The organism is Tractidigestivibacter scatoligenes (assembly GCF_001494635.1).
GTDB lineage: Bacteria > Actinomycetota > Coriobacteriia > Coriobacteriales > Atopobiaceae > Tractidigestivibacter > Tractidigestivibacter scatoligenes.
Genome location: NZ_LOJF01000011.1, coordinates 55,761 through 113,431, shown reverse-complemented (window position 1 = coordinate 113,431; position 57,671 = coordinate 55,761). Strand labels below are relative to the sequence as shown.

Annotated in this window: 46 protein-coding genes (2 of these 46 cut by a window edge); 36 read left to right on the top strand and 10 right to left on the bottom strand. The window is 64.3% G+C overall.

Annotation, left to right across the window (positions count from 1 at the left end):
* The 8 genes from AUL39_RS09160 to AUL39_RS09125 form a co-directional block, all read left to right on the top strand.
* Window positions 1-1,427, top strand: partial view of a fructose-bisphosphatase class III gene (locus AUL39_RS09160; RefSeq protein WP_059055552.1) — the 3' portion only. The gene continues 469 nt to the left of window position 1, outside the view; the window shows 1,427 of its 1,896 coding nt (coding positions 470-1,896); its start codon lies beyond the left edge, outside the window; its stop codon occupies window positions 1,425-1,427.
* Between the two features lie 134 nt (window positions 1,428-1,561).
* Window positions 1,562-3,466, top strand: a complete 1,905-nt coding sequence (gene ftsH / locus AUL39_RS09155) for an ATP-dependent zinc metalloprotease FtsH (protein WP_059055549.1) — start codon at window positions 1,562-1,564, stop codon at window positions 3,464-3,466.
* Between the two features lie 438 nt (window positions 3,467-3,904).
* The gene (gene ileS, locus AUL39_RS09150) at window positions 3,905-6,718 is read left to right on the top strand and encodes an isoleucine--tRNA ligase (RefSeq protein ID WP_059055822.1); all 2,814 of its coding nucleotides are present in this window, start codon (window positions 3,905-3,907) and stop codon (window positions 6,716-6,718) included.
* Window positions 6,719-6,779: 61 nt separating this feature from the next.
* Window positions 6,780-7,334: a signal peptidase II gene (lspA, locus tag AUL39_RS09145; RefSeq protein WP_059055820.1), complete on the top strand. Its 555-nt coding sequence runs from the start codon at window positions 6,780-6,782 to the stop codon at window positions 7,332-7,334.
* Window positions 7,327-8,343 (top strand): RluA family pseudouridine synthase, encoded by a 1,017-nt coding sequence (locus AUL39_RS09140; protein WP_059055547.1) that lies wholly within the window; start codon window positions 7,327-7,329, stop codon window positions 8,341-8,343. The genes lspA and AUL39_RS09140 overlap by 8 nt, the downstream gene beginning before the upstream one ends.
* 63 nt (window positions 8,344-8,406) lie before the next feature.
* Window positions 8,407-9,711, top strand: coding sequence for a glycosyltransferase family 2 protein (locus AUL39_RS09135; RefSeq protein WP_059055545.1), 1,305 nt, complete (start codon window positions 8,407-8,409; stop codon window positions 9,709-9,711).
* A gap of 413 nt (window positions 9,712-10,124) precedes the next feature.
* The gene (locus AUL39_RS09130; protein ID WP_059055543.1) at window positions 10,125-11,642 is read left to right on the top strand and encodes an IMP dehydrogenase; all 1,518 of its coding nucleotides are present in this window, start codon (window positions 10,125-10,127) and stop codon (window positions 11,640-11,642) included.
* A 52-nt stretch (window positions 11,643-11,694) separates the two neighbouring features.
* A complete protein-coding gene (locus AUL39_RS09125; protein WP_059055541.1) occupies window positions 11,695-12,792 on the top strand; it encodes a 5-bromo-4-chloroindolyl phosphate hydrolysis family protein in 1,098 nt (365 codons plus the stop codon).
* A 269-nt stretch (window positions 12,793-13,061) separates the two neighbouring features.
* Here AUL39_RS09125 and AUL39_RS09120 read toward each other — a convergent pair whose 3' ends face one another.
* From AUL39_RS09120 to AUL39_RS09100, 5 genes are all read right to left on the bottom strand, one after another.
* The gene (locus AUL39_RS09120; RefSeq protein WP_059055539.1) at window positions 13,062-13,481 is read right to left on the bottom strand and encodes a Rossmann-fold NAD(P)-binding domain-containing protein; all 420 of its coding nucleotides are present in this window, start codon (window positions 13,479-13,481) and stop codon (window positions 13,062-13,064) included.
* A gap of 147 nt (window positions 13,482-13,628) precedes the next feature.
* Window positions 13,629-14,078, bottom strand: a complete 450-nt coding sequence (locus AUL39_RS09115; RefSeq protein ID WP_059055537.1) for a hypothetical protein — start codon at window positions 14,076-14,078, stop codon at window positions 13,629-13,631.
* Between the two features lie 146 nt (window positions 14,079-14,224).
* A complete protein-coding gene (locus AUL39_RS09110; RefSeq protein ID WP_059055536.1) occupies window positions 14,225-15,379 on the bottom strand; it encodes a toxic anion resistance protein in 1,155 nt (384 codons plus the stop codon).
* 343 nt (window positions 15,380-15,722) lie between these two features.
* Complete coding sequence (locus AUL39_RS09105; protein WP_059055534.1) at window positions 15,723-16,427, bottom strand: DUF4230 domain-containing protein; 705 nt, start codon at window positions 16,425-16,427, stop codon at window positions 15,723-15,725.
* Between the two features lie 23 nt (window positions 16,428-16,450).
* Window positions 16,451-16,978, bottom strand: a complete 528-nt coding sequence (locus AUL39_RS09100; RefSeq protein WP_059055532.1) for a helix-turn-helix domain-containing protein — start codon at window positions 16,976-16,978, stop codon at window positions 16,451-16,453.
* 834 nt (window positions 16,979-17,812) lie between these two features.
* Here AUL39_RS09100 and leuS point away from each other — a divergent pair.
* The 5 genes from leuS to AUL39_RS09075 all read left to right on the top strand — a co-directional run bounded on the left by leuS (window position 17,813) and on the right by AUL39_RS09075 (window position 24,702).
* Window positions 17,813-20,377, top strand: a complete 2,565-nt coding sequence (gene leuS / locus AUL39_RS09095) for a leucine--tRNA ligase (protein WP_059055529.1) — start codon at window positions 17,813-17,815, stop codon at window positions 20,375-20,377.
* Window positions 20,378-20,498: 121 nt separating this feature from the next.
* A complete protein-coding gene (locus tag AUL39_RS09090; RefSeq protein WP_160327071.1) occupies window positions 20,499-21,125 on the top strand; it encodes a 4'-phosphopantetheinyl transferase family protein in 627 nt (208 codons plus the stop codon).
* A gap of 155 nt (window positions 21,126-21,280) precedes the next feature.
* Window positions 21,281-21,529, top strand: a complete 249-nt coding sequence (locus AUL39_RS09085; protein ID WP_059055526.1) for an acyl carrier protein — start codon at window positions 21,281-21,283, stop codon at window positions 21,527-21,529.
* Window positions 21,530-21,539: 10 nt separating this feature from the next.
* Window positions 21,540-23,459: a CocE/NonD family hydrolase gene (locus AUL39_RS09080; RefSeq protein WP_059055523.1), complete on the top strand. Its 1,920-nt coding sequence runs from the start codon at window positions 21,540-21,542 to the stop codon at window positions 23,457-23,459.
* A 265-nt stretch (window positions 23,460-23,724) separates the two neighbouring features.
* Entirely contained in the window at window positions 23,725-24,702 is a 978-nt protein-coding gene (locus AUL39_RS09075; RefSeq protein ID WP_059055521.1) for a flavodoxin family protein, read from the top strand.
* 126 nt (window positions 24,703-24,828) lie between these two features.
* Here the strand turns inward: AUL39_RS09075 and AUL39_RS09070 are convergent, their stop codons facing one another.
* The gene (locus AUL39_RS09070) at window positions 24,829-26,442 is read right to left on the bottom strand and encodes a PucR family transcriptional regulator (protein ID WP_059055519.1); all 1,614 of its coding nucleotides are present in this window, start codon (window positions 26,440-26,442) and stop codon (window positions 24,829-24,831) included.
* Between the two features lie 152 nt (window positions 26,443-26,594).
* Here AUL39_RS09070 and AUL39_RS09065 point away from each other — a divergent pair, with 152 nt between their 5' ends.
* From AUL39_RS09065 to AUL39_RS09030, 8 genes are all read left to right on the top strand, one after another.
* A complete protein-coding gene (locus AUL39_RS09065) occupies window positions 26,595-27,215 on the top strand; it encodes a TetR/AcrR family transcriptional regulator (protein ID WP_059055517.1) in 621 nt (206 codons plus the stop codon).
* A 276-nt stretch (window positions 27,216-27,491) separates the two neighbouring features.
* Window positions 27,492-28,799 carry a thiolase family protein gene (locus AUL39_RS09060; RefSeq protein ID WP_174519251.1) on the top strand — a complete coding sequence of 436 codons (1,308 nt, stop codon included), beginning with the start codon at window positions 27,492-27,494 and terminating at the stop codon, window positions 28,797-28,799.
* 39 nt (window positions 28,800-28,838) lie between these two features.
* Window positions 28,839-29,306 (top strand): Zn-ribbon domain-containing OB-fold protein, encoded by a 468-nt coding sequence (locus AUL39_RS09055; RefSeq protein ID WP_059055514.1) that lies wholly within the window; start codon window positions 28,839-28,841, stop codon window positions 29,304-29,306.
* A gap of 54 nt (window positions 29,307-29,360) precedes the next feature.
* The gene (locus AUL39_RS09050; RefSeq protein WP_059055512.1) at window positions 29,361-29,600 is read left to right on the top strand and encodes an acyl carrier protein; all 240 of its coding nucleotides are present in this window, start codon (window positions 29,361-29,363) and stop codon (window positions 29,598-29,600) included.
* An 88-nt stretch (window positions 29,601-29,688) separates the two neighbouring features.
* Window positions 29,689-30,696 (top strand): phosphate acyltransferase, encoded by a 1,008-nt coding sequence (locus AUL39_RS09045; RefSeq protein WP_059055510.1) that lies wholly within the window; start codon window positions 29,689-29,691, stop codon window positions 30,694-30,696.
* Between the two features lie 2 nt (window positions 30,697-30,698).
* On the top strand, window positions 30,699-31,814 hold the full coding sequence (gene buk, locus AUL39_RS09040) for a butyrate kinase (protein WP_059055508.1): 1,116 nt from the start codon (window positions 30,699-30,701) through the stop codon (window positions 31,812-31,814).
* Between the two features lie 209 nt (window positions 31,815-32,023).
* Entirely contained in the window at window positions 32,024-32,533 is a 510-nt protein-coding gene (locus AUL39_RS09035; protein WP_059055506.1) for a hypothetical protein, read from the top strand.
* A 96-nt stretch (window positions 32,534-32,629) separates the two neighbouring features.
* Window positions 32,630-33,526 (top strand): MBL fold metallo-hydrolase, encoded by an 897-nt coding sequence (locus AUL39_RS09030; RefSeq protein WP_059055505.1) that lies wholly within the window; start codon window positions 32,630-32,632, stop codon window positions 33,524-33,526.
* 166 nt (window positions 33,527-33,692) lie between these two features.
* On the opposite strand, the gene AUL39_RS09025 is transcribed toward AUL39_RS09030, so the two are convergent.
* The 4 genes from AUL39_RS09025 to AUL39_RS09010 are packed head-to-tail and all read right to left on the bottom strand — an operon-like array spanning window position 33,693 to window position 37,604.
* Complete coding sequence (locus tag AUL39_RS09025; RefSeq protein WP_059055502.1) at window positions 33,693-34,997, bottom strand: MFS transporter; 1,305 nt, start codon at window positions 34,995-34,997, stop codon at window positions 33,693-33,695.
* A 3-nt stretch (window positions 34,998-35,000) separates the two neighbouring features.
* The gene (buk, locus tag AUL39_RS09020) at window positions 35,001-36,125 is read right to left on the bottom strand and encodes a butyrate kinase (RefSeq protein ID WP_059055500.1); all 1,125 of its coding nucleotides are present in this window, start codon (window positions 36,123-36,125) and stop codon (window positions 35,001-35,003) included.
* A 45-nt stretch (window positions 36,126-36,170) separates the two neighbouring features.
* On the bottom strand, window positions 36,171-37,166 hold the full coding sequence (locus tag AUL39_RS09015) for a phosphate acyltransferase (RefSeq protein WP_059055498.1): 996 nt from the start codon (window positions 37,164-37,166) through the stop codon (window positions 36,171-36,173).
* Between the two features lie 39 nt (window positions 37,167-37,205).
* Window positions 37,206-37,604, bottom strand: a complete 399-nt coding sequence (locus AUL39_RS09010; RefSeq protein WP_059055495.1) for a hypothetical protein — start codon at window positions 37,602-37,604, stop codon at window positions 37,206-37,208.
* 144 nt (window positions 37,605-37,748) lie between these two features.
* On the opposite strand from AUL39_RS09010, the gene AUL39_RS09005 reads away from it, so the two are divergent.
* The 15 genes from AUL39_RS09005 to rpoD all read left to right on the top strand — a co-directional run.
* Window positions 37,749-39,341 (top strand): PucR family transcriptional regulator, encoded by a 1,593-nt coding sequence (locus AUL39_RS09005; protein ID WP_059055493.1) that lies wholly within the window; start codon window positions 37,749-37,751, stop codon window positions 39,339-39,341.
* Window positions 39,342-39,465: 124 nt separating this feature from the next.
* Window positions 39,466-40,443 (top strand): flavodoxin family protein, encoded by a 978-nt coding sequence (locus tag AUL39_RS09000; RefSeq protein ID WP_059055492.1) that lies wholly within the window; start codon window positions 39,466-39,468, stop codon window positions 40,441-40,443.
* 174 nt (window positions 40,444-40,617) lie between these two features.
* Window positions 40,618-42,141, top strand: coding sequence for an FAD-dependent oxidoreductase (locus AUL39_RS08995; protein WP_059055489.1), 1,524 nt, complete (start codon window positions 40,618-40,620; stop codon window positions 42,139-42,141).
* 89 nt (window positions 42,142-42,230) lie between these two features.
* Window positions 42,231-44,378 carry an FAD-dependent oxidoreductase gene (locus AUL39_RS08990; protein WP_235810824.1) on the top strand — a complete coding sequence of 716 codons (2,148 nt, stop codon included), beginning with the start codon at window positions 42,231-42,233 and terminating at the stop codon, window positions 44,376-44,378.
* Complete coding sequence (locus AUL39_RS10985) at window positions 44,375-45,439, top strand: NADH-ubiquinone oxidoreductase-F iron-sulfur binding region domain-containing protein (RefSeq protein ID WP_059055487.1); 1,065 nt, start codon at window positions 44,375-44,377, stop codon at window positions 45,437-45,439. Before AUL39_RS08990 ends, AUL39_RS10985 begins: the two co-directional genes overlap by 4 nt.
* Before the next feature lie 600 nt (window positions 45,440-46,039).
* A complete protein-coding gene (locus tag AUL39_RS08980; RefSeq protein ID WP_059055485.1) occupies window positions 46,040-46,315 on the top strand; it encodes a 2Fe-2S iron-sulfur cluster-binding protein in 276 nt (91 codons plus the stop codon).
* 142 nt (window positions 46,316-46,457) lie between these two features.
* On the top strand, window positions 46,458-46,964 hold the full coding sequence (locus AUL39_RS08975; protein ID WP_059055483.1) for a ribosome maturation factor RimP: 507 nt from the start codon (window positions 46,458-46,460) through the stop codon (window positions 46,962-46,964).
* 12 nt (window positions 46,965-46,976) lie between these two features.
* The gene (gene nusA, locus AUL39_RS08970; protein ID WP_059055482.1) at window positions 46,977-48,230 is read left to right on the top strand and encodes a transcription termination factor NusA; all 1,254 of its coding nucleotides are present in this window, start codon (window positions 46,977-46,979) and stop codon (window positions 48,228-48,230) included.
* Between the two features lie 73 nt (window positions 48,231-48,303).
* A complete protein-coding gene (gene infB / locus AUL39_RS08965; protein ID WP_059055480.1) occupies window positions 48,304-50,952 on the top strand; it encodes a translation initiation factor IF-2 in 2,649 nt (882 codons plus the stop codon).
* 10 nt (window positions 50,953-50,962) lie between these two features.
* A complete protein-coding gene (rbfA, locus tag AUL39_RS08960) occupies window positions 50,963-51,394 on the top strand; it encodes a 30S ribosome-binding factor RbfA (protein WP_059055478.1) in 432 nt (143 codons plus the stop codon).
* A gap of 11 nt (window positions 51,395-51,405) precedes the next feature.
* Complete coding sequence (locus AUL39_RS08955; protein WP_059055476.1) at window positions 51,406-52,461, top strand: DHH family phosphoesterase; 1,056 nt, start codon at window positions 51,406-51,408, stop codon at window positions 52,459-52,461.
* Window positions 52,458-53,417 carry a tRNA pseudouridine(55) synthase TruB gene (truB, locus tag AUL39_RS08950; protein ID WP_059055474.1) on the top strand — a complete coding sequence of 320 codons (960 nt, stop codon included), beginning with the start codon at window positions 52,458-52,460 and terminating at the stop codon, window positions 53,415-53,417. The genes AUL39_RS08955 and truB overlap by 4 nt, the downstream gene beginning before the upstream one ends.
* Window positions 53,414-54,499, top strand: a complete 1,086-nt coding sequence (ribF, locus tag AUL39_RS08945) for a riboflavin biosynthesis protein RibF (protein WP_059055472.1) — start codon at window positions 53,414-53,416, stop codon at window positions 54,497-54,499. The genes truB and ribF overlap by 4 nt, the downstream gene beginning before the upstream one ends.
* Window positions 54,496-56,481: a DNA primase gene (gene dnaG / locus AUL39_RS08940; protein WP_059055469.1), complete on the top strand. Its 1,986-nt coding sequence runs from the start codon at window positions 54,496-54,498 to the stop codon at window positions 56,479-56,481. The genes ribF and dnaG overlap by 4 nt, the downstream gene beginning before the upstream one ends.
* Window positions 56,482-56,524: 43 nt before the next feature.
* Window positions 56,525-57,671: the 5' portion of an RNA polymerase sigma factor RpoD gene (gene rpoD / locus AUL39_RS08935; RefSeq protein ID WP_082667352.1), read on the top strand. The gene runs 242 nt beyond the window's last position; only the first 1,147 of its 1,389 coding nucleotides appear in the window; it begins with the start codon at window positions 56,525-56,527; its stop codon lies off the right edge, out of view.

Sequence of the window (57,671 nt, the reverse complement as noted above, 5' to 3'; positions counted from 1 at the left end):
AGCGGGAGGCGCGCCTTGCCTACCACCAGCGCATCATCGACACGATTATCGACACCGGCTCGGCAGATGACTTCATCTGCTCTCTCTCGGCGCTCATCAAGCGTCTGGCGGTGGACCACATGCACCTGGTGGGCGACATCTTCGACCGAGGCCCGCATGCCGACAAGATCTGCGACCGCCTCATGGGCTATCACTCCATCGACATCGAGTGGGGCAACCACGACATCGTGTGGATGGGCGCGGCGTCAGGCTCGGCCGCGTGCCTGGCGGCCGTGATCCGCAACAACATCCACTACGAGAGCCTCTCAATCCTGGAGAGCGCCTACGGCGTGAGTCTGCGCGAGCTGGCGCTCTTCTCCGAGGCAACCTACACGCAAAACGACGGCATGACCCCCATGGAGAAGGCCATCTCGGTCATTCTCTTCAAGCTTGAGGGGCAGGTCATCATGCGCCACCCCAACTGGCACATGGAGGACAGACTCCTGCTGGAGCACGTTGACCCCACCCGGGGCGTGCTCGACCTTAACGGCACCACGTACGAGATGCGCACGCGAGACTTCCCAACGTTCGACCCGGCGCACCCCTACGAGCTCTTGGCGGACGAGAAACGCGTGATGGACGGCCTCATGGACGCTGTGCGCTCCTCGGACAAGCTTCGTGCCCACATCGGCTTCCTCTACGACCACGGCTCCGCTTACCTGGTGCGCAACGGAAACGCGATCTTCCACGCCTGCGTGCCTATGAACGAGGACGGCACCTTCTGCGCAGTGCGCCACCAGGACAGGCTCCTGGCTGGCCGCGAGTACTACGACTACGCCGATCGCCTTGCGCGCCAGGCCTGGCACGAGCACGACCAGGTCTCCCTCGACTGGATGTGGTACCTCTGGTGCGGGCGCTACTCTCCGCTCTCAGGACGCGTGGTGAAGACCTTCGAGCGCACCTATCTCACCGACCGCTCCACCTGGAAGGAGCCGCGTGACCCCTACTTCAGGCTCACCGAGAAGCCCGAGGTAGCGCGGCGCATCCTCACGGAGTTTGGAGCAGACCCGGTGCACGGTCACATCATCAACGGCCACACGCCCGTGCACGCCGCGGATGGTGAGAGTCCTGTCAAGGCGGGCGGGCTGCTCGTGGTGATTGACGGCGGCTTCTGCCAGGCCTATCACAAGACCACAGGGATTGCGGGCTACACCCTTATCTCCGACCCCAGGGGCATGCGCATCAAGGCGCATCGGCCCTTTGGCACCATCGCCGACGTGCTTGACCTCAATGCGGACATCGTGAGCGACGATGACCGCTTCGAGATCTATCCCAGCCCAAAGACCATTGGCGACACTGATACGGGAACCCAGATCCGCGGGCAGGTGGCAGATCTAAGGGCACTTCTCGAGGCATATCGCACGGGTCTTCTGCCCGAGAGGGGATAGGCCCCTGCCGTGCCCTGGCGGGCTTCGTAACGTGCGGCACCCGTGAATGGTTGCTGCGCGTTAATGATGGAGGCCCGGCAAATGGGTACGCTAGAGCCAGGTTCATGCACGGCACCGGACGAAAGGGTCCACAAATGGACATGGATGACAACAAGAGACGCAGATCAATGCTGATCTACGTGCTCATCGCGATCGTGGTGTACCTCGCGGTGAGCCAGACGCTCTACCCCAACCTGGTGAGCTCCCAGGTGACTGAGACCAGCTACTCTCAGTTCCTCGAGGACGTCGACAACAACAAGGTTGTCTCGGCTGAGATTGACACCAGCAACAACGAGATTAGGTACACCGAGGGCACGGGCGACTCCCAGAAGATCTACAAGACCACCGCCTGGCCCAACGACGACTCCCTTGCCACCACGCTCAAGGAGCACGGCGTGGACATGACGGCGTCGATCCCCGACACCTCGGGTGACCTGTGGCTCTACATGCTCATTGCCTACGGCCTGCCGCTCGTTGGCTTGTTCCTGCTTGGCTGGTGGGCAAACCGCCAGATGAAGAAGCAGATGGGTGATGACGGTCCCTCGATGAACTTTGGCGGAGGAGGCTTTGGCATGGGCGGCGGCCTTGGCCGCTCCAACGCCAAGGAGGTCAAGGGCGAGGACACCGGCGTCACCTTCAAGGACGTCGCAGGCCAGGACGAGGCCAAGGAGTCGCTCCAGGAGATTGTCCACTTCCTCAAGAACCCCGGTAAGTACAACGAGATCGGTGCCAAGTGCCCCCGTGGTGCTTTGCTCGTAGGTCCTCCGGGCACGGGCAAGACGCTGCTTGCCAAGGCCGTTGCAGGCGAGGCAGGCGTGCCGTTCTTCCAGATCTCTGGCTCTGAGTTCGTCGAGATGTTCGTTGGCCGCGGCGCCGCCAAGGTGCGAGACCTCTTCAAGCAGGCCAAGGAGAAGGCCCCCTGCATCGTCTTCATCGACGAGATCGATGCCGTGGGCAAGAAGCGCGACATGTCCATCAACTCCAACGACGAGCGCGAGCAGACCCTGAACCAGCTGCTCTCCGAGATGGACGGCTTCGACAACCACAAGGGCATCGTGGTTCTTGCCGCGACCAACCGCCCCGAGACCCTCGATCCGGCACTGCTGCGCCCCGGCCGCTTTGACCGTCGCATTCCCGTTGAGCTGCCCGACCTTGCCGGCCGCGAGGCCATCCTCAAGATCCACGCCAACGACGTCAAGATGGAGCGCGACATCGACCTCAGCGTGATTGCCCGCTCTACGCCTGGTGCCTCTGGCGCCGACCTCGCCAACATCATCAACGAGGCGGCACTGCGCGCGGTGCGCTACGGCCGCAACCGCGTCTCGCAGGAGGACCTGGAAGAGTCCGTCGACGTGGTCATCGCCGGCGAGAAGAAGAAGTCGACGGTCCTCTCCGAGCACGAGAAGGAGGTCGTGGCCTACCACGAAACCGGCCACGCCATTGTTGCTGCCATGCAGAGCGGCTCCGCGCCCGTCCAGAAGATCACCATCGTGCCGCGCACCTCGGGCGCCCTGGGCTTCACCATGCAGGTCGAGGAGGACCAGCACTTCCTCACCACACGCAAGGAGGCCAAGGACAAGATCGCCGTGCTCTGCGGCGGCCGAGCGGCGGAGGAGCTCATCTTTGGCGAGATGACCACCGGCGCCTCCAACGACATCGAGAAGGCCACCCAGATCGCTCGCGCCATGGTCACCCAGTACGGCATGTCCGACAAGTTTGGCATGGTGGCCCTGGGCCAGCAGCGCAGCCGCTACCTTGGCGGCGGCGAGGAGCTCACCTGCTCGGAGGGCACGGCCCAGGAGATCGACAACGAGGTGCAAGCACTTGTCGAGGAAGGCCACACGCAGGCCATGGAGACCCTCAAGGCCAACCGCTTCAAGCTCCATGAGATTGCCCACTACCTCCAGAAGAAGGAGACCATCACGGGCGAGGAGTTCATGAAGATGCTCAAGCGCGACGATGGCTTTGCCCCGCAGTTCTCTGGACAGAGCGCCCAGTAGGATGGCGGCGGCCTTCGTGAGGTAACTTGCGCTATCACGCTTCATCTCGGTGCCGCGTGGACCGTGCGTCCGCGCGGCACCGTGCTCTTCTCGGGTGAAATCCGCCAGCGCTCGAAAGGGCGCGGCGAACGTGCTATCATGCAGCCCCGAAGGCTGTGAAGGGGACAGGTAGCCTCGGACAGCGCCATGGGAAGCGAGCGGGGATGGTGGGAGCCCGCCTTGGCGTCCGTCGCAAGATCACCCCGGAGCTGCGGCCCCAAAGCAAGGCGCTTCTCGTGCTTGCTAGTAGGCGCCGACGGAGTGGCCGCCGATACAGGCCAGCCGAGTTAGGCGGAAGATCCGCTCGCTGGGTGGTCACAAGCGAAGTGTGAAACGAGCGCTTCGTCCCAGCAGGAGGGACGGGCGCTCTTTTGTGCCCGCGAGATGGAGGGTGTCCAGGTGGCAAACGAGTACAAGAAGACGATGAACCTCCCTAAGACGGGGTTCCCCATGAGGGCTTCGCTCGCCCAGAACGAGCCCAAGCGCCTCGCGCAGTGGGATGAGGACAAGCTCTACGAGCAGCTCCTCAAGAAGAACGAGGGTCACGAGAAGTTCGTGCTGCACGATGGCCCCCCGTACGCCAACGGCCCCATCCACCTGGGCCATGCGCAGAACAAGATCAGCAAGGACATCATCAACCGCTACTGGGCCATGCGCGGCTACCAGACGCCGTATGTGCCTGGCTGGGACTGCCACGGCCAGCCCATCGAGCACAAGGTCGAGGAGACGCTGGGCACCGAGAAGTTCAACCAGCTCCCCACGGTCAAGATTCGCGAGCTCTGCCGCAAGATGGCCGTCGAGCAGGTAGACACCCAGCGCCAGGGCTTCAAGCGTCTGGGGGTGCTGGGCGAGTGGGACAACCCCTACCTCACCTACGTCCACGACTACGACGCCACCGACGTCGAGATCTTCAAGGCCATCTTCGACAAGGGCGCCATCTACCGCGGCCGCAAGCCCGTGCACTGGTGCACCCACTGCCACACGGCTCTCGCCGAGGCCGAGATTGAGTATGGCGACGAGGTCTCGCCGGCCATCTTCGTGCGCTTCGAGATGACCACCGTTCCCGCCGGCCTCGAGGCCTACGAGGGCAACCTCTGGGTTGACATCTGGACCACTACCCCCTGGACGCTGCCCGCCGACGACGCGGTGATTCTGCACCCCGAGGCAGACTACGTGGCCGTGGTTGTCGATGGCCGCGCCGAGCTCATGGCCGAGGCGCTTGTCGAGAAGGACTGCGCCAAGTTTGGCTACGAGTCCTACGAGCTCGCACGCCGCGCCGACGGCGAGGTCTGGCGCATGACGGGCGAGGAGCTCTGCCACAACAAGTACAAGCAGCCCATCTTTGGCGATCAGGGCGTCGAGGGCGAGTTCATCTACGCCGACTACGTCACGCTCGACGACGGCACCGGCATTGTCCACACCGCTCCTGGCCACGGCGTCGATGACTACAACGCGGGCATGCGCTTTGGCATCCCCGTTGTCATGCCCGTCGACGACGACGGCAACTTCTACAAGGGCGACGGCATGGGGACCGGCGGCCCGTGGTCTGGCATGAACGTGAACGATGCCAACCCCAAGATCATCGAGTGGCTCGAGGAGCGCGGCACGCTCATCCTGCACGAGGACATCACCCACAGCTACCCGCACTGCTGGCGCTGCAAGCAGCCCGTCATCTTCCGCGCCACGAGCCAGTGGTTTGTCTCGATGGACAAGACCGGCCTGCGCAAGGACGCCTTGCGCGAGCTCGAGAAGGTCAAGTTCTACCCCGCGCACTCCCGCAACCGCATCACCTCGATGGTCGAGGGCAGGCCAGACTGGTGCATCTCTCGCCAGCGCAACTGGGGCGTGCCCATCCCTGCCTTCACCTGCCAGGACTGCGGCGAGACGGTCATGAACGACGCCACGCTCGACAAGGTCATCGAGCTCTTCCGCGAGAAGGGCTCCGACGCCTGGTTCACCGAGGACCCCGCGAGCTACTTGGGCGACGCCTGCGTGTGCCCCAAGTGCGGCAGCCACAACCTCAAGGCCAACACCGACATCCTGGACGTGTGGTGGGACTCTGGCGTCTCGCACACCGCCGTGTGCAAGCACCGCGGCTACCTCAAGTTCCCCGCCGACATGTACCTCGAGGGCTCCGACCAGCACCGCGGCTGGTTCATGAGCTCGCTCATGACCTCGGTGGGCGCCTACGACGTGGCACCGTACAAGTCGATCGTCTCGCAGGGCTTCACGCTTGACGGCCAGGGCCGCAAGATGTCCAAGTCGCTCGGGAACGTTATCGACCCCAACAAGGAGTGCGACACCCGTGGCGCCGACGTGCTGCGCCTGTGGGTTGCCTCGGTCGACACCTCGACCGACGTCCCCTGCGACGACACGATCCTCGACCACGTGGGTGACGCCTACCGTAAGATCCGCAACACCTTCCGCTTCCTGCTCGGTGAGATCGAGGACCAGTTTGACCCCGCCACCCAGGGCGTCCCCGTGGCGGAGCTCACCGCCTACGACCGCATCACGCTGGCGCACATGTGCGAGGTTCACGACACCGTGGCGCGCGCCTACGAGGGCTACCGCTTCAACGTGGTCTTCCGCACGCTCTACGACTACGTGACCGAGCTTTCAAACGGCTACCTCAACGCGACCAAGGATCGCGTCTACTGCGGCGCCACCAACTCGCCCGAGCGCCGCTCCGCGCAGACCACCTGGGCCTACATCCTGTCGATGCTCATCCACGACTTCCAGCCCATCCTGGTCTACACCACCGACGAGGTCATGCCGCACCTGCCCGCCTCTATGCGAGACAACCAGGAGCACGCGGCACTGCTCGACTGGTACCAGGCGCCTATGACTGCCGCCGAGTACGAGCCCCTGCTCAGGGCCCACAAGGCCCTCGTCGAGGCGAGAAGTGCCTTCACCAAGGCCTATGAGGAGGCGGCTTCCGATGGCGTCATTCCCGAGAAGACCTCGCAGGCCGCTCGCGCGGCGCTCACCATGCCGGCCGAGGCGCTCGAGGAGCTTACCTCCACGGGCATTGACCTTGCCGAGCCCCTCGTGTGCTCTGCGGTCACCGTTGCCGCAGGGGACGAGTTCTCTGCAGCCGTGAGCCACGCCGAGGGCGAGCGTTGCCCCAGGTGCTGGAACTGGCGCGAGCTTGGCGAGGACGGCCTGTGCTGCCGCTGCCACGACGCGGTTGAGGGTGCGTCGCAGCAGGGCTAACATCTAAGGCGGGGAAGTTGTTGGGAGACGTACGTAGGGGGCTTTTGTGACGGTTGACGCAATGCATGGAGCACGCTCATGGCGTGGCGCGAGGCTTGTCGTGTTCTGGGTCATCTGCGTGCTTGCCGTTCTCGTCGACCAGGTCACCAAGGCCGCGGTTCGTGCGTCTCTTATCCCTGGACAGCCCCAGGAGTTCATTCCTGGCGTCCTTGAGCTTTCGTTCGTGAAGAACACGGGCGCGGCGTTCTCCATAGGGGAGGGCGCCGGCCCCGTGTTCATCGTCTTTGCTGTGGTTGTGCTGGCTTTTGGCATCTGGCTCGTATGGTCGCACGATGGGCTGCCCATGCCGCTCGTGGTGTCTGTCGCCTGTGTTTGCGGCGGTGGCGTTGGCAACATGATCGACCGCATGTTTTTTGGCTACGTCACGGACTTCTTTGCCACCACGTTCATGGACTTCCCCGTCTTCAACGTGGCGGACATCTTTGTCACCGTGGGCATTGTGGTCTCGGTGATTCTCTACCTCGTGATGGTGGACGCACCTGCAAGCGCCGCGGAGGCTTCCGCGCGCACCGGCGAGGCCGCCTCTACCGGCGTTGGAGACCGTCAGGATGCCTGATCGTCTCGTTGGCCTGCTCGTGGGGCCAGAGGGGGACGGCGTGCGCATCGATGCGTTCCTCTCGGCACAAGATGGCATGCCGTCGAGGAGCGCGTGTGCGCGTCTCGTCGAGGAGGGGCGCGTGACGCTTAACGCCACGCCCGTCTCGTCCAAGAGCGAGCGCCTGTGCCTGGGCGATCGCCTGCAGGTGACGCTTCCCGAGGAGGAGCCTGCAACGGGTGTCCTTGCCCCCAACCCCTACATCCCGCTGGACATCCGCTTTGAGGACCAGTACCTCATGGTCCTTTCTAAGCAGGCCGGCCTTGTGTGCCATCCCAGTCCCGGTCACGTGGACGACACGCTGGCCAACGCCCTTGTCGCACACTGCGGCTACTCTCACCTGGGACGCCTCCAGGGTGACGACCGGCCGGGCATCGTGCACCGCCTTGACATGGACACCTCGGGCCTCATGGTTGCCGCCAAGGACGACGAGACTCAAAAGGCGCTGCAGGACCTTATTCGTCTGCGTGTGCTCGACCGTCGATACGTGACCCTGGTGCAGGGATATGTGGCCCCCGATAAGGGCACCATCGAGAGCGGCATCGCGCGCTCAACTCGGGACCGCCTGCGCATGATGGTGACCGACGACCCCGGCGCTCGCGAGGCCATCACCACCTTCACCACGCTTGAGCGCTTTGAGGCGGGGCGTCGCGACGACGGCTACACGCTGCTGGAGTGCCACCTCTACACTGGCCGCACGCACCAGATTCGCGTCCACATGCGCCACATTGGTCACTGCGTGGTGGGCGACCCACTCTACGGCCGCGGCGACCTGCGTCAGAATCTGGGTCTTACCAGGCAGTTCCTTCACTCGTGGCACATTCGCTTTGACCATCCTGTGACCGGAGAGACCATCGAGCTTGCCGACGAGCTGCCGGAGGACCTGCGCTCTGTACTAGAATCGCTGAAGGATACCTCAATGGGTCGAACCGAGGCGGGGGAGCGTATTTGCCCGCAGCTTGGTGTGTAACTAACGCAGCCGTCCCGCGTGCGTATTGCTTGACGTGCGCGGCAACGTGAGAGAGAGCTTGCTATGGAGTTCAACAGGATCGGACTCACGCCCATCGTTATCTTCAACATGGTCGTGTGGCTCTTCTTCACGCTGGCGTACTTCTACCAGTTTGTCTACCTCATCCGCGTGGCTGCCCGCGGCACCGTCAAGCTGCCGGCCGCAAAGAAGCTGCACCGCTACGCGTTCTTTATCTCCGCACACAACGAAGAGCCGGTCATTGGCAATCTCGTGCGGTCCATTCTCGCCCAGGACTACCCGCGCGAGCTCATGGACGTCTTCGTGGTGTGCGATGCCTGCACCGACAACACGCACGAGGAGGCCGAGCGCGCCGGCGCCATTGTCTGGGACAGAAATGACCTTGCTCGCCGCGGCAAGAGCTGGGCTATGGACTACGGCTTTGACCGCATTCTCAACGAATATGGTGACAAGTACGAGGGCTTCTTTGTATTTGACGCAGACAACCTGGTCTCGCCCAACTATACCCGCATCATGAATGACGCCTTCGACGCCGGCTACCTGGTGTGCACGAGCTACCGCAACTCCAAGAACTTCGACTCCAGCTGGATTTCTGCCGCTAACGCGCTATGGTTCATGCGCGAGGGCAAGTTCCTGAACAACGCCCGCATGATGGTGGGCACGAGCTGCGCCATCTCTGGTTCGGGCTGGCTTGTCTCGGGCAAGATCATCAAGGGAATGCACGGATGGGACTTCCACACGCTTACGGAGGACATCCAGTTCTCAACGTTCTGCTGCGCGAACAACATCCAGATTGGCTATGCGCCGGCCGAGTTCTTCGACGAGCAGCCCGTCACCTTCAAGGCAAGCTGGGTGCAGCGCCTGCGCTGGACCAAGGGGTTCTACCAGGTGTTCTTCTCGTACTGTAGGGACCTCTTCCACGGCATTCGCCACGGGCGCTTTGCCTCGTACGACATGCTCATGACCATTGCGCCGGGCATGATCCTCACGCTCCTCTCGGCCTTTGTGAACGCTACCTACCTCATTGTGGGCAGCCTGAGCCACGGCTTCATCGCCACGGAGGCCGAGCTCTCCATGTGCGTGGGGTCGCTGATCATGACGTTCTTCTCGATGTACATCGTGTTCTTCCTGTTGGCCGTCATCACGACCATCTCCGAGCGCAAGCACATCCACTGTCACAAGAGCAGGCGCTGGATTATCTTCACCAACCTGTTCACGTTCCCGCTGTTCATGATGACCTACATCCCGATGACGGTGGTTGCCCTGTTCAAGAAGGTCGAGTGGATTCCCACCAAGCACGACATTGCCGTGAACGTCGAGGACGTTCTGGGAGAGGACGCTAGCAACTAGGGGACAAGCAGCAGTGGCGTTGCGATGTGGCCGGGGGAACGATGCTGGCAAGAGTGGCGGCAGGCAGAAGTGGCACGCATTCTCAATGCCGCGCTATTTCGCTGTTTAAGGGCGCCTAACCGGCGAGATCTCGCGGCATCGCCGTGGTGCCGCGCATCCCGAACGTTTAAACCGATCTAACCGTTCGAAAAATTCCTAAATGTCTGAAACGCGCGGCATTTCTAGCAGAGCTTTGCAGGCCGGCCAGCCACCTAGTGGCTGGCGTCTTCTCGCGGCGTTCGCCTTGCGGCTTCAACCTGTGGTGCGTTCTCGCAGCTCGGTGGCCGGGGCCAAAGAGCAGTCCCTTGGATGCTACAATGGCCCGCAACAGTGGCTACCAGTACCGCATTTGCGGAGAGTAGGAGCGCGCACGCATGGCAACGTTCTTCGAAGGGGAATCGCACACCTTCTCTGAGTACCTGCTTGTCCCTGGCTATTCCTCGGCGGAGAACATCCCCGCGAACGTCTCGCTCCGCACGCCCCTCGTGCGCTACAAGCGCGGCGAGGAGCCGGCCTTGAGCCTCAACATCCCCATGGTCTCGGCCATCATGCAGGCGGTCTCTGGCCCCAAGCTTGCCGTGGCGCTTGCCCAGGAGGGCGGCCTCTCCTTCATCTACGGCTCCCAGAGCGCCGACGACGAGGCGGCTATGGTGCGAGAGGTGAAGTCCTACAAGGCCGGCTTTGTGGTCTCTGACTCCACGCTTACGCCCGACATGACGCTCGGCCAGGTCATGGAGATGAAGGAGCGCACCGGCCACTCCACCATGCCTGTCACCGACGACGGCACCTCCCACGGGCACCTCGTGGGCATCGTGACCTCGCGCGACTATCGTCCCTCTCGTGACGACCGTGCCAAGCTCGTCTCGGAATTCATGACCCCGCGCGAGAAGATGATCGTTGCGGAGGACGGCACCTCGCTCAAGACCGCCAACGACATCATCTGGGACAACAAGCTCAACCAGCTGCCCATTGTCGATGCTGATAATCGCCTGGTTGCGCTCGTCTTCCGCAAGGACTACGACTCCCACAAGTCCCGCCCGGACGAACTTCTCGACCAGCACAAGCGCTACCTCGTGGGCGCCGGCATCAACACGCGCGACTACGCCGAGCGCGTCCCCAAGCTGGTGGATGCCGGTGCCGACGTGCTGTGCATCGACTCCTCCGAGGGCTTCTCGGAGTGGCAGAAGCGCACGCTTGCGTGGATTCGCGAGAACTACGGCGACTCCGTGCGCGTGGGCGCGGGTAACGTGGTCGACGCCGAGGGCTTCCGCTTCCTGGCAGACTGCGGCGCTGACTTCGTGAAGGTTGGCATTGGCGGGGGCTCCATCTGCATCACCCGCGAGCAGAAGGGCATCGGCCGTGGCCAGGCGTCTGCGCTTATCGACGTGTGCCGCGCGCGCGACGAGTACTACGAGGAGACCGGCGTCTACGTGCCCGTGTGCTCCGATGGCGGCATCGTCTACGACTACCACATGACGCTTGCGCTGGCCATGGGCGCAGACTTCCTCATGCTCGGCCGCTACTTTGCCCGCTTTGACGAGAGCCCCACGCGTCGTGTCAACGTGAACGGCTCCTACATGAAGGAGTACTGGGGCGAGGGCTCCGCGCGCGCCCGCAACTGGCAGCGCTACGACCTGGGCGGCAGCAAGAAGGGCCTCTCGTTTGTCGAGGGCGTCGACTCCTACGTGCCGTACGCCGGCCCGCTCAAGGAGAACGTCGACAACTCGCTGCTCAAGGTCCGTTCCACGATGTGCAACTGCGGTGCGCTCGACCTTGCCGAGTTCCGCGACAAGGCAAAGCTCACGCTTGTCTCGGCCACGTCGCTTGTCGAGGGCGGCGCACACGACGTGCTGCTCAAGGACTCCAGCCAGCAGGTGAACTTCCGCTCGTAGAATGAGACAAAGGAGACAAAGGGACAGTCCCTTTGTCTCATGGGAGATCAGGATGGACGAGAAGGACTTCGACAACATACGACGCGCCGGCACCGATGCCGCGCGGCAGGTGGGCGAGGCCTTCTCGCAGATTGACCTCTCCGGCGTCTCGAAGTCGATCGAGAAGGCGGTCCGTGACGTAGGGCGGCAGCTGAGCACCTTTGGGCGCCCTGAGCTCTCGCCCTACGTCATCAGCGACCCGGAGGACGCAAGTCGCGCGCGGTGGCGCATGTGGGTTGGCTTTGCCCTTCTCGTCTTCCTGGCACTCCCCCTTCTTGTGGTGGGACTGGGGCTTCTTTTTCTTGGGCCACCCTCTGGCATCGTGACCATGGCGCTTGGGGCTGTTGTGGCCATCCTCGGCGCGCGCCTGGTGGGAAGAGGTTCTCACGAGAAGAACTTTGCCCAGACGCTGCGTCGCGTTGACAAGGCCGTGGGGGACAGGCAGAGCGTTTCCGTGCCCGAACTTGCCGGTGAGGCGGGCGTCGCCGTGCCCGAGCTAGTCTCGGTGCTTGATGAGGCGATCTCGAGGGGGCTTATTCCCGAGGGGCATCTGGACGTTGCCGGGGCCAAAAAGACGCTCTATCTTACCGATGAGGCTTGGAATGCCGCGCGGGTGACGCGGCCTGCAGCTGCTGCGGCTGGCCCAACGGCCGCCGCGGATGCCGACGCGGGTTCATCCACCCTGCCGGAAGAGGCGCGAGAGGTGCTGGCCACCGCCACCCAGAGTGCCAAGCAGATTAGCGACTGTGCATCTAAGATTCGCGAGGCCGAGGTTCGCGCCACGCTTGAGCGCATCGCGTCTAAGAGCGAGGATATCTGCGCCTACGTCATGCATCACCCCGAGATTGCCTCGCAGTTAAGGCGGGCGGCAACCTATTACCTGCCCACCACGGCCAAGCTTGCGGCGTCCTACGCCGAGCTCGAGGGACATACGAACGGGCCAGAGGCCGTAAGGACCCTCTCGGATCTGCGGTCCTCGTTTGCGCAGGTGGACGAGGCGCTCTCGAAGCTTTCTGATGAGCTGGTGCTTGACCAGTCCATCGACGTCCACAGCGACATCGAGGTCCTACGCACTATGCTCGAGCAAGACGGCCTCTCCGAGCGGGATTAAGTTACAGGGTTCTCGTCGGATGCGCTCACGTCAGTGGGGATGGCACGACGGCAGCCCCGACGGCAGCCCCGACGGCACGACGGCAGCCCCGACGGCACGACGGCAGCCCCGACGGTACGACGGCAGCCCCGCAGAGAAGAAATTACGCACGGCTGAGCTTCTCGCCGACAAAAGCCCAGTTGGTATTTGTCGCCAGCGCAGCCGTGCGTAATTCGCTTCCTTGAGCCGGAAAAGTCCCACAACTTGCTCTCGATGTTCCCCAACCTTGGCTAGCCCTGCCATTGGGGCCGCATGTCTGTGGCCTTGCCCCTTTCCTTCTCGGTCATGGGGGTTTCGACGTACCCGGGGCTGACGCTCAGCACGCGGATGTCGTGATGTCTCATATACTTGAGTGCGCAGCCTGCGGAGTACCAGTGAACGAAGTTCTTCGTAATCATGTACGCCACCTGCGGGTCGGCTTCCTCGTTGTGCATGATCGAGGCACGACGGACCAGCTTCTTTACGAAGGCGTCCTCGTCTGTAAGCGCAAGAGGGTAGGTGCGGCGGGGCGTCATGAAGCCCGGAAGCATGTAGCCTCCCTGCGATGCGATGTCGACGATTGCGCCCCCGTCCATGACCTTGTAGAACTCCTGGTTTACGTATACGGTTCCAAGGGCATTGATGCGCACGATCGTCTCTGGGCTAGCCATGTGGCCGGAGACCCCTGCGGCATTGATTACCTTTGTGACCTTGCCGAGTTCGCCGATGGCTAGCGAGGAAAGAACAAACCCATGTCGTGTCCCGATCGAATAATCAGGAAGGCCGTTACAGGATCTGGAAATATTGCCGCCAAGCCCCTATTTGGCTGGGCGGCCTTTGCGCTTGATCTGTAGCGGGAGCTGAGAGAGCGTCTCGAGGATGCCCTCGCCATCGGCTTGTGCCCTGGCTTTTTCCTCGGGCGTGAAGCCGGCTGCCTCGAACGCTTCCTCGGCTGCTGCTTGGTAGTTACGCTTGTGCTTCTTGTTGAGGGCGTTCCAGTCGACGCCAGAGAGCCTCTCTGCGAGTTCTCTGTCGTAGGGCAGCCGCCCCTCTTTCATCATGACCGCTAGGACGGGGTAGCCGGCATAGCCTTGCCAGTAGCTTGCGCTGTCGTTGGAGGCATAGGTGTCCCCATCCCAGGTGACGGTGTAGCGCTTTGCCCCGTTCGAGGAGGTGACCGACGCCTCCTGATCGCCCGTCTCGACGCGCCCATCCGCCAGGGCGGACCAGGCCTCGTATACCTTCTGGAGTAGTGGGAGCTTCTCCATCGATCCTTCTCTCACATTTGTTGTTCGGCCCCCGACGCCAGTCGACGAGGGACTATTTCGAGAGTTGCTGCGTGCACGCCCAACGAGAGACGAGGGACTCGCGACGGCAGCTCTCAGTTCAATAACGACGACAGGCTGGCCAATAGCTAATCCCGCGAGGCTTCGAGGAGCTTGGCCTTGAGCTCTTCCTCGATCTGCGTGAGCTCGCCCTCGGCCTGGCGGCGCTTCTCTCGGCCCTCCGCCTGCACGCGCTTGACCTCGTCAAGCGTCGAGATGAGCTGCTCGTTGGTGTGCTTGAGCGTCTCGATGTCCACCACGCCGCGCTCTGCCTCGCGGGCGGAGTCAACGGTAGCCACCTTGAGCTTGTCGGCATTCTTCTTGAGAAGCTCGTTGGTCATATCGGCAACCTCGCGCTGGGCGCGGGCGGCCTGTGTGGCGTGCTCGATGCCCAGGGCGATGACCATCTGGTTCTTCCAGAGCGGGATGGTGTTGACCACCGTTGACTGGATCTTCTCGGCCATCACCGCGTCGGAGTTCTGGACCATGCGAATCTGCGGCGCCGTCTGGAGTGCCACCTGGCGCGTGAGGTCAAGGTCGTAGATGCGCTTCTCGAAGCGGTCGCACTTTTGTGCCAGGTCGCGCGCGGCCTGGGCGTCCTCGGCGAGGCCCGTCTGCGCCGCCTTGGCCTGGAGCTGGGCAAGCTCGCCGCTGCGCACCTGCTCGAGCTTCTCCTTGCCGGCCACCACGTACATCGTGAGTTCCTTGAAGTACGCCTCGTTCAGCGCGTAGAGCTGGTCGAGCGTGGCAATGTCCTTGAGGAGCGTGCGCTGGTGGCCCTCGAGGGTGTCCGAGATCTCGCGCACGTTCTTCTCGACTGCGGTGTAGCGCGTGCGCAGCGCCTCAAGGTTGTTCTTCGCCTTGTGGAAGATGGCGAGAGGCCCGGACTTCTCCTGCTTGTCGGGGTCAAAGTCCTTGAGTGTCACGATGAGCGAGCTAATGTCGTTGCCAATCTCGCCGAGGTCGTTGTTGCGCACGCCGGCCAGGGCACGCTCGGAGAACTCGGAAACCTTGCGCTGGGAGCCCACGCCGTAGGAGAGGACGCCTGCGGTGTCCGTGATGTCGATCTTCTCGACAAAGGACTCGACCTTCTCTCGCTCGGCTGGCGAGAGGGACTGGGCGGCGTCGTCTGCAGGCGCGGGCGTTGCAGCGGGGGCAGGGTCTGACGTCGAAGGCTTGGGGTCGCCAAACTCCAGCTCGGGCTCGGGGATGTCCATATCGAAGTCCTGCGTGCTCTTGGCCATGGTTCCTCCAGAGGTCTGGGTGCGTGCGCGCGTGATGCATTGCCGCAATTCTACCCTGTGGGGCAGGGCGATAGGCGAGAAGAACGGAGTGGTCCCGCGTGCGGAGAGGGACGTACGAAAGGCTTGCCCGGGCGTCATTCTGGCGCCCGTGGGCGCGTTGCCGCAGCGATTCCGTACGAAAGGGCCTCTCGGGCGAGAAATCGGCGCCGGAGGGCGCGTCTCGTACGGAATCCCGTATAAACCCCTTGCTCGGGCGTCATTTTCTCGCCCGAGGCGCGTTTTCCGTCGAAGCGCCTGCCGCACCTCCTACCACGCTCGCCGCCGTGCGGCCCGTGCCCGCGCGCTACTCGCTCTCGGCGTCTCGATGCGTAAAGTCCAGCGTGTAGGTGTCCTTCTCGAAGGCGGCGTTGAAGATCTGCGTCAACTGGCCCTCGGCGTTCGTCTTGGCCTCGTCGAGAAGCCCGCCGGCAACGGCCTCTTCCTCGCTTCTCTCGACGCACTGTCTGCGAAAGGCGTCGGAGTCCTCCACCGTGATGGGGTTGAAGATGTTGTTGTTCTCCTCGAGCACGCCGCTCTTGTCCATGTCGGGCGTGTTCGAGATGATGTAGGGCTGGTCAAGCGTCACGTGGAGCAGCGATTGGTCCGCCTCGTCCTGCTCGAACTCCGCAGTGGAGAGGTCTACGCCTGCCTTGATGGTGCCCGTATAGCGATACCAGAAGCTCTTCTGGGTGAACGGAACGTCAAAGAGGTCAAGGAAGTCGCGGTTGGAGTCTGTCACCTTGTCGACTATGGCATAGTCCTGCGACGCGCTTACCAGCTCGCCCTCCTCTTGCACGCGCGAGAAGACCACGCTGGGGGAGAGGGTCTGGACGGTGGGCTGGGTCTGCTCGGGCTGGGGAGCCACCAGGGGATAGATGCGCGCGTAGAGAAACGCCCCCAGAACGGCTCCCACAATGAGAACGACAAGCCATATCTTCCACTCACGCAAAATTGTTCTGGCGTGAGATGTCCCGCGGGCCTTGGCTGTCTTCTCATCCGCTTCTTCCATTGGTGCCTCCTTTGTGCGTCTGCTCAGTGTGTCTGTTCATCCGGATCATCCATAAGTGCTTGCAGAAGGTCCATGCCGGGCAGGTCCTCCCGCAAGGGGAGGGGAGCGCTGGGGCATTCCGGCACCTTCCCCATCTCTTCCGCATGGGCTTTTGCCTGCGAGAGCTGCTGCGTCCTTGTCGGCTCTTCCTCGATTGCGGCGGCGAGCGCCTCCGCGCGAACAAGGCGGTCTTCAATATCTTCCAGCTGCTCGGAGAGCCTCTCCGCCTCGATATCAAGAAGCTGCGACAATGTGTGGCCAGCCGTGTCATCACGAAGCCGCTCGGCTGCCTGAGAGAGCGTGAGGCCTTCTCGTCGCTTCTGTGCGAGAAGGAAGAGCACCGCCAGGTCCTGCTCGTCGTACGTGCGACGCCCCCAGCTGCCATCGCTTGGCTTGAGGACTCCCATGCCCCCGCGCCCCTGGTAACAGGCACGTTGTATGTCGCGACGCGATAGCCCCACGAGCCGCTCGACCTCGGCAATCTTCCAGCCACGGCATTTTGTAGCCCCCATGTGCTCACCTCCTTTGTGTTAACCAAACCCGTTCAACAGTTGAACAGCAATCGAGATGCGCTTTCGTGCGGTCATCGGATGCCGTTGCTTCTTCTAAAGGAGGAGTGATTTTCTTGCGACCGGGGGGGCGCCGCCCGGGGCGCCGACGTCTATGCCCTCGCCTGCGTCCCCGGTTGCCGCGTTCCCGGCCCGGGCCGCCGCTGTCCCCGCTCAGCCTCGCGTTTCTTATCGGTATCCGAGAATTGCGACGACTGGGGGGTGCGGAAACGCTGTGCCCGCTTCTCGGAAACCGATAACGAACGCGCGGGCGGGCGGGTGAGCAGACGGATGGAGGTCCCGATTTTCCGTGCGGGCTCATCTCAGGGATGTCAGTCCTTCTCGGCGTATTTATTGCGCGAAATTCCTGAGAATTTATCAACCAACAGGAAAAATGCGCCTCGGGCGAGAAATAACGTGCAATAACTGCGGGCGAGAATCGATTGGCGCCCGGGATGACCGCTGGCATAGCACCTGGGATGACGCCTGGCCGCGGAGGTTAGCTCCTTTTCTGAAACTTGGTAGCGGTGACCTGCGGAAACGCGGCGTCGGTTTAAGAAAAGGAGCTATTCTCCGCGGAAGGTGGGTCTAGAAGGAGCAGAGGGCGGGTGCCGAGAAGGCCATGGTGCCAGCGCCGAGAGGGGCGTCGCCTCGGTACCGCCACTCCGCCGCTGCACCACGGCCGCGCCCCGCCCCGCCCGCTCCCGCTGTGTGTCCAGCAGGTTCCGCATCCCTGCCGCGCACGGGGATACCTGCTAGAATCGACAGGCTATGCAAAGGAGCGAGAAGGGGCTTCACATGTGCGACAGCACTCAGCAGAATGACTTCGAGGTGCCTGCCTACGACGCGCAGGCCATAGAGACCAAGTGGCAGAAGACCTGGGAGGACGAGGAGCTCTACAAGACCGACGAGGACCCCTCCAAGCCCAAGAAGTACGTACTCGAGATGTTCCCGTATCCCTCGGGTGACCTCCACATGGGCCACGCGCGCAACTACACCATCGGTGACGCCATGGCCCGCCAGGCTCGCATGCGCGGCTATGACGTGCTGCACCCCATGGGCTTCGACGCCTTTGGCCTCCCTGCCGAGAACGCGGCCATCAAGCACCACACGCAAGCTGCCAAGTGGACCTACCAGAACATCGCACAGGCCGTCAAGACCATGAAGCGCATGGGCTTCTCGTACGACTACGACCGCATGTTCAACACCTGCGACCCCGAGTACTACAAGTGGGGCCAGTGGATGTTCATCGAGATGTGGAAGCGCGGCCTGGCGTATCGCGCCACCAGCCCCGTGAACTGGTGCCCCACCTGCAAGACGGTCCTCGCCAACGAGCAGGTCGTCGAGGGCCGCTGCTGGCGCTGCGGCTCCATCCCCGAGAAGCGCGAGCTCTCCCAGTGGTACCTCAAGATCACCGACTACGCCCAGGAGCTCCTCGATGACCTCGACAAGCTCACCGGCTGGCCGGAGAACGTCAAGGCCCAGCAGCGCAACTGGATCGGTCGCTCCGAGGGCGCCGAGATCGACTTCAGGCTGGCCGCCGAGGACGGCGTGACGCCCACCGACCGCACGATCTCCGTCTTCACTACGCGCGCCGACACCATCTTTGGCGTCTCGTTCATGGTGCTCCCGCCCGAGAGCGACCTTGCCGCCGAGCTCGTCAAGGGCACCCAGTACGAGGCCGACTACCTGCGCCTCAAGGAGGCAACCGAGAAGGTCTCCTCTGTGGACCGCCAGGGCTCTGCGCGCGAGAAGCACGGAGTCTTCACCGGCCGCTACGTGATCAACCCCGTGACGGGCAAGCCCGCCCCGCTGTGGGTTGCCGACTACGTCCTTCTCGACTACGGCACCGGCGCCGTGATGGGCGTCCCCTGCGGTGACCAGCGCGACTTCGACTTCGCGCGTAAGTACGGCCTGCCCATCCCGCCGATCATCTGCCAGAAGGAAGATCCCCTCTACGACGAGCTCAAGGACGAGCGCGAGCTGCGCGTGACCAACGTCGACTGGGACCAGGCTATGGCAGCCGAGGGCTACCTCGTGCAGTCCGGCCAGTTCACGGGCATGAAGGGCGGAAAGCACTCCGAGGCCGTCGACGCCATCGTTGCCTGGCTCGAGGAGCACGGCTGCGGCCGCACCAAGGTGCAGTTCCGCCTGCGCGACTGGCTCATCAGCCGCCAGCGCTACTGGGGCAACCCCATCCCCATGATCCACTGTGACTGCTGTGGCGACGTGCCCGTGCCTGAGGACCAGCTGCCGGTGCGCCTGCCCGACAACCTCGATCTGGGCGCAGGCGACACCCTCGCCGAGTGCCCCGAGTTCTACGAGACCACCTGCCCCAAGTGCGGCAAGCCGGCCAAGCGCATCACCGACACCATGGACACCTTCACGTGCTCCAGCTGGTACTACCTGCGCTACACCGATCCCCACAACGACAAGGCCCCCTTCTCCAAGGAGGCCGTGGACCGCTGGATGCCCGTCGACAACTACATCGGTGGCATCGAGCACGCAATTCTCCACCTGCTCTACTCGCGCTTCTGGACTAAGGTCCTGCGCGACATGGGCATGATCGACGTGGACGAGCCCTTCACCAACCTGCTCTGCCAGGGCATGGTCAAGGACGAGAACGGCGACACCATGTCCAAGTCCAAGGGCAACGTGGTCCCGCCCTCCAGCGTGATCGACCCCTACGGCGCGGACACCATGCGCTTGGCCATCCTCTTCGTGGCTCCGCCCGAGAAGGACTTCGATTGGGACCCCGAGGCGGTCGCGGGCGCCAACCGCTTCATCAAGCGCGCCTGGCGCGTGGTGTGGCTGCTCTCGCACGGCGCCAAGAGGGGAGAGGTCGACCCCGCAAAGCTCTCCGGTGCAGACGCAGAGCTCAATCGCGCCCTCCACGAGCTGGGCATCAAGTGCACGAACGACTTTGACCGCGGCCAGTTCAACACGGCCATCTCCGCGTCGATGGAGCTTGTGAACGCGGCGTCCAAGTACGTGAACGACGTCCCCGAGGACAAGCGCGACGCCGCCCTCGCCTGGCGCGTTGCCCACGACATCGTGACCATGCTGGCCCCCATCTGCCCGCACTGGGCAGAGGAGCTCTTCCACGAGGCGCTTGGCCTTACCGGCTCCGTGTACAACGAGCCCTGGCCCAAGTTTGACGCCGAGCAGGCCAAGAGCGACCTGGTTGAGATCGCAGTGCAGGTCAAGGGCAAGGTGCGCGCCCGCATACAGGTGGCTGCCGACGTCTCCAAGGAGGAGCTCGAGGCCGCGGCACGCGAGGCGGTTGCCGAGCAGATCGCCGGCAAGACCGTGAAGAAGGTCGTAGTGGTGCCCGGACGCCTGGTGAACATCGTCGCCATCTAGCACGTCTGCGCCGTCTGGCGTACGCTGGCATCTGTTATGGCGGGTTCGGCACACGCGCCGAGCCCGCCTTCTTGTTAGCATCCTTATCCGGAGTATGCGCATGCACGTTGACCTGCACATCATGCCACTCACAGACGCACCTGTAGACTGGGCCTCTCACCTGAGGCTCGTTTGTCCGCGCTACCAGGGGAAGGCAACGACTAAAGCGCCGGAGCCTGCGCGCTTGGGTGAGTTTGCGGCGGGGCTACTCCTGGCGTCCGTCCTTGGCGTGCAATCGGATGACGCGCTTGTGCTGGGACCCGAGGGCAAGCCGGAGCTGGCCACGGGTTTCCCGCACATTGGGCTTTCGCACGACGATGGTATTGCCGTCCTCGCGGTTGCTCCCGACGTGGTGGGCGTGGACGTGGAGGAGGTGCCAGCCCAGTACGGCAGGCTCCAGCGAGACGCCCTACGGAGGGTGCTCTCGGCCGAGGAGCTGGCGAAGACGGAGGCCTCGCCAGACCCGGCTATGGCATTCGCGCTTGCATGGACACGCGTGGAGGCCGTGCTCAAGGCCGATGGTCGCGGCTTTGCCTTCGACGTGCGAGGAGGGCAGCTCCCTCAGGGCTGGCAGACCGCGCACACGCTGGTAGACGGCCACGCGGTGACCTGCGCCACCCGAGAAGAGCCAGCACCTCTCGTCCATCGCCTGGGCATGCGCGAGGCCATCTCGCTTCTCGAGGGCGAGCAGAGCGCCCACAAGCACTAATCGCGTCGGTACCTCTCGGCGTTCCTTTGCACTGATGCACAATGCGCCGGTGGCCCCATGGCCCCAATTTGAATCCCCTTACATTGCCCGGCCATGCGTCCGGCCCCAAACTCATACACGTAAGAAGCTTTATCGACGCCGCGAAAGGGGCAGACATGGACCAGGATCGTCAGGAAGTTTGGGACGCGCTCACCACCCGCGCCAGCCAGCTCTTTGGGAAGGACCCCTCCGAGTTTACGGAGGACACCAAGTTCGCGGACCTTGGCATCAAGTCGGTGCAGGTCTCGCAGATTACGACCTACCTCGAGGACGAGCTCGACATCGAGGTTCCCTACATGAAGTTCCGCCGCTGCGCCACGTTTGGCGAGGCCACGGACTTTGTCTGCGACCTTCTCGACCAGTAGGGGGCGTGCGATGTTTCTAGAGCCTAGGATTCCTGAGGACTGGGTTCCCGTCACCGACAAGAAGCTGCACGACCTCATCAAGATGACGGGCGAGTGCGCAAGCTTCAACGAGGACGAGTGCCCCATCTACTGGGACCCCGACACCGAGGGCTACATCTTCCTGCACCGCGAGGCCTTTGGCGAGGACGAGGTCATGGCGGCCTACCGCGTGGCGCGTCAGCCCAACGACAACCAGGCAGAGGTTGACCTCTCCGCGAGCGACGACCCCATGGCCCGCATGGGCCAGGGTTTCTGCCCGCCGTTCAACCCACACACCTACCAAGCGGCTGACGGCGTGGTGTGCATGCAGGACCAGGAAGTGGTCATGCGAGACGGCACCAAGATCTATTGTGACATCTACAAGCCCGAGGCCGAGGGCCGCTATCCCACGATCGTCTCGTGGTCATGGTTTGGCAAGCGCCCGGGCGACGGCATGAGCGAGTGGCAGATCATGGGCGTGCCCCCCGCGACGGTCTCCAAGTGCGCCAAGTTCGAGTCGCCCGATCCGCTCTTCTGGTGCTACAAGGGCTACGCCGTGGCCAACGTGGACGTGCGTGGTGCGGGCCACTCCGAGGGCTCGGTTCACATGTTCACGCACCAGGACCGCGAGGACGGCTACGATTTCGTGGAGTGGGTTGCCGCCCAGCTCTGGTCCAACGGCCGAGTAGGCATGTCGGGCAACTCCGGTGTGGCCATGCACCAATGGGGCATCGCTTCCACCTGCCCACCCCACCTGGCCTGCATTGCGCCCTGGGAGTGCACGACCGACCTCTACCGCGAGAGCTTCTTCGAGGGTGGCGTGCCTGCCCTCTCGTTCAACAAGTTCATTGCCGCGCAGGTGACGGGCCCCAACGGCGTCGACGACCAGGTCGCCATGGCCAAGATGTACCCTGACATGAACGCCTACTGGAACGACAAGCGCGCGGACGTGCGCAAGGTCAAGATCCCCGTCTACCAGACCGCCGGTTGGTCGCACTTCCACCTGCCGGGCTCGTTCAACGCCTGGAGGCGCTGCCGCAGCCACCTCAAGTGGATGCGCGCGCACAGGGACTTCGAGTGGCCTGACACCTACAACCCCGAGAACCTCGAGGACCTGCTGCGCTATTACGACCGCTACCTCAAGGGCATCCACAACGGCTGGGAGATGACGCCGCGCGTCCGCCTGGACATCATGGACGGCTACGACGTGGACTACCAGGAGCAGCGCCCCGAGAAGGCCTGGCCCATCAAGCGCACCCAGTACAAGAAGCTCTACCTCGACGCGTCCGCGCCCAAGGACTGCGCGCCGCTCGACCACAAGTCCGCGTGCTTCTCGCTCTCGACCGAGCCGGTGTCCACGCAGGCAAAGGCCAGCTACGACCCGGCGGACGAAGAGGTCGACTTTGACCTCACGCTCCCCGAGGACGTCGAGATCACGGGCTACATGAACCTGCACCTCTTTGTCTCCTGCGACGGCTTCGATGACATGGACCTCTTCGTGAACATCCAGAAGGCCGACGCCGAGGGCAACTGGGTGCCCTGGCTCACACTCGACGAGCCGCACCCGGGTGCGTGGGGCAAGTGCCGCGTGTCTCGCGCGACGGTCGACACCGCCCTCACCAAGGCGCACACCCCGGTTTACACGATGACCGACACCAACAAGCTCGCCGAGGGCGAGGTGCGCGCGGTTGACATCGCGATTGTGCCCACTGCTCGCGTGTACCACAAGGGCGAGCGCTTCCGCGTGCAGATCTCGGGCCGCTACATCCGCGACGGGTGGTTCGAGCCGCTCTCGTGGGACACCGACAACCACGGCACCCACAACATCCACACCGGTGGCGAGTGGGAGTCCTGGATCGAGGTGCCCGTGGTGCCACCGAGGTACCAGGCGGGCGAGTACGTGCACCGCTAGGCAGACAGCCCGATAAGACGGCATTGCCGTAGGGCCCTCTGGCACAAGGCCAGAGGGCCCTTCTCTGTTACGGTGCGGCAGCAGCGGGTGCGCGCCGCACGCCACCGTGCGTTTGCACAACCCTCATCCAAACCCCGGATGCAGTTTCGTCTCGACAGACGAATACCGCGAGAACTCCGCCGCCTACCATCAGGGAGGCGTGCGCGAGACCGGTTAGGCCGGTGCCACGCGCCAAGCATCCCACATCCCAGGAGAGGGGTTCTTCATGGCAAAGTTCAAGGTTATGGCCGTTTGCGCAGGCAGGAAGGGTGGTAACGGCGAGGCTCTCGCCAAGGAGGCACTGTGCGCCGTTGAGGAGGCGGGCGGCGAGGTCGAGCTGCTCAATCTCTTCGACTACAACATCCTGCCGTGCACCGGCTGCGAGGGCTGCACCATGCAGATGGGCAAGATGGCAGCCGGCCTTCAGAAGGAGTACCACGGCTGCATCCTCAAGGACAAGGACGACACGGACGCGATCATCACCGAGATGCACACGTGCCAGGGCATCATCTTCGTGGTTCCCACCTACGACCTCACGCCGAGCTCGCTCTATACGCGCCTGGCACAGCGCTTCCTTGCTTATGAGCTCTCGTTCCTGCTCGCCATCGGTGCCGTCAAGGAGAACCCGCACACCGTTGCCGGCCTCATCTCGGTGGGTGGCTCCATGCACGACTGGCAGTCGCTGGCGCTCGAGAGCCTGCAGGCGACCATGTTCACCCAGTCCCTCCAGGTGGTCGACCGTTACATGGCCACGCGCGACGGCCGACCCGGCAACACCTTCGTCTACGCCGACCAGCTGCCCCGCGCGCGCAAGATGGGCGAGAACATAGTGAAGGCCATCAACACCCCCGTCGAGGAGCGCGGCTGGCTCGGCGATCCCAACGACGGCGTGTGCCCCAACTGCCACTCCAGCCTCGTCTACCCTGGCGACAAGCACTGGGACGGCATCGAGTTCCCGTGGGAGTGCGCTGTGTGCGGTGCCGGCGGAACGCTGGGCACCAACCCCGAGACCGGTCGTCCCATGCTGGTGATTGACCCCAAGAATGGCCTCATCCGCGACCGCAACAACGACAAGGCTCGCGCCGAGCACCTGAACGAGATCAACAAGACGCGCGATGAGTTCTTTGCGCAGCAGGATCAGATCAAGGACCAGATGAAGAAGTACCGCGACATGAAGTTCCCGACCCTGGAGATTAAGAGGTAGCTTCTCCTTCTCCGCCAGCGCTTAACTGTACCGCCCGGCTGCGAGTCTTTCCCGCAGTCGGGCGGTGTTGCTCTAGCCCGGAAGGCGGACGGTCTGGTTTGGCGCACCCTCGGGGCGGTCCTGCTCCTACTCGTTCTCGATTCTGAAGTCATTGCGCGAGGTGCTGATGCGTGACTTAAAGAGGTCGAGGTAGAAGAGGACGCGGTACGAGAGCTGAAGCATGAACTGGTCCTCGCCGGAGGAGAGGTTGCACCCCAGGATTTCACGGATGCGACCCATGCGGTAGAGCAGCGTGTTCTTGTGCAGGTTGAGCATCTTGGCGGCGCGTTGGGTGTTGCATGCGTTCTGCAGGTAGATGAAGAGCGTGTCCATGAGCTCGGTCCCGTGGTCCCGATCGTAGCGTGCCAGGCGCATGAGCGAGGGATGCACAAAGTTCAGCAGGTTGTACTGGGTGTTGGTGAGGCCGAGCATCTGCACGTAGGCGTAGTCGCAGTAGTGGTAAACCTGTCCGTCCTCGAGAAAGACCGAGACCATACGCCCCGCCTTGATGGCTGCCCGTGCCTGCTCGTAGTGGCTGCGGATGTGCGTGAGGTCGTCAAAGGCGTTGCTCACGCCTATCGAGAGGTCGTTGACGTCGGCGACCTTGCGGAGCAGCTCTTCGGTGTAGTCACCCAGGCCAGCGCCCTTCTCGCGCGAGAAGGCCACCACCAGCGCGTCCTCGTACGTTGCGTAGATGCTGTTCTGGAGGCATCCCGTGAGCTGCATGGCTATGGTGTTGAGGTCATGTGGTGCCACGCGCGCGTGGTTGGGGTCCAGGACGGCAATGTAGAGCTCGGGCAGGGGAGTGAACTCCAGCACGCTCAGGCGTCGTGCGGTCACGGCATGGCTGGGCTGCTCGTCGTTGAGCAGGTTCACCAGGAAGTAGGAGTCCATCTGGCCGCGGCTTGCGGTGTAGAGGTTCGTCTTCTGCATCTCCTGCGCCACAAAGCGACCCAGGCGTCCCATGCACTCCAGGTCAACGTCGCCAAACGGGTGGTCGCGCTCGATCACCATAGTGTGCGCGATGGTTACCCCGTGCACAACCGAGGGCGTGACCATGGTGTTCGCGCCCAGGACCTCGTTGTAGATCACGATGGGCCTGGGAGATTGCGCGCAGCGCTCGGTGATGCGGGCATGCTCGATGAAGGCAACGCCGTCCTCGAGGATGGACTCGTAGCGAAACTCCTGCTCGAGCACTTGGTCCAGGTGGCGGCTGGGATCGAGCTTTCCCTCAACATGGCGCGCCACGTAGTGGTAGGCGCTGTCCACCACTACGACGGGGTTGCCCAGCGCCCTCGATGCCTCCTCGACGACGTACTGCAGGCCGTTGTTGGAGAAGTGCGCGGTGAGCATGCGACGCACGATGTCAGTTACCTGGATGTCCTCGAGGAAGAACCCCTGAAGCTCGTTGTAGCAGGTGAAAGGGTTGAACTCCAGGCGGAGCAGGATCACGTTGCAGGAGGGATTGTCCAGCAGCCCCTTCGGCACCTCCTGGCACCCAAACAGCACCACGTTGAAAATGTCCTCGATGGGCGCCTCCGGGAGGTGAACGTCATCCGAGAAGTACAGGACGTTGGGATGGGGGAGCCCCGTCGCGGGCGTGAGGAAGCAGATGTTGTCGATGTTTACCTCGGGATCGCGGAGCTTCCTTGTGGCAACGGACCCCTCGGGCAGGCGTGACAGCAGCTCCTTGAGTTCCATGTGCGAGTCCCCCTTCTCGTATGTGCAAGCACACAAATAATAGGGGAATATCTTCTCGCACGTTGGTCTCGCGTTCTGCGGGCGGTGAGATTCTCATCGGCTATAGTTCAGCATATGTGCAGGAAGAGATGGCTGTTTGGGGGGGTGTGACGATGAAGCGGAGCACGGCGAGAAACGCCAAGAGGACCGTTGAGGAGAGAATCGAAGAGGCGGTCTTTGGCCTCATGGAGACGACCGACATCCCCAACATCAAGGTTGCGGACGTGGTGCGCCTGGCCGGCGTTTCTCGCTCGACCTTCTACCGTCACTACGACAGCGTCGAGGACGTGGTGAAGCAGTTCGAGGCTGGCCTTCTCGACACCATGCGCACGATCAACAACACCGCGCTTGGCGTGCAGTTTAACAAGGCCGAGCTCAAGCCCACGCAGTCGATGGTCGCACGCATGGAGGTGCTCCGGGCAAACCGCGACAAGATCGTGGCGCTCAACAGCGACCATGGCGACCCCGTCTTTCAGCACAGGGCCACGATGCTCATGCACGAGTACTTCCGCATCCGACTGCAGGGTGTGGGTGGCTCGGAGCTCCATCGAGACCTGTACCTCTCGTTTGTGATAGCGGGCCACAACAACCTCATCCAGTACTGGTTGGAGAAGCGCCCGGAGATTCCCCCTGCCGAGGTCGCCGCCATGCTCAATCGCATGTACTACTCGCCGCTCTTCATTGATGAGAAGACCGCGCTCGAGCTTCCCGAAGACCCGTTCGCGCGCCTGTAGGCACCGCTCCCCCGGGCACGATGCCCGTGTTGCTCCGGTGGGGGATACCCACCCCCTGATTTGCCACTCTACCTGCTCGTTTATGCATGCGCACAAGGATGGGCAATGTGCGTCTCAGCTTCTTTGGGCGTAGCAAACAACCTAACTTTACCTGCAAAAAGAAACAGAATTGCCACGTGTGTCCCGTAACGTGGGACGCCGCCTGCGCTAATGTCCCGCCTTGCGTTTTTCTCGCCCCATATCCTGTGCTCGTACGGAGCGATTGTTCTGCAGCATATGAGCAAAGGAGTGATTGTCTTGGTCAAGCTTGGCAAGCAGGCACGCAGCGTCTCCATCGTGGGCGTTGGCTGCACGCCCTTCAAGAACTTCGAGGACCACCCCCAGACCAAGGGCATGAGCGAGGGCGACGCCTTTGGCTATGCCGCGCTGGAGGCCATCCAGGACGCCGGCCTCGAGCCGCGCGACATCCAGTACTTCTACCACGGCGCCGCCAACCCCTTCATGATTGGCGACTCCCTCACGCCCAACATGCAGGTGGCGGACTGGTTTGGCGTGCGCGGCATTGGCTCGGTGCACCACTCCGAGGCATGCTGCACGGGTTACGTGGCCCTGCAGGAGGCCGTGCAGGCGGTTGCCTCCGGCACCTATGACGTGGTGCTTTCTGGCGCTGTGGACCTGGCGGCCTCGCTTCCTGTGGTGGATGCCCCTGGCTGCTTCCGCCGCGACTTCCCGCTCTCCGAGATGCTGCCCTCCATTCCCAAGGTCTACGACCGCGCCTACGGCCGACCGTTTGACTCCGCGTTTGGCATCTCGTTCGACAACTGGATCAACAAGTACCGCTGGGAGTACGACCTCACGGCAGAGCAGATTGACGATGCCCTGAACGGCGTCTCCAAGTCCCTGAGGCGCGACGCCGTTCTCAACCCCCTGGCCTTCTCGACGAAGACCTTCGAGGAGCTTGCCAAGGAGAACGACCTCCCGGATGCCGATGCGTACCTCAAGGGCTTTGGCAACCCCAAGGTCACGCAGTACCTGCGCGTGACCGGCTTCGAGATCAAGTGCGACGGCGCCGCCGCCCTGGTGGTCATGCCCACCGATATGGCTGTTGCCCGCGGCCTTGACCACAAGGTGATCGACGTCCTGGGCACGGGTGCCGCCGCCTTCGAGGGCGCGACCCCGGACAACGAGTACAACGGCACCAAGGTTGGCACCCAGCAGGTCTACGAGCTCACCGGCGTGAGCCCCGACGAGCTTGACCTGCTCTTCGTGAATGACTTCTTCCTGGCAGGAGACATTGTGGCCGCCGAGGAGGTTGGCTACATCCCGCGCGGCGAGGCCTGGCAGTACGCCATCGACGGTCGTATGGGCTTTGACGGCGACAAGCCCATCAACACGCACGGCGGCCGCTGCAACTTTGGCCATGCGCACGGCGCCTCGGGCGTGGCGGACGTTGTCGAGGCCGTCAAACAGATGCGCGGCGAGGCCGGTGCCACGCAGATGCCCAAGGCTCCACAGACCACGTTCCTGCGCGGCTTTGGTGGCGGCCAGAACATCCGCTGCCAGATCCTGCGCACCCACGACTAGCGCCCGGCGCGCACCCAAGCAACCAAGAGGAGGTACACGATGCTTCTTGAAGACATGGAGCCAATCGTTAAGAAGTTCTACGACGGCGTTGCCGAGGGCAAGCTCCTTGGCCGCAAGTGCACGGAGTGCGGTGCCATCGAGTTTCCGCCGCACCTGGGCTGCAACGCCTGCGGCTACCACCAGACCGAGTGGGTGGAGCTCTCTGGCCATGGCACGCTCGAGTCCTTTGTGGTGCCCGGCATCCAGAACGACAAGCCCTACCTCAAGGAGGTCGCGCCCTACGGCTACGGCAAGGTGCGTCTCGACGAGGGCACGGAGTACTCGTTCGTGATCTTCTGCGGCAAGAAGAAGGTCGTGAAGGGGCTGCAGGAGCGTCTCTACAAGAATCACGAGACCATTGGCGTCCACTTCAAGCCCATCAAGCGCCTTGTGCCCGAGAAGGAGGGCTCGGACGTGATGGTCGAGTGGTGGGAGCCCTGCTTCGAGCTGGACGAGGTCGCGCAGTAAGGCCCCTAGGGCAGTACCGCGCATAAAACAACAACCAATCGAAAGGAACCAACCATGGATAAGAACGAGCTTCTCGCAACTCTCGCTGGCCTCGCCAAGGAGGCCTACAAGACCGACGCCGACATCACGCCCGACACCACCTTCGACGAGCTGGGCAAGGGTTCCATGAAGATGATCGCCCTCACCTCGATGATCGAGAACGAGCTTGACGCCGAGGTCACCGTCTCCGAGATCATGAACATGAAGACCTTCGGCGAGCTCGTCGACCGCGTTGCCGAGGAGGTCGAGGAGTAGCACCCAGCGCTTCTCGCACGCAGCACTGCCAGGAAACCCCGGGGCGGCTCCTTCTGGGGCCGCCCCTCTCTACTTACGGGAGAGACACATGAACCTCATGGATGCCATGCGCGAACGCGCCAAGGCAGACGTCCAGCGCGTTGCCTTCTTCGAGGGCGAGAACCCCACCATGATCAAGGCGGTGGCGGAGCTCACCGCAGAGGGCCTTGCCACGTGCACCGTGGTTGGCGATGCCGAGGCGATCAGGAAAAACGCTGACGAGCAGGGCGTGAGCCTTGCGGGCGTGGAGCTTGTCGACCTTGCCGACGAGGAGGCCAACGAGGCCATCGCCCAGCGCTTCGAGGTGCTTCCCAACTGCCGCTGGAAGGCAAAGGGCGTGCGTCGCCGCGTGACGCGCCCCATGGAGCGCGCCCTCATGATGCAGGCGCTCGGCGACGTGGACATCACCTTCGGCGGCATCGACTGTCCCACCGGCGACGTCATCCTGGGCGGTCAGGAGATCATCGGACTTGCGGACGGCATCGACACCGTCTCGTCCATGGGCATCTTCGACATTCCCGGCTACCAGGGCTCGGATGGCCAGCTTCTGGGCTTTGGCGACTCTGCGGTGTGCCAGAACCCCACGCCCGAGCAGGAGGCGTCCATTGCCATCTCCGCCTGTGACACCTGGAGCGCCCTCACAGGTCGCGAGGCGCGCTGCGCGCTGCTCTCCTTCTCGACCGATGGCTCCGGTGCGGGCGAGATGGTCCAGAAGGTGCGTGACGCCCGCGACATCGCCCGCGAGCGCCGCCCTGACCTCAAGATCGACGGCGAGTTCCAGCTCGATGCCGCCCTGCGCCCGGAGGTCGCCGCCCACAAGGTCCATCGCGAGAGCGACGTTGCCGGCAGGGCGAACGTCATCATCTGGCCAGACCTCAACGTGGGCAACGTGGGCGTGAAGCTCGTTCAGATGTTCGGCCACGCGGATGCGTACGGCCCCATGCTCCAGGGCTTCAAGAAGATCGTCTGCGACTGCTCGAGAAGCGCCCCCGTGTCCGAGATCGTGGGCAACGTCGTGATGTCCTGCGTTCGCGCGCAGTGCCTGGAGGAGGAGTAGCCATGGCTGAGAAGAACTACCGGATCCTGGTCATCAATCCCGGGTCCACCTCGACCAAGGTGGGTCTCTTCGAGGGAGATGCCTGTGTCTTCTCGGCAAACGTCGCCCACGACGCGCAGAAGCTCAAGGAGATTGGCGACGTCTCTGCCCAGCTGCCCTACCGACGCGACATGATTCTCGACATTCTCGACCAGAACAAGGTCGATCTTGCGAGCGTGGACGCGTTCGTCGGCCGCGGCGGAGGGCTCATGCCCTGCGAGGGCGGCGTTTATCAGATTGAGGAGAAGCTCCTCCACGACGCGCGGATCGGAGCCAACGGGGTGCAGCACCCCGCCCAGCTGGGAAGCCAGCTCGCCCACGAGTTCGCGCGCTTCTCGGGTAACAAGCCTGCCTTTGTGGTGAACCCGCCCGACACCGACGAACTCTGCGACGATGCGCGCATGACGGGCATCAGGGGCGTCTACCGCAATGTCCACCTGCACGCGCTCAACCTCAAGGAGACGGCCATCCGGCATGCCGCAACGCTGGGAAAGCGCTACGAGGACTGCGACTTCATTGTTTGTCACATTGGGGGAGGAATTTCTATCTCCGCGCACAAGCATGGGCGCATGATTGACGGCTACGACATCGTGGGCGGCGAGGGCCCCATGACCCCCACGCGCTGCGGCGCGGTTCCGGTGATCGAAGCGTTTGCCTACCTCGAGGAGCACGGCATCAACACCACGAGGAGACTGTGCCAGCGCAGCGGCGGCTTTGCCGACCTCCTGGGCTCCTCCGATGCCCTTGAGGTGTGCCGTCGCGCGGAGGCCGGCGACGAGGCGGCGTCACGTGCCTGGAGTGCCATGGAGTACCAGATCGTGAAGTACATCGCCTCGATGGCAGGCGTGCTCCACGGTCATGTGGACGGCATCCTTCTTGGCGGCGGCATGGTGCACAACCAGGGGCTCGTTGACTACATCCGGGAGGGTTGCGGCTGGATTGCCCCCGTTACGGCATACCCGGGCGAGTTCGAGCTGGAGGCCATGGCGGCGGGCGCTGTCCGCGTTCTCTCCGGCAAGGAAGAGGTCAGGCACTATACCGGGAGTCCGGTCTTTTCGGGCTTTGCGTGCTTCGAGTAGGGATGCGAGTCTGTCTCAACGGGGGTCTTCTCGCTTCGTGCGATAGCACATAAAGTCGTCACATATCGACGAAAGCTTGTGCTAAGAGCCATAGGACGCTGGGGGACCTCCTAATAGCATAAAGGGCATCGGGCGGCGTGCGGGAATGCCTCGTGCGCCGCATTTTGTACCTTTGGGCATATGCCCAGCGTCTAGGGAAGGAATCACTCATGCCGATGAAGACTTCAACGCGGTTCGTGAAGGCAGCAATTCTGAACCTCTGCACAGCCTTGGTGCTGTGCGTGCTCTGCGAGTGGCTTGCAATCTACGTCTTCCACACCGCGACGCCGGCTCCGGGCGAGGGATGGATCTGGCCCATGTTCTGGATCAACTACGTGTTTGCCTGGTGCGTGGCAACCATCATTGGCATGGTTCCCTCACTTCCCGAGATGAGCGTTCGCTGGGCAATGAAGCGCTCCAACCCCTCCGAGGGTGCCAAGTTTGGGGCGCTTGTGAACGTGCCCATCAACACGGTCTACGCACTTATCCTCTGCTACTTGGTGGGGACGCTCGACGCCTGCATCCTGGGCGGTGCGCCAATCATCGCGTCGGTCTTTGGCTTCCTGCAGAACATCATTCCGGTGTGGATTGCCTGCTACATCGTCACGTTCTTCCTGCAGGGTCCCATCGAGAACTTCGCACGCAAGGTCTGCAACGACCCTGTGCCGCAGATGCGCTAGTGCAGCTGCGCGGAGGGCACGCATAGAAAATGGCGTTCCGGCGCCCGGGCCATGTGGCTCGGGCGCCACTTTGGGCTTAAGGGAGGCATTTCTCGCATGGATAAGATCTTTACGGTTACGGACCTCGGCGACGGCCTGTGGGAGATAGCGGACAGCGTTGGCTGCCGCTGCTACCTCGTGAAGGGGAGCGAACGCGTGGCGCTTGTGGATTCTTGCGTAGGCGTGGGCGACCTTCGTCCCGTGGTGGAGGGGCTTGCAGGGGGCCTTCCCGTGACCGTGCTCCTCACGCACCGCCACCACGACCACATTGCGGGATCCTACCTCTTTGACGACGTGCGCATTCCCCGGGAGGAAGAGGTCGACCTCGGCGTGGAGGAGGAGCAGAACCTGCATGCCCGGAGCTTCTACGTGGAGCAGGGGCGTGCTCCCGAGGGGGCGTTCTGGGCCATGAGCGAGGGCCGGAGGCCGAACTTCTCGCACTTTGAGGAGGGAGACGTTCTGGACCTGGGCGGAGTCACCATTGAGGGGTACTTCCTGCCTGGACACACCGACCACTCCATGGGCTATCTGCTGCGCGAACGTAGACTCCTGCTTGCTGGCGATGCGGTTACGCCCTGCATGTGCCTCTTCTTCCCCGAGAGCCTGCCCATTGCCGACTGGCGCCAAACGCTCGACAAGATGGGCGAGATGCCCTTCGACACGTTCCGGATTGGCCACTACTCCCACGAGTTCACCAAGGACGACCTGCGGGGATTCATCGTCGCCGCCGACTATGCGCTGAGCGGCGTGCGCGGTCTCTCGTGGATGTACACCTACATCGAGGGACTCAAAGGGTCGCTCTACATCTCGCCTGAGACGCCGACGGACGATGCGGATTCGCCAGACTTTCGCGCGGTGATTGGGCCGTATGTGCCCAGGGAGCACAAGCGCCGCAGGCGCCGCGGGACGCAGGGCGCTGCTGCTGGCGACGGGGAATCCGGCGAGGAGCGGTAGCGCGCCACAGGGCGCGTTTTAGCAGCAGGTGCGTACGAAGTCGCCGCTGTGGCGCCATTCTGGCGCCATAGGGCGCATTCCCGCAGCTATCACGTACAAAAAGAGCCTCCGGCGCCCAGGTGGCGCCGGAGGCTCTTCTCGCGCAAAACCGTCGTGCGTGCGCTGCCTATCGCCCGGAACCCGCGGATTCCTTGGGCGCGTGCGCAAGCGCATAGATTGCCAGTGCCAGGCACGCAGCCATGCACACCAGCGACAGGGCAAACATCAGGCCGTATCCGCCGGCCGAATCAATCACCAGGCTCCAGAATACCGCTGCAACAGCGCTCATCAGCGATCCAACCATTGAGACGCGCGAGTAGATGTTGGCGTAGTCCGCAGAGCCAAAGACGCTTCGCACCAGAAGCGGCGTCTCGACCGTGGTCATTGCGTAGACAACGCCAAAGCAGAAGGCTCCCACCAGCAGCAGCGCGAGCACCGATGGCATGCCCCACATGAGAAGGACGCCCACGGCGCCAACGGCGATGCCGCACACGGCACCAAGGCGCACGGAACGGTCGCTCACGGAGCCGAGAAACACCTTGCCAATCGCCTGGCCGGCCATCGCGGCGGACGCGACGATGCCCGACGCGGCGGCAATCTGCGGCAGCGAATCGGAAAACGAAAGCGCGTAGCTCGAGAGGAACTGGTAGACGGTCTGGTTGAGCGTTATCAGCCCACAGAAGGCCACGATTGCCCAGAACGCGGGCGTGTGCATGGCATCGGCGGCCGAGACGCCCTTCGCAGGCGCGGTTGCGTCAGCACCAGCGCTGGTACCTGTACCGTCGGCAGCCTCAACCTCGTCTGCGCCATAGGGGAGAAGCCCCTTGTCGGCTGGTTTGCCGCGCACCACGAAGAGCGTGAACGGCAGCGTCCCCACAAGGATGATGATGCCAAAGACGAGATACGCCTGGCGCCAACCCTCTGGCGACGACTGGATGATCGACGTTCCCAGCGGGTTGAAGATGACGCCGCCAATGCCCGTGAAGGCCATGCACAGGCCAACAAAGAACCCCACACGCTTGACGCACCAGGCGTTGATGAGCGTGGGGACGGCCAGGTAGATGAGAGGTGCCACGCCTATACCCAGCACAACGCCCACGAGGTAGAACTGCCAGATCTGCTGGCAGGACGCCATGCCAAACATACCCAGGCCGCAGAGCGCGGTGGCAACGGAGAGAACCACGCGCGAGTCCTGCGCGGCCAGGAGCTTGCCGGCAACGGGAAGCGTGGCCATCATGGCGAGGTTGAGCACTGAGAAGTACAGCGTGAAGGATGCCTTGGGCACGCCAAAGAACTCGGAGACCGGCGTGAAGAAGATGCCCGCGCACGAGAGAACCAGCGAGCAGGGAAGGCATGTTATCACGATGCACGAGAGGACGATGAGGTAGGCGTAGTGAAAGCCGCCACGCGTGGTCGCGTTGTTTCTCGCCATGCCCTAGGCCTCCACGTCGGCGGGAGCGCCGTCCAGCTTGAAGCCGTCCCAGGAGGGCTCGCCCGTGTAGGTCATGACGTCCTCCGCGCCGTCGAGCGCGCGAACCGCACCGGCTGCCGCGCCCTCCATCTCGAAGTCGCCCGCAAAGACGCTCACAGGTGCGATCCAGCTCACGCGCTCTGTGACGTAGTCAACAAAGCGCTGGTCGTGCGAGACGCCGCCCGTGAGAACAATGCCGTCGACCTTGCCCTCGAGCACGGACGCGAAGGCACCGATCTGCTTTGCGGTCTGGTATGCCATGGCCTCGAAGACGAGCTTTGCCCACTCGTCGCCCGCGTCGATTCGCGTGTCAATCTCCATCGCGTCGTCGGTGCCGAGCAGGCCCTTGAGGCCGCCGGTCTTGCCAATGACCCCCATGACCTCCTTCTTGTCGTGCTTGCCGGAGAAGGCGAGAGCGGCGACGGGCTTTGCCGGCACATCGCCGGATCGGTTGGGGGCAAAGGGGCCCGAGCCCTCCAGCACGTCATTCGTGTCGACCATGCGCCCGCGCCTGTGCGCTGCAACCGAAAGGCCGCCGCCGACGTGCGCCACGATAACGTTGACCTCGTCATAGGCCTTGCCGAGAGACGCCGCGCAGCGGATGGCGCACTCCTTCTGGTTGAGGCAGTGCACGTGGCTCTTGCGGTAGATGCCGGGGTAGCCGGTGATGCGGGCAACGTCCTCGAGCTCGTCGGTGTCGGGCTGGTTCACGGCAAAGGCGGGCTTGCCGCAGCGGCCGGCAAGGTCAAAGAGGATGGGCGCGCCTAGGATGGCGGGGTGGTTCATCCCGCAGTTGAGCACGTGGTCGCATACGGTCTTGTCGATGCGGAAGATGCCACCGACCGTGGGGCCCATGCCGCCGCAGTAGCCCGAGAACGCGTCGATGCTCTCGAGCGCGATTCCCGCTGCCTCAAGCGCGTCGAGTACGGTCTTTGTGCGGAATTCCAGCTGGTCCGCCGCTTTGTCGAAGCCCGCCAGCACAGCAGGGTCGTGGCGGACGTTTTCCCTCATGAGGGCCTTTTCGCCCTCGAAGACGGCGACCTTGGTGGAGGTCGAGCCGGGGGAGAGCGTGAGTATGCGATAGGTCATGTGGTGCTCCTTTGGTTGCTTCTGGCTTCTGGCGCGGTCGTGCTGCTAACGGGCGGAGAGAACGAGCATCGCGATGTCGCCCACCATCTCCTCGACGGAGGAGCCACGCGAGCTGTCTGCCACCGGGTGCCTGAAGCCCGAGAGGTTGTGGCCGTAGCCCTTGCCATGCGCGAAGAGCTGGATGAGCTTTACGGCGGTGTTAGCGCAGTTGAGGTCGGGGAACACGAGCACGTTCGCGCGGCCAGCCACGGCGCTCTCGCGCTTGACCTTCTTGGCGGCAACCGCCGGGACGATGGCGGCATCAAGCTGGAACTCGCCGTCGAGGGCAAGGTCGGGCCTGCGGTCGCGGGCAATCGAGAGGGCCTCGCGGATGCGCTCGACGCTGGGGCTCTCGCCAGAGCCGTCCGTGGAGTAGCTGATAAAGGCGCAGCGGGGCTCCCAGTCCATGAGGGAGGCCACGTTGTCGCAGGCGGCAATCGCGATGGAGGCGAGCTCCTCGGCCGTGGGCTCGGGGTTGAGGCCGCAGTCGGCGAGCGCGATGACGTCGCCCTCGGGTCCGGAGAAGCCCGGAGTCTGCACGAGCGCCAGGATGGAGGGCACGTCCACGCCATCGGCCAGGCCAATGATCATCTGGGCGGCCATGAGGACGTCGCCGGTCGTGTTGGTGTGGCCGCAGAACGTGCAGTCCACGTCGCCAAGGTCCTCGAGCATCATGGCGTAGTTGAGCGGGTTCTTGAGCTTGCGACGGGCGGCCTTTGCCGAGAAGAGCCTCTCGCGGCCGGCGTTCATGTAGCGCTCGGCGAGGGCGTCTGCCGCCTCCGCGTCTGCGGTGTCCACGATGCGCATACCCTCGGTCGAGACACCCGCGCGCTCTGCCGTCTGTGCGATGACGTCAGCAGGGCTCACGAGGACCGGGGTCCCAATGCCATCGTCCGCGACGCGCCTTGCCGCAAGCAGGGTGTCCTCGTTCTCGCACTCGGGAAGCGCCACAACCTTGGGCGTCTTGCGTGCCTTCTCAATGAGCTCGTCAATAAGTGCCATGTCCTTCTACCTTTCCTTGGCCTTGTATGCTGCTGGCCACTATCGCCTGGAGGGAATCTTGAAGAGGATGACCGACGTCACATAGCCGATAAGAACGAGCTGCAGGTACGTCTGGCTCCACGCGGCAAGCATCTGGGCCGGGCCCACCTGCGTCACCGCCTCGGTGAGGGAGATGATCGTGACGAAGATCAGGTTCTCAACGAAGATCGCGACGTACGGTCGCGCGCCCTTCCCGTCAAGACCCCTTGTGAGCGAATGCGAGATGCTCACCGTGGGGACGAGAAGCTGAGCCACGACGTTGGTCGTGAACGCCACGCAGGTGTAGGGATACCAGGTCGCCCACGCCAGCGGCGCGCCTGCAAGCAGCGTTGCGCTCGTGTTGATGACGAGCGCAAGGACGATGTCGTTGACGAGCGTTCTGATGTTCCATTCGCACATGGCATGCCCCTCGTGTCTCTCCGCGATAGTCCACAAGCTAGAGTACGGCGCACCAAAACTGGCTCCCATGGAACGCGCACCAAATTACTTGCGCGGAGAAGTTACTATGTTTGTGCACGAGCACAGCACGGCTGAGGAGGAGAGATGAGGCTTCGGACCATCCTGAACGAGCTGCCCATTACGAGCTCCTACATCCACGATGACGAGCTGCTCGAGTGGGACCTCATCGTCTCTCCCGAGTGGAACGTGGGGTCAAAGGGTGTCGTGTGCCTGGGCTCCATGGCAGATTTCCAGAGCAACGACGTCCCCCAGACGGGCGATGGGATCATGCTCGTCTACGTTCAGGGCGAGCTGGACGAGGAGTACCACAAGCCCCCGCGCAACGTGGTGTTTGTCACTGGCGAGGCCTCTCCGAGCGATTTCCAGGAGGCCTTCATGCGTCTGGTGCTCAAGAGCGGCGAGCTTGCCGTGAGGAGGGAGGCGCTCTTCCGCTGCTATCTGGACTCCTACGACCTCAGGCAGTTCGCCCGTCGCGCCTCGGAGGTGATTGGCAACCCGGTGGTGATAAGCAACACCGACCACAAGGTGCTGGCAACGGCCGGCGAAATCCCCAGCGACCGCCCCGATATCGCCGCCACGGTCGAGAATGGCTACGTCTCGCAGTCGGTTGAGGACCATCTCGCCGAGTCGGGGATTCTCAGCTCCGTGAGGAGCTCGCGCCACTCGATCATCACCACCAACGTGGCCGACAACCTGCGGTGCGTGACCTCGATCATCTACCACCACCGCCTCGAGATGGGGCGCTTCGACGCGTTTGAGGTGACCCACGAGGTCACGGGCGTCGACCTGGAGCTCATCGATTTCGCCACCTCGCTCGCCGGCCTCATGATCGATAGGCTTGGCGTCGCCGGAAAGCGCGTGGACATGGGTTCGTCCGTTCTTGCGGACGTTCTCTCTGGCAAGTTCGAGGACAAGGGTGCCGTTCGAGAGCACCTGCGAATCGCCGATGTCCCGCTCGACTGCAACTACGTGCTGCTGCGCGTGGTGGGGCAGCCCGGTGCCGGCCACGACTACTACGCGCGTGTTGGCCAGCTTGTGGGAGACGCGCTCTCCGGCAGCGTCTGGACCATCTTTGGTTCTGCGGTTGTCGTGCTCGTCTCGCTTGGGGAGGCCGCCGGCCAGGGCTTTGGGGACTACGAGACGTGCGAGCGCAGGATCTTGAGGGACAGGAGCTTCATGGCCTCGCTCGAACACAACGACATGCGCGCCTTTGTGAGCGAGCCCTTCTCCGACGTCATGCTGGTACGTCCCCGCCTCAAGCAGTGCATCCTTCTCGACGAGGCGGACGCCCTCGAGAGGGGGGAGCGCCAGCGCGTGGTCTTCTTCTGGGAGAGGCGCTTCCAGATGGTGGCATCCGTCTTCAAGGGCCTTGGCTACTCCGACATGCTCCTCGACAAGCGCGTGGTGGCGATGGCGCGCTACGACCGAGCGCACGGGAGCGCCTACCTCGAGACGGCGGTGATGTCGGTGCGCTTCCCGGGAAGCCCCGCCGAGGCGGCGGAGGCCCTCAACGTGCACAGGAACACCTACTTCTACCGCGTGAACAAGATTAGCGAGCTATTCCAGCTCGACCTCAAGGACGGCGACGACCGCCTGGCGGTCTCCTTCACGGCGCGGGTTCTCGACGCCCTGGGAGATGACGCGGCAGTCAACGGAGACCTTCTCGAGACAAGCTGAGGGACTTTCTCGGCCAATCTTCTATGCAATTGCACAGCATTCCCGGCGATAGGCTTCTGCCATCAGGAAAGGCCGTCGCGCGGGGGCGTGGCGGAAACGCTGCGAGAGGGAAGGTTGGTGTCCCATGGCAAAGGTTTTGGGCGTCTCGTTTGGAACCAAGAACGGCAACAACGACAGCATCTGCAAGGAAGCGCTGATGGGGGCCGTCGAGGAGGGCTGCGAGGTCGAGTTCATCCGTGCGATGGACCTCAACATCAAGCACTGCACCGGCTGCATCACCTGCGTGAAGATGCTCATGAGCGGCCAGGGCAACATGTGCATCCACAAGGACGACTTCGACTGGCTGTTCTTCAAGATGGCCGAGGCAGACGGCATCATCATGTGCGACCCCATCTTCGAGACGGGCGCGTCCGGCCTCTTCCACACCATCATGGACCGCTTTGGGCCCCGTATGGATACCGGCAACAACGTGATTGCCACCCACATTGCCGAGAAGATCGCCGCCGAGGGCGGCAAGTCCAAGGCGCCGGACCCGCGCATCATCTGCCCGGGCAAGCCCGTCTCCTACATTGGCATCGGCGGCTCCGACTGGGGCACGCACGTCCAGTCCGACCACGCGATCCAGTCAATGACCCCCACCTGGAAGGTCATTGACAACGAGTGGGTGCCCTGGTCCAAGCGCGCCCTTCTCGACGACAAGGTCGTTGCCCGCGCACACCAGATCGGCGTGAACCTCGCCCGCGCCGCCAAGGACCCTGAGCACGCCTCCTACCAGGGTGCCGAGGGCGTCTGCCCGCATTGCCACGCCAACGACTTCTACCTGGTCCCCGGCACCGACAAGGCCATCTGCTCCGTCTGCGGCCTTGAGGGCCACGTGAGCGTTGTCGACGGCAAGATCCAGGTGGAGTACCGCCACGACGAGTGCTACGACGAGCGCGGCCTCTTCCGGGCGCACGACACCGCCGAGGGCAAGCAGATCCACGGCGAGGACATTGGCCGCATGGAGGGCGAGCTCGCGCAGCTTCAGAAGGGTGACGAGTACAAGCAGCGCGTCGCGAAGTACAAGGCCTTCATCCAGCCCACGATGCCCTCGAGGGGCTAGCGGGCCCGCACACGGCGACTCTCCCACGGCATCGCGCGCCGCGCACAGTTTTGTGCGGGGCGCGATGCCGTTCTTTTGTACGGCCGCACATAGCCCGTACGGCCCGGTGCTGCGACATTACTAAGTGTCTACGTTACACAAAGCGTCTTGTTGTCCCAAATATGGAGGTATGACATGGCCAAGCAGCTTGAAACCGACGTTGTCGTCGTTGCGGCGGGTCTCTCCGGACTCGCTGCGGCGATCTCTGCCGCGGAGAACGGCGCAAGCGTCATCGCTCTGGAAAAGGCGTCCAACACCGGCGGCGCCGCCAACATGGGCATGGGCCCCTGCGCGGCCGGCTCTCCGGTGCAGAAGGCCTCGATGATCGAGGTCACCCCTGGCGAGCTGTTCCGTCGCCACATGTTCTACACCCACTACCAGGTTGACCCCCGCCTTGTGCGCGCGTACTACTTCAAGAGCGGCGACACCATCCAGTGGCTCATGGACATGGGCGTCAAGTTCAACTCCGTGCGCCCCGCGTTCCGCGCCCGCGAGCGCACCCGCGCCTACGCCGACGGCGAGTACACCTGGCACGTCGTCCAGCCCGAGGACGGCTCCGAGCCCGGCCCGCGCGCCGCGACCACGATGACCAAGCGCATGACCGAGCGTGCCCAGGCACTGGGCGTCGAGTTCATGTTCGAGACCCCCGGCAAGGAGCTCATCACCAACGACGAGGGCGCCGTCGTGGGCGTGAAGGCCGTCGACAAGAACGGCGAGGAGGTTGACATCACCTCCAAGGCGGTCATCGTCGCCACCGGCGGCTTTGGCGCCAACCCCAAGATGATCAAGGACCTCATCGGCTTTGACTGGGGCAAGAACCTCTACTCCTTTGCCGTGCCCGGCATGGATGGCGACGGCTTCAACATGTGCCACAAGGTCGGCGCCGGCCACACGCCCGTGACCATGGAGATGATGTATCAGCTCCCCGACAACATGAACCACTTCTACGTCGAGGGCGGCTTCCGCCAGCCCTGCTACTGGTGCGACCGCAACGGCGAGCGCTTCATGCCCGAGGATGACATCTTCAACACCACCTTCGTGGGCAACGCGATCAACCACCTGCCCGGCAAGGTCGCCTTCTCGATCTTCGACTCCAAGATGCTCAAGCACTGGAAGAAGGATGGCCCGGACATCGTGAGCCACGTCCACCCCAAGGACCTCTATCAGGGCTTCGACGAGCAGTTTGCCCGCGATGAGGACACCTACCTCGACGGTAACGGCAACCACGTGATCGCCAAGGCCGATACGCTCGAGGAGCTTGCCGAGAAGATTGGCATCGACCCCGAGGGCCTCGTCAAGAACGTCGAGGAGTACAACGCCATGTGCGCCGAGGGCTGGGATTCGCTCTTCGAGAAGGAGCGCGAGTTCATGATGCCGCTCGAGAACGGCCCCTTCTACGCCTGCCGCCAGTACGTTGGCGCCTACGGCACGCTTGGCGGCGTCCTCATCAACCAGCGCATGGAGGTCATGACCGACGAGTACAAGACCATCCCTGGCCTCTACTGCGTGGGCACGGACGCCTGCACCATCTACGGCGACTCCTACAACTACTCCATCCCGGGCAATACCATGGGCTTCTGCCTCAACTCCGGCCGCATTGCCGGCGAGAACGCGGCTGCCCTCTCAATGGAGTCCGCGTCGGACGACGAGTGGGACTAGTACCTAAGAGCGCGTGATGGGTCGCGCCCCGCTGCGCATGCGGCGGGGCGCGCCATCTTGCGAAACCATCATTGTCATTGGAGAGGGACATGATGAAGCTGACCATAGACGGGAGTGAGGTCGAGGCCGCCGAGGGCACCTCCGTGCTCGACGCCGCGCTCGATGCGGGGATCTTTATCCCGCACCTCTGCAAGCACCCGGACCTCGAGGCCGTTGGCGGCTGCAGGCTGTGCGCGGTCGAGGTGAACGGGTCGGGGCATGCCGTTCCCGCATGCAAGACCACAGTTGAGGAAGGGATGGTCGTCGACTCCCACGCCGCCTGTGCCGACCACGTGCGCAGGATGGCGATGGAGCTCATTCTCGCCACCCACCCCTCGGACTGCACCGGCTGCCCCAAGTACGGCGTCTGCGAGCTGCAGTCCATGTACCAGTACTTGGGTGTCTCGCCGTCGCGCTGGCGCTGCCGTGCCCGCACCGTTCCCACGGACGATTCCAACCCGCTCATCACCCACATGTTCACGCGCTGCGTGCGCTGCGGCCGCTGCGTGCGTGCCTGCCGCGAGCTGCGTGGCGTTGGGGTTCTCGACTACCAGCGCACCGAGGACGGCGTGCGCATTGGCATCGACGGGGGCGTCTCGCTCGAGGAGGCGGGCTGCCGCTTCTGTGGCGCCTGCGTCGAGGTGTGCCCCACTGGTTCGATCGTGGACGTTCTCGGCCTTAACAAGCCCGAGCGCAGCCGCGAGGACAACGTGGTGCCCTGCCGCTCCGGCTGCCCCGCGCACATCGACATCCCGCGCTACCTGCGCCACGTGAAGGCGGGGGAGTGGGAGAAGGCCACGGCCGTCGTGCGCGAGAAGGTCCCGTTCCCCGAGACCCTGGGCTCCATTTGCACCCACAACTGCCAGGGCGAGTGCAAGCGCAACCACCTGGAGGGTCCGCTCTCCATCTGCAGGCTCAAGCGCGCTGCCGCCGTGCGTGACACGGGCGAGTGGAAGTCCCGCGTGCGTCACGAGCCGCTTACGGGCAAGCGTGTGGCCATCGTGGGCGCCGGCCCCGCTGGCCTCACCGCGGCGTACTACCTGGCAGAGAAGGGCCATGCGGTCACGGTCTTCGAGGCCGAGGAACGCCCCGGCGGCCAGCTTCGCTACGGCATTCCCGCCTACCGCCTGCCCGACGAGGTTCTCGACCACGAGGTCTCGACCATCCTCGAGGTGACGCAGGGCACGGACGAGAAGCCCCGCATCGAGCTCCGCTGCGGCGAGCGCCTGCACGACGTGAAGTCGCTTCTCGGCAGCTATGACGCGGTGCTTGTGACGGTTGGCACCTTCGACGGGACCGTGCTCCCCATGAAGGGGCACGACCTCTCGGGTGTCATTCGCAACACCGACTTCCTCAAGGCCTCCCGTAAGGGCAATCCCATCGAGGTCAAGGGGCGTGTGGTGGTTCTCGGCGGCGGAAACGTTGCCTACGACTGCGCCCGCACCGCCGTGCGCCTTGGTGCCACGAGCGTCGACGTTGCCTGCCTCGAGGCCGAGGCCGTCATGACCTCCACCCCCGAGGAGCGCGAGGAGGCTGCCGAGGAGGGCGTGGTGCTGCATGACGCCTACGCCTTCACCTCCATCAACGAGTCCGAGGAGGGCTCGGGCAAGGTAGGCTCCATCACCATCAACAAGATTGCCAAGTTCTACTTTGACGAGAACCACCGCGCGGTGACCGAGCTCGTCGAGGGCGGCGAGCTTACGCTTCCCGCCGACTACGTGATCTTTGCCGTTGGCCAGAAGCCCGAGGACACGCGCGACATGGGCCTCGAGCTCACGCACGGGCCGTATCTGGTGGCGGACGGCGAGCACCGCACGAGCGAGGAGGGCATCTTTGCCGCGGGAGACGCTGTGACGGGCACCAAGTCCGTGATTGGTGCCATCGAGGGCGGCCGCGAGGCGGCGCAGTCCATCGACCGCTATCTGGGCGGCGACGGCGACATCTCCGAGGTCCTTCTCGACGCCGACGCCCCCGAGCAGCACATTGGCCGTCCGGGCGAGCACTTCTACGACGCGCCGCTGGAGCCCAAGATTGCCCCCGCAGCCGAGCGCCGGGACAACTTCAAGCAGTACGAGTGCCCCTTCGCCGAGTCCGAGGCGGAGCGCGAGGCGTCCCGCTGCCTCCAGTGCGATCTGCGCCTGACCCTCGAGCGCCCGAAGCTGTGGAACGAGTACCCGCAAAGGAGCGCAACACGATGACTCTCGTCAACTTCATGCCGCTCGACCGCTCGCATCCGGTCGCGCTCGAGCTGCTTCGTTCCAACCTCGAGGAGGCCGCGCGTCGTGCGGCGGCCGAGGATGTGCGCCTGATTGTGCCCGCCTCTGCCACAGACGTTATCGCCGCGCTGCCCGAGGGGAGCTACGTCACGGCGGACGACTCCTTTGGCTTCGTCTACGCTAACGACACCGCCGCCGCGCGCGTCCTTGTCGGCGAGAAGCCCCTGCCCTCCGCTGTGAGCGGAACTACCGAGGGCTGCGACCCGCTCGTGTCCGGCGAGAGCTGGCTCCGTGGCGACGAGCGCAAGGTGGTCTACGTGGGCGATGCGCGCGTGGAGAGCGCCGCACTTACCACGGTGGGGGAGCTTCTCGGCGCCGCGAGCGTTTCCGCCGACGACGTTAAGGCCGTCTACCTAGGCTATCCCATGAGCACCTGTGTGGCGCCCGCGCACTTTGGGGATGGCGTGACCCTCTCCTGCGATGACGTGCGCGTCATTGGTGCGGGCGACTGCGCCGTTGACGCCGTGCGCGAGATCCTCGACGGATTCCACCGCGAGTGCTGCGGACGGTGCGTCTTTGGCAACGAGGGCGGCCACCAGCTCTGCGCGATTCTTGCCGACGCCTGCGCCGGCAAGGGTCAGAGCGCCGACCTCGACCTTGTCCGCGACCTTGCGCCTACGATGTCCGAGCAGGCGCTCTGCGAGGTGGGCCAGCGCATGGCCTCTGTGGCCGCGCAGGCGCTCGACCTCTTTGGCGACGAGTTCGAGGCACACGTCTCGCGCCACCAGTGCCCGGCGGGGAAGTGCCGCGCGCTTGTCACCTACCATATCCTGGTGTCTCGCTGCACCGGCTGCGGCGAGTGCCTGGACGCGTGCGAGGAGGACGCCATCGAGGGTAAGGCGGGCTTTGTCCACGTGATCGACCAGCGCGCCTGCGTGCATTGCGGCAAGTGCCTGGACGCGTGCCCCAAGGGTGCTGTGGTGACGGCGGGGCTCAAGAAGCCCAAGACGCCGCCGCATCCCATTCCCTGCCGCGTGCACTAGGTTTAGTGTCCGAACTGCGTTTGCCCTTTAGAGCCCGTCGCCGCGCGCGACGGGCCCTTTTTATCCCCGCTTTCGCCATGGTCGATTTACATTCGGTGCTCGATTGTGTGGTGACCTGCGCGGGATACACGTTCGAGTGCGAATGTGTTGCGGCGCACCATGCGTTTGGAGCGGATGCGGGCCTCCCCGCGGGACCTCGTGCCTAAAATTTGCGGTCGCCGGTAAAAAATAGGGGTTCCGCTTAGTATCACCCCACGGGTGCCATTTCTCTACCTGCGGTTCCGCAAAAAGTTAGATTCTTCGTACTCATCGATTCGCCCAAAAGAGGCCGGCAATCGAAAATTTTGGGCAGAGCATATCGCGAGGATGGCCCAAAACGCTTCAGCCTGTCGCCAGCTCGCTCAGCGCGGCTCCCAGGCCCAATTGCTAACGGCCGCGTGCCGTCATGTTTCAGGCGTGCGAAACTCCCGTTACCATGCTCGTTTGGTTCCGATTCTTACAAGACCCAGCGAATCCTCCCACGTAAAACGGTATGCGTGGGGCAGGGGAGCCCCGGAGAGTGCGGGCCTGGACCCGCAGAGAGTTTGGGGAAGTGATCGCATGGGAACGCGCTTCGATGAGCACCCGATCCTCGGGACAACCGAGAGAGGGCGCCTGGTCAGCTTCACCTACGACGGGAAGACGCTCCAGGGCTACGAGGGCGAGCCGGTCGTCGTTGCCCTGAGCGCAGCCGGCGTCAAGGTGCACCGCTACACCGCCAAGCGCCACGAGCCGCGTGCAGTCCCGGCCGGCATGTCGGCCGCCATCGAGGCTGCCAAGCGCGGCGCGTTCCCGCGGCCGGTGCGCTTGGCCGCGGTACTCGTGGCGTCCTTGTGATGCCCTCCGTCTCGGTCCTTGACCACCTGCCGATAAGTCCCTATACTCAGTTTGCAATGCAGTAGTGATTCGTAGGAAGTGGGGTGGAGTTTCTCACCCCGCTTCCTTTCTGTATGTACCTGCGATGTGTGAGGGAGGGAACATGCCCGCAGTGCCAGAGCACGACACGCGCCAGCGCATCCTTGACGCGCTCGAGGCAGCAGCGCCCGAGCATGGCATCGACATCGTCGACGTCGAGGTCGTGGGCTCGAAGAAGAACCCGTGCGTCCGCGTGCGCATCGACCACGCAGACGAGGAGGCCGCGCCTATCTCGCTCGACGAGGTGGCCGCCGAGACCGAGTGGATCTCTGCCGCGATCGACGAGCTCGACCCCATCGAGGGGTCCTTCACGCTCGAGGTCTCGTCGCCCGGCCTCTCGCGTCCGCTCCGTCGTCCGCACGACTTCGAGCGCTTCGCCGGCGAGGACGTCTCGCTTGGGACCACGGCAACCGAGGGTCGTCGCCACTTCACCGGCCGCCTGGAGGGCCTGGACGGCGGAAACGTTGTCCTCACGGTTGACGGCGAGCGCGTGAGCATCCCCCTCGACCAGGTCAAGAGCTGCAAGATCAAGCCAAACTTCGATGCCCCCTCCACCGGGGCCAAGGGTTAGAAAGGAACTCGCATGGCATCAGAAATGATGGAAGCGCTGATGGCGCTCTGCCAGGAGAAGCACATCGACGAGCTGTACCTGCTCGACCGACTGGAGCAGTCGCTCGCCAAGAGCTATGCCGACATTCTCCACCTCCCCTTCGGCGCGCGCGTCACAATCGACCACGCCACCGGCAAGGTCTACGTCTACGAACTCATCCCCAAGGAGGAGTCCTACGACGAGGAGACCGGCGAGTACCTCGACTTTGACGAGAAGGACGTCACCCCGCCCGACACCTCCCGCATCGCGGCGCAGCACGCCAAGGCCGAGATTCGCGCAATCGTGCGCAACGCGGCCCGCGTCCAGATCTACGAGGAGTTCTCGCAGCGCATCGGCGACATCATCACCGGCACGGTGCTCCAGACCACGCCCGACTTCACGATCATCAAGATCCGCGAGGGCGTCGAGGCCGAGCTTCCCCACTTTGACCAGCGTCGCTTCCCCGAGGAACGCAACGAGCGTCCCGTGGGCGAGCACTACGCGCACAACCAGCGCCTGAAGGCCATCATCATCGACGTGCGCGACCCGAACAACGACCAGCCCACTGTGCGCGGCGAGCGCCAGCGTCCGCCCATCGTGGTCTCCCGCACCCACCCCGACCTCATCCGCAGGCTCTTCGAGCTCGAGGTCCCCGAGGTCTACGACGGCGTCGTCGAGGTTCGCTCCATCGCCCGCGAGCCTGGCATCCGCTCGAAGGTCGCCGTCTCGTCCAAGGACGACCACCTCGATCCCGTGGGTGCCTGCGTCGGCCCCAAGGGCAGTCGTGTGCGCACCGTTGTCTCCGAGCTGCGTGGCGAGCGCGTAGACGTGGTGCCCTGGTCCGATGACCCCGCCCGCTGCGTTGCCAACGCCCTCTCGCCTGCACGCGTGTCTCGCGTGGTTCTTGGCCCCGAGGACGGCTACGCCACGGTCATCGTGCCTGACGACCAGCTGTCGCTGGCCATTGGCAAGGAGGGCCAGAACGCACGCTTGGCCGCGCACCTCACCGGCATGCACATCGATATCAAGAACGAGTCGCTTGCCGCTGGTGTCCTGCGCGATCTGCCACATGCCGCTGAGGCCCCCGAGGGCGAGGCCGAGGAGGACGGCGAGCAGCACCGCTGCGAGTACGTGGGCGAGAACGGCATCCAGTGCCGCAACATGGCCCGTCCGGGCTCGCGTTACTGCGGCATCCACGAGAAGGTCATGGATGCCGAGGTCTCGGACGACCCCGACTCTCTGATCTAGCGTCCCCAAGCGGACTTTTGATTGCAGGCACTACCCGGGCGGCACGGCCGCCCGTGAATGAAAGGTTGGTCACATGGCCAAGACTCGCGTACACGACCTTGCCAAGGAGTACGGGATGACGAGCAAGGAGATGCTCGACCATCTCCGCGACATGAAGATTCCCGCCAAGTCTGCCTCCTCGACGCTCGAGGACGCCTACGTCTCCATTGTGCGCAAGAAGCTCAAGCCCATCCTGGAGGATCGCGCTGCCCAGATTGAGGCCGCCAAGAAGGCCGAGGAGGAGGCTGCCGCCGAGGCCAAGAAGGCCGAGGAGGAGGCCGCCGAGAAGGAGCGCGTCGCAGCCGAGAAGCGCCGCGAGCGCGAGCGCGCCGAGGAGGAGAAGAAGCGCGCTGCCGCCGAGGCTGCGAGGAAGCGCGCCGAGGAGGAGAAGAAGCGCGCTACCGAGAAGGCCGCCAAGGAGCGTGCCGAGGAGGAAGAGCGCAACCGCGTCCACGACAACGCCCCCAAGTCGATGCCCACCTTCACCTCGCTGCTTGACCAGATTGCCCAGCAGGAGCAGGTGCTCAAGCAGCAGGCCGAGGAGGCCGCGCAGAAGAAGGCCGAGGGCCAGGGTCGCCGCGAGCGCCGCAGCGATTCCGACCATGCCCGCTCCGAGCGCAAGAGCTACTCGGCTCCGTCTCGCATGGAGCAGGACGGCAGTCCCGAGCAGGGCGAGGGCCGTCCCGGCCGCAAGGGCCGCAAGGGCAGCCGCCGCGGCGACGAGGGCGAGGACCGCTACAGCCGCATGGCCCGCGAGGCCGAGGCCTACAACCGTAGCCGCGTCCTCGACGAGGCCCGCGAGGCCGTCGAGGAGGCGTCGCGCGAGTCCACCGGCAGGCGCCGCCGCCGCAAGGAGCGCCGCCAGAAGCAGGCCGAGGAGGCCGCGGAGGAGAAGCGCATAGAGGAGGCCATCGCCAACGACCAAGACCTCTCGCAGCTCGACACCGTGAAGGTCCCGCAGGGCGCCACGGTCGCGCAGCTCGCCGAGCTTCTCGGCGTGCCGGCCAACGACATCATCAAGCGCCTCTTCCTCCTGGGCAACCCCCTCACGCTCACCGAGTCCATGTCCGACGACCTCATCGAGCTGGTCGCCGACGACCTGGGCCGCGACGTCAAGGTCATGACCAAGGAGGAGGAGAACTCCTTCACCTTCTACGATGACCCCAAGGACCTGAAGCCCCGTCCGCCCGTGGTCACCGTCATGGGCCACGTCGACCACGGCAAGACGTCGCTGCTTGACGCCATTCGCCACACCGGCGTTGCCGAGGGCGAGGCCGGCGGCATCACGCAGGCCATCGGCGCCTCGCAGGTCAAGATCAACGGCCGCACCATCACCTTCATCGACACCCCTGGTCACGAGACCTTCACGGCCATGCGTGCCCGTGGTGCCAAGGTGACCGACATCGTCATTCTTATCGTGGCTGCTGACGACGGCGTCATGCCCCAGACCGTCGAGTCCATCAACCACGCCAAGGCCGCCGGCGTGCCCATCGTCGTGGCGGTGAACAAGATCGACAAGCCCGGCGCCGACCCCACCCGCGTGCGCCAGGAGCTCACCGAGTACGGCATCATCCCCGAGGAGTGGGGCGGACAGAACATGTTCGTCGACATCTCGGCCAAGAAGCACATCGGCATCGACAACCTGCTCGAGGCCGTCCTGCTCGAGGCTGACGTCCTCGAGCTCAAGGCCAACCCCGACACCTTTGCCTCGGGCAACGTCCTTGAGGCCAAGCTCGACCGCGGCCGTGGCTCGGTTGCCACGGTACTCGTGACCCGCGGCACGCTCCACGTTGGCGATGCCCTGGTTGCTGGCATGGCCTACGGTCGTGTGCGCGCCATGCTCGACCCCAAGGGCAATCCCGTCGAGACGGCAGGACCCTCCGACCCGGTGGAGATCCTGGGCCTTCAGAGCGTCCCCATGGCAGGCGACGAGTTCCGCGTCTTCCAGGATGACCGCGACGCCCGCGACCTTGCTGACCAGCGCGCCCTCAAGGCCCGCATCGAGGAGCAGAACCGCGTGAAGCACGTCACGCTCGAGAACCTCTTCGACACCATGGCAGACGCCGAGGTCAAGGAGCTCAACCTCATCATCAAGGCCGACGTCCAGGGCTCCATCGAGGCGCTCCAGGACTCGCTCGACAAGATGGACCAGTCCGAGGTCCGCATCAACACGATTCACGCGGCCGTGGGCGCCATCACCGAGACCGACGTCACGCTCGCCGATGCCTCCAACGCCATCATCATTGGCTTTGGTGTGCGTCCTGACGCCAAGGCGCGTGCCGCTGCCGAGCGCGAGGGCGTCGAGATTCGTACCTACAGCGTCATCTACAAGGCCATCGAGGACATCGACGCCGCCCGTATCGGCATGCTCAAGCCCACCGAGGAGGAGGTCCAGACCGGCATCGCCGAGGTCCGCGACACCTTCAAGGTGCCCAAGGTTGGCATCGCCGCCGGCTGCATGATCTCCGAGGGCGAGGTCTCCCGCGACGATCAGGTTCGCCTCGTGCGCGACGGCATCGTGGTCTACGAGGGCAAGATTGCCTCGCTCAGGCGCTACAAGGACGACGTCAAGAGTGTCAAGGCCGGTTTTGAGTGCGGCATTGGCCTGGAGAACTTCCAGGACATCCACCCCGGCGACCAGATCGAGGCGTACCGCGTCGAAGAGGTCGCGCGCACGGAGTAGGGAGGCACACGTGAAGCAGAACCAGCACTCGCGCCGCACCAACGAGATTGCGCGCGAGAAGCTCGCCACCATCATGCTCTTTGAGGTCTCCGACCCCGACCTCCAGCTCGTGACTGTCACGGGCGTGGAGGTCTCGGTCGACAAGTCCTTCATGCGCGCCTACGTGAGCTGCGATGCCTCCCGCTACGAGGAGGTCTCCGCTGCTCTCGAGCGCGCCAAGGGGCGCATCCGCTCGCTTCTCGGCCACGCGCTTGGCTGGCGCGTGACGCCTGAGCTTGCGTTCCAGATCGACACCACCACTGACGAGGCCGAGCGCATCTCTCGTGCGCTTGATAACGTCCCGCCAACGCTTGGCGTCGAGAAGGACGAGAACGGCTATCCCATCGCGGCGGACGCCGAGGACGGCGCCAGCGACGCTGCCGAGGGCGAAGAGGGCGAGTAGGGAAGAGCTTGATGAGGGTTTCCGAATACATGGAACAGGCGGAGCTCTTCAAGGGCGTTGTCGCGCTGATCGAGGATGCCAACACCATCGCGATCTGCGCGCACACCTCGCCCGATGGCGACGCCATTGGCTCCGGCCTTGCCCTGGCCGAGGTCATTCGCACCGCGTGGCCGGGCAAGCGCGTGACCAACCTCCTGGCCGATAAGGACCCCGTCCCCAGGATCTACCGCTTCCTGCCGGGGTCCGACACCTTCGTGCACGCGGTGGACTACGACGTGACGCCGGATCTCTTCATCTGCGTTGACCTCTCGCAGATGTCGCGCCTGGCTGACGCCGAGAAGATCTGCGCCCGCGCGCACCACGTGGCCGTTCTTGACCACCACCCCTCGGGCGAGCGCTTCTGGGAGGCGGGCGTGGTTCGCCCCGATGCCGCCGCCACGGGCGTCATCATCTCCGAGTTCTGTCTGCACTCCTCGCGCGTCCTCACGCCCACCATCGCGCAGAACCTTCTCTGCGCCATTGTGACCGACACGGGCCGCTTCCAGTACCAAAACGCCGACAGCGAGGCCTTTGAGACGGCAAGCATGCTGGTTGAGGCCGGTGCCTCGCCTGCGGAGGTTGCGCTCAACGTGTACCAGTCCGACCGCCTGGCCTACGTGCACCTTGCCGCCCGCGTTCTTGCGCGCATCCAGACCTTTGCCGAGGGCCGCATTGCCTACAGCTTTGCCACGGCGGAGGACATCGCCAACGCCGGCGTCACGCTCGACGAGCTTGACGGCCTCATCGACCTGGTACGCTGCATCGAGGGCACCCAGGTGGCGCTCTTCTTGAAGGAGGTCGACGGCGGCAAGGTCCGCGGCAACCTCCGCTCCAAGTGCGACCTGGACGTCTCGGGCATCGCGCGCGAGATGGGCGGCGGTGGACACCGTGCTGCTGCCGGGTTCACTGCCTCGGGCACTGTGGACGAGGTTCGCGCCATCGTGCTTCCCAAGCTCTGCGCGCTTTTCGATGACTCCGCGGCACCCTCGAGCGCCCTGACGGCAGACGTGCGAGGTGCGTCACGGTGAGGCGCGGCGAGTCGGGCTACAACGCCCTCCTCGGCATCGACAAGCCCTGCGGAATGACGAGTCACGACGTGGTGAACCACGTGCGGCGCGTCCTGGGGGAGCGCCGCGTGGGACACGCCGGGACGCTTGACCCCGCTGCCTCGGGCGTGATGGTGGTTGGCGTGGGCCAGGGCACGCGCCTCATGGGTCTTCTCACCGCCGAGCGCAAACGCTACACGGCAGGCATCATCTTTGGTTGCGAGACCGATACGGACGACGCCGACGGCGCGCCCACGGTTGCCGCCGAGGTCCCCGAGCGCCTGGGCAGCGAGGACGTGGCCCGCGGTATTCTCGCCAGCTTTGTGGGCGAGCAGGACCAGGTGCCTCCTGCGTATTCCGCCATATCCGTGGACGGGCAGCGCTCCTACGCGCTTGCGCGCGAGGGCAAGGCGCCTGAGCTGGCAGCCCGCCGCATCACGGTCTTCTCTGCAGAGCTTGTCGAAATAGCCTCGGTGGAGGGGCAGCTCAGCTGGGTCGTCGACTTTGACGTCTCCAAGGGCACCTACATCCGGAGCCTGGCACGCGACATCGGGCGTGCCGCTGGGTCCGCCGCGCACCTCGTGGCGCTGCGGCGCACGCAGTCCGGCTCGGTGGGGCTTGACGCCTGCCTGGCGCTGGACGCTGTCGACGCGGCGCAGGATCCGGCGGAGGTTCTTGCCCACGCGCTTGACCCCGTTGCGGCCCTTGGTGCCCCAGTGCGCCTGCTGAGTGCGCAGGAGGCGGCAGACGCCGCCTGCGGAAAGGTCGTGGCGGCGGGAACGGTACGCGTGGCAGACGGCACAGATCGTGCCCCGCTTCCTGGCGAGCGCGTTGCCATGGTCTTTGACCAGCGCCTCGTTGGCGTATGGAGCTGTGGCAGGCGCGGCCTTGCCTGCGAGGTCAACTTCCCGGCCGGCATCACGGGGGTGCGCGCATGACGGGCGAGCCCTTCTCCTGCGCGCCCGACTGGCACGAGCCCACCTGGCCGCTCTCGCACGCGGAGGCGCGCCGACTGGCTGCGGCCTCGACGCTCTCGGGCGTGTCGCTTGGCGCATCCATGCATCTGCCGGACGCCACGGCCTACCTTGCTCCTGGCGTCACGCTGGGGCCCAACCAGCGCTTTGTCTGCGTGATTGGCGCCTTTGACGGCCTGCATGCGGGGCATCGCGCCCTCATCGCCCAGGCCGCCGCGGACGCCCGCGCGCGGAACCTGCCACTTGCCCTGGTGACCTTTGACCCCGACCCCTCGGAGGTCCTTTCCACCCGTCCGCCCGAGCGCCTGCTCTCCGATGCGGACCGCGTGCGCTCGCTGGCTCTCTCCGGCGCGGACGCCATTCTCGTGCACCGCTTCACGCCTGAGCTTGCGGCGCTTCCGTACGACCGCTACGTCACCGAGGTGCTGGGCGGCATTCTTTCGCCTGCGGCCATCCATGTGGGCGAGGACTTCCGCTTTGGCTCCGGCGGCGCGGGAACGGTAACGGCAATGGCTGCCCTGGGCGAGAAGTGCGGCTTCGACGTCTTTGGTCACGCGCTCGTGACGGCGGAGGGAAGCCCCGTCTCGGCCACGCGCGTGCGCGGGCTTCTCGGCGAGGGCAAGGTCGAGAAGGCCGCCCAGCTCCTGCTTCGCCACCACTTCCTGGGTGGGCGCATCGTCCACGGCCGCGGTGAGGGCACCTCGTTTGGCTTTCCCACGGCCAACGTTGAGCTGGACGGCCGTGACTGCCTGCCGGCCAACGGCGTCTACGCCTGTCTCGCCATCATCGATGGGCGCGTCTGGCCCGCGGCGGTTAACGTTGGTGCGCCGCCATCTTTTGACGTGGCGGCCCACCCCATGCTCGAGGCAAACCTCGTGGGCTTCTCGGGCGATGTCTACGGCGAGGACGCCCGCGTGGTGTTTCTGCGCCACCTTCGTGCCTCTCGTCGATTCGACTCGCTTGCCGAGCTGGAATCCGCCGTGTTGGGGAACATCCAATGGGTACGCGAGAATGTCGGGGAGGAGTGCGTGGGGGTGGTCGCGTGATCAGCGACGAGGACAAGGAGCGGGTTCGCCAGGCCACCGACATCGTGCAGCTGGTGGGCGAGACGGTCGAGCTGCGTCAGCGCGGCCGGGAGTTCTGGGGATGCTGCCCCTTCCACCACGAGAAGACCCCCTCGTTCAAGGTGGATCCGGCAACGGGCCTCTGGCACTGCTTTGGCGCGTGCAGCGAGGGCGGCGACGTCTTCAAGTACGTGATGAAGCGCGAGAACCTCTCGTTTCCGGACTCCATTCGCTACCTGGCAGATCGTGCGGGCATCGAGCTTTCCGAGGACAAGAACGCCGCCCGCGGGCCGCGCAAGAACCGCCTCATCGAGGCCCTCACGTTGGCGGACGACTACTACCACACCATGCTCATGCGTGGCCGTGGCGAGGGGCCGGCCGCCGCGCGGGCCTACCTTGCCGGGCGCGGCTTTGGCTCGGACGTGTGCCGCCGCTGGCACCTGGGCTACGCGCCCGGGCGCGGCTCGCTCGTCTCGTACTTGCGCGGGAAGGGCTATAGCCCCAAGGAGCTCATAGCCGCCAACCTGGCCGTTGAACGCTCGGGGCGCCTTGCCGACTGGTTCTACGACCGGGCCATGTTTCCCATCCACGATGAGCAGGGGCGCACCATCGCCTTTGGCGGCCGCATCCTGCGCCCCGCCAACAACGCGCCCAAGTACCTCAACACGCGTGACACCACGGTCTTCAACAAGGGCAAGCACCTCTTTGCCTACGACCGCGCCAAGGAGACCATGACGGCAACGGGCACGGCCATCGTCTGCGAGGGCTACACCGACGTCATCGCCATGCACGAGGCCGGCTTCACCAACGCCGTGGCGGCGCTGGGCACCGCCTTCCGCATCGACCACATCCGGCTCATGGAGCGCCAGCGCGTCTCTCGCATCATCTGCATGTTCGACGGCGACGAGGCCGGCCAGCGTGCGGCCGAGCGCGCCGTCCAGTTCATCGACAAGACCTCGGCCTCGATGGTCTGCGTGGTTCTGCCCAACGGCCAGGACCCCATGGAGTTCCTCTCGTCCCACGACGCCTCCGCCATGCAGGCGCAGCTCGACGCCGCGGTGCCGCTCATGGACTTCGTGTTCACCAAGCGCCTGGCGGGCTATGACCTCTCGGCGCCAGGCCGGCGCGTCAAGGCGCTGGACGAGATGGCCCAACTTTTGGCGCCGCTCAAGAACTCCGTGCTGCTTGACGAGTACGCCACGCAGCTGGCGGACGCCCTTGGCATGGACGTTGTCGAGACAAAGCGCGTGATTCGCGAGAAGCCCGTTAAGGCCGCTGAGCCCGAGGTGCGGGAGCGCCGGCGCGAGGCCGCTGCCAGGCTGGCTGCGCCAAGTGCGGTACCCGCGGCTGCTGCGCCGTTTTCGGGGGATGAGGACGGCTACTCTCCCGTGCCCGACGACTACGTGCCTGCGGACGCCTACGAGGGTGGCGGCGTTCCCGTTGCCGCAGCGCCCGCGAACGGCGGTTCCTTCTCGGTCTCGCGCATGCTCTCGGGCGACGAGCGCATGCAGGTCGCCGTTGAGCGCGAGCTGCTCTCGATTCTTGCCGCCATGCCGGACGAGGTGCGCCCCTATGCCGATCGCCTGGCAGACGTGATGTGGGCGGACGGACGTCACGAGGGAATGGCCTGGGCAATGTTAGCCACGCCAGAGGGCACCGCGCCCGCAGACGTCGTGGCAGCCGCCACGGCCGTGGAGCCTGACGCGCCGCAGATCCTCTCGTCCGGGCGTGTGGTCTCGAGCCCCGGCATGGACGCGCGCGAGAAGGTCGCGTTTCTCGTCGACTCGGTCGAACTCTACTCGTGCAAGCGGCGCGTGCGTGAGGCTAAGGCGCGCCTGCGGCAGGCAGGGGACTCCGGAAACGCGGGCGGGGAGGATGCGGAGGCGCTCTTCGAGAAAGCAACTGCGCTCCAGAAGCGTATTAATGAGCTGACAAAGAAACTTTCTGCTGTTGTCGAGCAGTAAAAACGGGTAGCATCTTGAAGGTTACTGCGTCGAAGGGAATAACTTGGCTGCTGCAAAGAAGACGAAGGACGACATCAAGCTCTCCGACGAGCTTACGCGCGTGGTCGATGGGCTGGTGAGCGCGTCTGCCAAGTCTGGCGGAAGCGTGTCCGAGGATGACATCCAGGTTGCCATCCGTGACGTCGACGTGGACGGGGACGAGCTCTCCGACCTCTACGATGCGCTGCGTGGCAAGGGCGTCGAGATCACCACGTCGGGCGAGGCAGCCAACCCTGCCTATGGCATTGGCTCCATCGATGCCGGCGACGACGATGACGATTTTGGTGCGGACGACGACTTCTCCGACGACGATGACGCCCTCGACGGCGAGGACGACGAGGAGTCCGAGGCCGCCAACGAGGCCAAGGAGATCAAGGAGGCCCTGCGCTCGGTGCCCAAGGCCAAGGTCTCCAAGCCCAAGCGCTCGAGCCGCGCCCGTGCGCGCCGCCAGGACACCTCCACCGTCATGCTCACGGGCGACCCGGTGCGCATGTACCTTAAGGAGATCGGCAAGGTCGACCTGCTCACCGCCGATGAAGAGGTCCACCTGGCCATGAAGATCGAGGCGGGTACCGAGGCCTCCGAGAAGCTCGAGGCCGCCGAGAACGGTGAGATCGAGCTTACGCGCGCCGAGCAGCGCCGCCTCATGCGCATCGAGCAGGTGGGACTTGACGCCAAGCAGCAGCTCATCTCTGCGAACCTGCGCCTGGTTGTCTCCATCGCCAAGCGCTACGTGGGCCGCGGCATGCTATTCCTCGACCTTATCCAGGAGGGCAACCTCGGCCTCATCCGCGCGGTCGAGAAGTTCGACTACACCAAGGGCTTCAAGTTCTCCACGTACGCCACGTGGTGGATTCGCCAGGCCATCACCCGCGCCATTGCCGACCAGGCACGCACCATCCGCATCCCGGTGCACATGGTCGAGACTATCAACAAGCTCATCCGCGTGCAGCGCCAGCTGCTGCAGGACCTTGGCCGCGACCCCACTCCGGAGGAGATTGGCGCCGAGATGGGCATGTCGCCCGACCGCGTGCGCGAGATCCAGAAGATCAGCCAGGAGCCCGTCTCGCTGGAGACGCCTATCGGCGAGGAGGAGGACTCCCAGCTGGGAGACTTCATCGAGGACTCCACTGCCGTGGCGCCGCCCGAGG

Coding starts and splice junctions, on each gene's coding strand:
- leuS (WP_059055529.1), top strand. CDS start 17,813: ATGTGCGACAGCACTCAGCAGAATGACTTCGAGGTGCCTGCCTACGAC.
- lspA (WP_059055820.1), top strand. CDS start 6,780: ATGCATGGAGCACGCTCATGGCGTGGCGCGAGGCTTGTCGTGTTCTGG.
- AUL39_RS09065 (WP_059055517.1), top strand. CDS start 26,595: ATGAAGCGGAGCACGGCGAGAAACGCCAAGAGGACCGTTGAGGAGAGA.
- AUL39_RS09090 (WP_160327071.1), top strand. CDS start 20,499: ATGCCACTCACAGACGCACCTGTAGACTGGGCCTCTCACCTGAGGCTC.
- AUL39_RS08990 (WP_235810824.1), top strand. CDS start 42,231: ATGATGAAGCTGACCATAGACGGGAGTGAGGTCGAGGCCGCCGAGGGC.
- AUL39_RS09060 (WP_174519251.1), top strand. CDS start 27,492: ATGAGCAAAGGAGTGATTGTCTTGGTCAAGCTTGGCAAGCAGGCACGC.
- buk (WP_059055508.1), top strand. CDS start 30,699: ATGGCTGAGAAGAACTACCGGATCCTGGTCATCAATCCCGGGTCCACC.
- AUL39_RS08955 (WP_059055476.1), top strand. CDS start 51,406: ATGAGGGTTTCCGAATACATGGAACAGGCGGAGCTCTTCAAGGGCGTT.
- AUL39_RS09115 (WP_059055537.1), bottom strand. CDS start 14,078: ATGGAGAAGCTCCCACTACTCCAGAAGGTATACGAGGCCTGGTCCGCC.
- ribF (WP_059055472.1), top strand. CDS start 53,414: ATGACGGGCGAGCCCTTCTCCTGCGCGCCCGACTGGCACGAGCCCACC.
- AUL39_RS09130 (WP_059055543.1), top strand. CDS start 10,125: ATGGCAACGTTCTTCGAAGGGGAATCGCACACCTTCTCTGAGTACCTG.
- AUL39_RS09055 (WP_059055514.1), top strand. CDS start 28,839: ATGCTTCTTGAAGACATGGAGCCAATCGTTAAGAAGTTCTACGACGGC.
- AUL39_RS08980 (WP_059055485.1), top strand. CDS start 46,040: ATGGGAACGCGCTTCGATGAGCACCCGATCCTCGGGACAACCGAGAGA.
- AUL39_RS09125 (WP_059055541.1), top strand. CDS start 11,695: ATGGACGAGAAGGACTTCGACAACATACGACGCGCCGGCACCGATGCC.
- AUL39_RS09035 (WP_059055506.1), top strand. CDS start 32,024: ATGCCGATGAAGACTTCAACGCGGTTCGTGAAGGCAGCAATTCTGAAC.
- AUL39_RS09120 (WP_059055539.1), bottom strand. CDS start 13,481: ATGGCTAGCCCAGAGACGATCGTGCGCATCAATGCCCTTGGAACCGTA.
- AUL39_RS09050 (WP_059055512.1), top strand. CDS start 29,361: ATGGATAAGAACGAGCTTCTCGCAACTCTCGCTGGCCTCGCCAAGGAG.
- buk (WP_059055500.1), bottom strand. CDS start 36,125: ATGACCTATCGCATACTCACGCTCTCCCCCGGCTCGACCTCCACCAAG.
- AUL39_RS10985 (WP_059055487.1), top strand. CDS start 44,375: ATGACTCTCGTCAACTTCATGCCGCTCGACCGCTCGCATCCGGTCGCG.
- AUL39_RS09070 (WP_059055519.1), bottom strand. CDS start 26,442: ATGGAACTCAAGGAGCTGCTGTCACGCCTGCCCGAGGGGTCCGTTGCC.
- AUL39_RS09105 (WP_059055534.1), bottom strand. CDS start 16,427: ATGGAAGAAGCGGATGAGAAGACAGCCAAGGCCCGCGGGACATCTCAC.
- AUL39_RS09080 (WP_059055523.1), top strand. CDS start 21,540: ATGTTTCTAGAGCCTAGGATTCCTGAGGACTGGGTTCCCGTCACCGAC.
- AUL39_RS09140 (WP_059055547.1), top strand. CDS start 7,327: ATGCCTGATCGTCTCGTTGGCCTGCTCGTGGGGCCAGAGGGGGACGGC.
- AUL39_RS09030 (WP_059055505.1), top strand. CDS start 32,630: ATGGATAAGATCTTTACGGTTACGGACCTCGGCGACGGCCTGTGGGAG.
- ftsH (WP_059055549.1), top strand. CDS start 1,562: ATGGACATGGATGACAACAAGAGACGCAGATCAATGCTGATCTACGTG.
- AUL39_RS09085 (WP_059055526.1), top strand. CDS start 21,281: ATGGACCAGGATCGTCAGGAAGTTTGGGACGCGCTCACCACCCGCGCC.
- AUL39_RS09110 (WP_059055536.1), bottom strand. CDS start 15,379: ATGGCCAAGAGCACGCAGGACTTCGATATGGACATCCCCGAGCCCGAG.
- AUL39_RS08975 (WP_059055483.1), top strand. CDS start 46,458: ATGCCCGCAGTGCCAGAGCACGACACGCGCCAGCGCATCCTTGACGCG.
- AUL39_RS09100 (WP_059055532.1), bottom strand. CDS start 16,978: ATGGGGGCTACAAAATGCCGTGGCTGGAAGATTGCCGAGGTCGAGCGG.
- nusA (WP_059055482.1), top strand. CDS start 46,977: ATGGCATCAGAAATGATGGAAGCGCTGATGGCGCTCTGCCAGGAGAAG.
- AUL39_RS09010 (WP_059055495.1), bottom strand. CDS start 37,604: ATGTGCGAATGGAACATCAGAACGCTCGTCAACGACATCGTCCTTGCG.
- AUL39_RS09025 (WP_059055502.1), bottom strand. CDS start 34,997: ATGGCGAGAAACAACGCGACCACGCGTGGCGGCTTTCACTACGCCTAC.
- AUL39_RS09075 (WP_059055521.1), top strand. CDS start 23,725: ATGGCAAAGTTCAAGGTTATGGCCGTTTGCGCAGGCAGGAAGGGTGGT.
- AUL39_RS09005 (WP_059055493.1), top strand. CDS start 37,749: ATGAGGCTTCGGACCATCCTGAACGAGCTGCCCATTACGAGCTCCTAC.
- infB (WP_059055480.1), top strand. CDS start 48,304: ATGGCCAAGACTCGCGTACACGACCTTGCCAAGGAGTACGGGATGACG.
- AUL39_RS09045 (WP_059055510.1), top strand. CDS start 29,689: ATGAACCTCATGGATGCCATGCGCGAACGCGCCAAGGCAGACGTCCAG.
- AUL39_RS09000 (WP_059055492.1), top strand. CDS start 39,466: ATGGCAAAGGTTTTGGGCGTCTCGTTTGGAACCAAGAACGGCAACAAC.
- AUL39_RS09015 (WP_059055498.1), bottom strand. CDS start 37,166: ATGGCACTTATTGACGAGCTCATTGAGAAGGCACGCAAGACGCCCAAG.
- AUL39_RS08995 (WP_059055489.1), top strand. CDS start 40,618: ATGGCCAAGCAGCTTGAAACCGACGTTGTCGTCGTTGCGGCGGGTCTC.
- AUL39_RS09135 (WP_059055545.1), top strand. CDS start 8,407: ATGGAGTTCAACAGGATCGGACTCACGCCCATCGTTATCTTCAACATG.